This is a genomic window from Scandinavium sp. M-37, assembly GCF_043558715.1.
Classification (GTDB): Bacteria; Pseudomonadota; Gammaproteobacteria; order Enterobacterales; family Enterobacteriaceae; genus Scandinavium; species Scandinavium vulneris_A.
The window spans coordinates 111,660-168,233 of the sequence record NZ_JBIGIN010000001.1; the positions used below are offsets into that span (position 1 = coordinate 111,660).

The following is a 56,574-nucleotide window of genomic DNA, read 5'->3' on the forward strand; positions in this document are numbered from 1 at the left end:
GCTGCCAGTTCGAGCGCCGCGGCCATCTTGGCCCCGGACACTTCGCCCATGCTGCCGCCCTGGAAGGTGCCTTCGATGGCAATCACCACCGCTGACTGACCGTTGATGGTGCCGCGAGCGACCACCATGCCGTCGTCGGACTGCGGCACTACGCCCTGCGGCGCAAGCCACGGCGACATAATCCCTTCAAACGGATCGAGCAGTTCACGGTAGCTGCCGTCATCCAGCAGCGCGTGGGCGCGTTCACGGGCCCGTAATTCAATAAAGCTGCGGTCGTTACGCATGGCTCACCTCTTCAAAAACCTGTTCGATACGAATGCGTGCCACGCCGGGCGTCGCGCCGAAATCGTGAATGATCAGCGTGCCCGCAGGCAGGCCGTTGGTCAGGTTCAGGCGGTCGAACAGCGCATTCCAGCGACGGGTGCTGTTGTCGACCGAGGTGGTGATATCAATACTGAGCGTGTCCCCTTCGGTGGCGGTGAACAGGACTTCCATATCACCGGAACCAACGACCCCTGCGAGGGCTTTGCCGCTGAACGTGCGGCTGGCAGGGAATGACAATGTAATGTGTTCCATAACATCCTCTTTAAATTGAGCAAGACGCGGGCTGGCTGACCCTGTCGAGAAACAGCGTGGCGGCAAGCAGGTCGGCGGCCCCGCCGGGTGAGGCGTTGAGGGCCAGCATCTGCGCATCCAGACGGGCGAGAGCCTCGCGACCTGCGACCGTCGCGGCCCCCCCGGCGGCGAGCACCGCCCGGGCACCGGTCTGCATTGCGTGCAGGCCGGTCATGCCTGCGCGAGACAGCACGCAGGTATCGCTGAGCGAAGTCATGACCGCCATCAGCGCATCGAGACGGGCTTCGCTTTCACCGGCACCCTGGGCGCGACTGCGTAACAGCTGCGGCAAGGCCAGGGTCATCACATGTGGAAACGCCTGTTGCGCTTCTTCACGTGCACCCGGAACCTGATAGCGGTGCGTCGCCTTCAGCCCTTTGCTGAACACTTTCGGCGCGGCGCGGTCCGGCAAACGGGCGAGCAGGGCGGCGGCGGCGGCAATCTCCTGCGCACTGGCGTTTTCATCCAGCATCGCGGCGGCGCTGACCAGCAGGCCCAGCGCCCAGATAGCCCCGCGATGGGTGTTAACCCCGTCGGTGGCGGCCATCATCTGCTGTTCGCCTTCACGACCCAGACGACCGACGGTTTCGCGCAGGGCGATGTCGGCGGGACGTTGCCAGCTGTGTCGGGCCAGTTGCAGAAACGTGGGGGTCAGGCTGTGCGCCGAGCGCTCCATCAGTGCCAGAGACAGATCGTGATGGGCACCGTTTCCCCGGCTGTCCACCAGACCCGGCTTCGGGCTTAATCGCGCTTCGTCGATCAGACAATCGCGGGCGATAACCGCCAGGCGATAGGCCTGAACCTCTGCTTGAGTCTGTGACAGCTGTTTCATTACCAGCTCCGGAATTTCGCAGGTGGGTTATAAAGACCGTCTGACCATTCGACCAGATCCGCCACGCTGCCTGCGGCGAGCAGGGAACGGGTAGCATCGCTGCGGCGAATGCCCATGTCTTCCGGATACACCACTTTGCCGCTCTTACGCAGGTCAGCGACGCGTTTGGCGTCAACGCCAAGGCCGATGTCGGTGATCCCGGCTACGGCGGCTACCATGGCGCGGCGTTCTTCCATATCTTTGGCACGGTAGAGATAGGCGATGCCTTCTTCGGTCAGCACGTGGGTCACGTCGTCGCCGTAAATCATTACCGGAGCCAGCGGCATTCCGGAGGATTGAGCCACTTCAACCGCATCGAGTTTTTCCACGAAGGTCGGCTTGGCGCCTGCCTGGAAGGTTTCGACCATCTGCACCACCAGTTTTTTACCGCGCTGCATCGGGTCGGGTTCGGTCATCATGTTCAGCCACGCCGGAGTGGCATGACGGCGACCGTGTGGATCATGGCCCATGTTTGGCGCACCGCCGAAGCCGGACAGGCGACCACGGGTCACGGTAGAGGAGTTAGCCAGACCGTCGACCTGTAAGGTCGAACCGATAAACATATCCACCGCGTACTGGCCTGCCAGCTGGCAGAACGCACGGTTAGAACGCATTGAACCGTCGGCACCGGTAAAGAACACGTCCGGACGGGCGCGGATATACTCTTCCATCCCCAGTTCGCCGCCGAAGCAGTGCACGCTCTCCACCCAGCCGCTTTCAATCGCCGGGATCAGCGTCGGATGCGGGTTGAGGGTCCAGTGTTTACAGATTTTGCCCTTCAGGCCGAGCTGTTCGCCGTAGGTCGGCAGCAGCAGTTCGATAGCGGCGGTGTTAAAGCCGATGCCGTGGTTCAGGGACTGCACCTGGTGTTCCGCGTAGATGCCTTTGATCGCCATCATCGCCATCAGGATATGTTCCTGTTTGATCAGGCGCGGGTCGCGGGTGAACAGCGGTTCGATAAAGAACGGCTTATCTGCCACCACCACGTAATCAATCCACGAGCCGGGAATATCGACGCGCGGCAAATCGCACTCATCGTCGACCAGTTCGTTAACCTGGGCGATAACGATCCCGTCGCGGAAGGCTGCGGCTTCGACCAGCGCAGGCGTATCTTCGGTACTTGGCCCGGTGTAGAGATTGCCTTTGCGGTCAGCTTTATAACCGGCAATCAGCGCCACGTTCGGGCAGAGATCAACATACAGACGGGAGTAGAGTTCGATGTAGGTATGGATAGCGCCGATTTCGAGCTGACCGTCCTGAAGCAGCTGCGAAATACGCAGGCTTTGCGGGCCGGAGAACGAGAAATCAAGCTTGCGGGCGATACCTTTTTCGAAGATATCAAGGTGCTCGCTGCGTCCGACGCTCGGCATGATCATATGCAGGTCATGGATTTTTGCCGGGTTAACTTCAGCCAGCATACGCGAGAGGAAATCCGCCTGTTTCTGGTTGTTACCTTCCAGCACCACGCGGTCGCCGGGAGCAATCAGTTTTTCCAGCACATCCACCAGACCGTCGGTGGGAATTACCTTACCCTGCACCGGAAGGGATGCTACGCGGCGTGCTTTTTCGCTACGGCGCGTGTTCCAGTTCCGGGCCGGAGTTTGGCCAGCATTCATTATCAACCTCCTGATTCAGCAAATTATTTTTGCCTGGATTTATGCTGCAGTAAGTCTGCTCCGTAAGGAGTAGAGCATCAATTAAGCTGCGCAAAGGATTGTTAGCCTGAGAGTAATAATTGCCGATGAAATTATGTGACGGCGATCGAAGCAGGAAGGTTGAGTGTAGACTACGCAGGGGAAGGCGGGTTTGTGGGCGAGCTTTAAAAGTGCGTTGGCCTACCGCCGGGGGGCGATAAGCCGCTGCTTGAGATTATTTCTTCTTACCGATCATCGATTTTAAATCAGCGAATGGGTTATAGGTTGCGGCACCCACGTCGTCCTGCGCATCTTCCCCGGCAATCACCGTGCTGCCGTACTGATCCGCTTCGGTGTACTTCGAGTGTTCGTGGTCGTGGCAATACAGGCACAACAGCTCCCAGTTACTGCCATCCGCCGGGTTATTGGTATGATCGTGGTCGATATGGTGAACCGTTAATTCACGCAGATTGGAATACACGAACTCGCGCGAGCAGCGTCCGCAGACCCACGGATAGATTTTGAGTGCTTTCTCACGGTAGCCGCTTTCGAGGCGCGTGTAGTTTTTGGGGATCACAGCCATGGCCGATGTTACCTGTCATAAAGAGTGTTGCGGCCATTGTATCCTTGATGGAATAGCAGGAGAAATGAAAAAACCAGACTTACTCTGGGTGAAAAACGTTTTCACATGCCAGGGCAATGGCCAGTAAAAAATGCGCGTCCCGTGAGTTTGCCAACAATTCCATACCCACCGGTAAACCGCTTTCGACCCTGCCACACGGCAAGGTAATGGCGGGCAGACCGCTGATTGCGGCCAGTTCAGGCGCACAGCCCGGCGGCATTTTATCCAGGCTAATTGGCTGACTGCCGACGGTGGGATAGACAAAAGCATCAATGCGGTCATGGTCTGCCGCCTGGGTGAGTGCCTGGTATAAACCGCGCTGGAAGCGACGGCCATTCAGCCACTGCGGCGTTTTCAGGCTGTGCGAAGTGAGCATCTGTTCCAGCAGGGAACGAAATTCGGGGAGATACTCCCCGGAATGGATGATTTCCCGCAGGCTGTTAGGCCCGTTTTGCTGTTGCACCAGCCAGCCATTGAGAGCCACCTGAAACTCATACAGGCTCAGACAGGGCTGCGATTTCACCTCCGCCAGAATCGGCAGGTCCACGTCAATGAGGGTCACCCCGGCCAGCCGCAACTGGTTCAGCGCGTGATGCCAGACGCGTAGCTGTGCCGGATCGTCGCCTTGCAGCGCGTGAATTACCCCCAGACGAAGTGATGCTAACGGGGCGGCCATCGGTTGCGTTGGCTGCTCGCCGTGCATAATGGCGTGCAAGAGTGCCGCATCCCGCACGGTGTGTACCATCGGGCCAACGGTATCCTTGCTCAGGGCTAACGGGGCAACGCCCGCAAGCATCTCGCGCCGGAACGCGGGCCGCAGTCCGACGAGGCCGGTATAGCTACAGGGAATGCGAATCGAACCGCCGGTATCTGTCCCTAACGCAGCGTCGGCCATTCCGGCTGCGACCGCAGCTGCGCTGCCTCCGCTGGAGCCACCCGCCGTTACCTCAGGCTGCAAGGGATTACGCGCATCCCCCCCGAGCGAGCTGCGGGAACGGACGTCAAAAGCAAACTCAGACATATTCGCCCTGGCAAGAATAATTGCCCCGGCAGCCCGTAGACGCTGGATAACGAGCGCATCAGATGCCGCCGTTACCGATGCCAGACCTTTACAGCCAAGCGTTATCGGCCATTTGCCGCAGGCGATGTTGTCTTTCACGATCAACGGCACGCCATGCAGTGGCCCAAGCATCGCCCCGCGCTGTCTGCGCTGCTGGTAGTGCCCGGCTAACGCCATCGCATCGGGATTGACACCAAGAATGGCATTCAGATGTCGGTTGTCAGCCATGGCCTGAAGCCGTCGGGCTATCTCTTCGCGACAATCGAGGGGAGGGATAAGACGCATTGCATGCATAGGGTAATGTCCTGAAAAAAATGGCAGGCCATTGAGCCTGCCTCTTTAACCGCTTAGTCCCGGAGGCCTGCCGTGATGGCATCGATATCCTGTGGATGCAGGCGGATCTCAGCTGCACGGCGGTGGCCCTGCATGCCCTCGGTGCGGCTTTGGCGGATAGCCGGTTCGGCGATCGCCGGGATGCCTTGCTCATCAATCCACTGATGGGTACAGACTTTGACATACGCCCCGACCCACAGCCCGCCGGTATAGCGCGCCGCCGCCATGGTCGGCAAAGTATGGTTGGTGCCGCAGCATTTATCCGAGAAGACGACGCTGGCGTTTTGCCCGATAAACAGTGAACCATAGTTGCGGATCTTCGCCGCGGTGGCGTGCGGATCGCGGGTATGAACCTGTAAATGCTCGGTTGCCATAAAGTCGGCAAAGGCGACCAGCTGTTCTTCTGAATCGCAGACCACGATTTCGCCCTGACGACGCCAGGCTTCTCCCGCCGTAGCGGCGGTAGGCAGGTTACCCAGTTGACGTTCGATTTCGGCAAGGGTACGGCTGGCGATATCCTGGCTGGTGGTCGCCAGGCCAACGCGGGTGTGGATGTCATGCTCCGCCTGGGCCAGCAGGTCGGCGGCCAGAATACGCGGGTCGGCGGTTTCATCTGCCACGGTGAAAATCTCGCTCGGCCCGGCCAGGGCATCAATCCCGACTTTGCCAAAGACCTGGCGCTTGGCTTCGTTCACGTAGGCATTGCCAGGGCCGACGATTTTATCCACTGACGGGATACTTTCCGTTCCCCAGGCCATGGCAGCGATGGCCTGGGCGCCGCCAACTTTGAAAATGCGATGCGCCCCGGCCAGATGGCAAACGGCGATCATCGCCGGATGCGCGCCCGGCGGCAGGCAGGCAATAATCTGCTCACAGCCAGCCACGGTGGCGGGCACAATCGACATTACGGGGGCGGAAAGGATAGGGTAGCGCCCACCGGGCACGTAGCAGCCGACGGTCTGGACCGGAATGATCCGGTGCCCGAGATGGACGCCCGGCAGCGTTTCGACTTCCAGGGGTAACATGGTGGCGAACTGCGCCTGCGCAAAGCGGCGCACTTGCGAAATGGCAAACTCGCTGTCGCGACGGGTCTGCGGGTCCATTGCCGCCAGCGCCTGCTCAATTTCCTGGGCAGAGACTTCAAACTGCTGCGGCACGACCTTGTCGAACTGTTGAGAGTAATCGCGCAGCGCCGCATCACCTTCTTGCTTCACGCGGGCAATGATGGCGCTGACGGTATCGGTCAGGGAACGGTCGGCTTTCTCGTCCTGTCCCTGAGGGCGTTTGATCCAGTTCACCTGGTTAACAATTGATTGTGCAGACATTATGCGTTCTCCATCTGACCGAGTTTGATTTGTGCCAGCAGCGCAAGGTGATCGTACACCACCCACTCATCGACAATTTTGCCGTTCACAATGTGATAATGAGACATGCCCATCACGAACAGACGCTCTCCGGTCGGTTTGCCCAGTTCGCCGTAGCCGAGGTGATGACCTTCCATTATCCAGCGGATAGCCACTTTCACGCCGCCTTCATCGCAAGGATTAGAGCAGATGTGCTGTGGCAGCCATGCTCCGTCCGGGATCATGCCAATCAGCGCCAGGGTCTGGTGCGTAACCGATGCCACGCCGTACAGCTCTTTCATTAACGGGCCGTGGTACTGCACGTTCGGGGCATACACCTCTTTGATTTTGCCCAGCATCCGGCGGTTATAGATTTCATGCATCCAGCGCAGGCACTGCTCTTCGGTATCGGTATGGGCAATGGACACATCGCACTCCACCTCCGGGGGATACTGGCCCAGCATCCGGCCATTTTCACCGATATCGGTGACGCGGAAACCTTTATCAAACTGCTCCTTCGCCATGTTAAAGGCTATCTCATCGGTATTGAGGCCCAGCTGTTTCATCATCGACATGTTGTCACTCACCACCCACTCGCGATAAATCTTGTTCTCGTGGATCATGCAGTCGGCGACGGTACGGGTGACAAAGGTACGGTTAGTCGGTTGGCCGAGATGGCTGAATTGGGTATGACGCCCGGTGCCGGTCACCAGGTGGGAGGTATAGAAACCATCGACGTCATTGCCGTTCCAGATGACCTGGGTCGCCATGCCCCGACGTTCCGGGAAGGCCACCAGTCGTTTCAGCGTGTCCTGCACGACTTCTTCACGGGTATACAGTGTCCCCAGGGCGTTATACAGCACGCAGTTATGCGTATAGTGGGTATAAATTAAACCCACATCGCGTTCATCCCATATTTTATGGGTGCAACGCACGATATAATCGACAATATCGGTATAACACTCATCAAAGCCTCTTAATGACTGTACGCGCGGGCGTTTCTCCGGCACCAGATCGATAAAGTCGCGGCGTTCAATCTGTAATACCGGTTCGTCACGCTGAATTTTATGGGTATTTTTCTCGGGTACTGCTGGAGCTTTATTGGTTGCTTCAGTTGAAGACATAGGACCTCCTGCATTGATGTTCAGATGTTTTCAGATAATACGATCCCTGCATTCATAAAAATGAATGAGAGGGGATCGCCGCAATTTATATTGCGGCGGGTAAAAAGGTGTAGGCTATTAAAATATTATTGATTGACGATTTGAGACCAAATAGCTAATTCATCGATGCCTAAATATTCGCGAATAATTAATCCATCGCGGAGTTCAAGCTGGCTAATGCCGGTAATCGACACGGGTTTCCGCGTCGGCGCCCCAAATTTCCCGTAGCCGTCATGCCAGGTTAATAATGACCAGCGCAGCGAAATACGCACCGGTTCATTGGGATCTTTACGCACAATTAAATGGTGAAGCTGGGTTTCGCTGTCGGCAAACGAGGCGCGATAACCCGCCAGCAGGGCGCTGATTTCCGCCTCGCCGGTGCCCATGCAGTGCCCAGGAGCATACAAGGTGGCAGCGGGGTGATACAGCCCGGGAACCGTGCCGCTGTTACCACCCGCCCACATCGTCAGATAGCGTTCGATGACCCCGGCGACAGGGCCGCTAACGTCGTCGCCTTCAGGCCCGCCCGCCCAGCGCGCATCAAGCACTTCCGCCGTAGGATCTTCCAGCCCCAGTTGCTGCCGCGCACGGCTCAGGCTGTGGGCAAATTCGCGCATATCCAGCCCTAACTGGGCCACGATGGCGGCTCTGTCCTGCAATAACCACTCCTGACGCACCGAGCCATCGGCGCAGATACGATCCGCCCAGGTGCGTACCCACACGTTCTTCCCGGTTGGCGGGCCGAAGAAGCCTTCGCCCTGATGGCGAATCGAGGCCATGGTGCGCTGCGAGGCATAATATTCGCCGCCGGGCGCGTCGGTGCAGAGAATATCTTCCGTCAGCACGCTGCGCTGGGGGAAGCTGTACATCGCTTCCAGGGTATGGCGCATAAACTGTGACAGGTCGGTGAGCTGTTTCTCTGGCGTAATAAACACCACCGGCGAGCCATAGAAATCGGCGAGCTGACCGATATCTTTTTGCTCCCAGACGACATGCGTCAGGGTCAGAATAAACTGCTGGATGGAGTCGAACTGGGGGCTAAAACCAGGCAATCTGCTCATTTGCTCTCCTGAGGCTGAAACAGGGATACACCCTCTTTTTCGATAATGCCGCTGCGCGGGCGGCGGGTGGAGTGGCGGACAACCAACATGCCCGGGACCATAATTTGCTCTGGCTCAATGGTGTCGCTCTCAATTTGCTTCATTAACAATTCTACCGCCGCGTCGACCATCTCCTGCACAGGCTGCGAAACGGACGTCAGCGCGTAAGAAGGCCAGCCCGACGGGCCTGTATCGTCATAGCCAACGATGGAGAGATCCTGCGGAATTTGCAGGCCGAATTCGTAGCGGGCGACGTCCATTACCGTCAGCGCCATGTGGTCATTGGCAACAAAAATGGCGTCCGGTACGGGCGTCTGCGAAAACAGGCTGTAGGCGGCACGCACGGTCTGACGGGTATCGTAATCCCCATTAACCACCTTAACATCGTCAATGCCGTGTTCCTGCAAGGCGGCCAGATAGCCACGCTGGCGAGCGATGTTGACCGATGAATCCGCCACGCCGCCGACGTAGGCATAGCGCTGGTGTTCCCCGGCCACAAAAAATTCGGCGATTTGCCGCGCGGCGGCTTCGTTATTGCTGTTCACGCTGGAGGCCATCCCGCTGTCTTCGCTGCGGTTAAACAGCACCACCGGGATGCCCGCCGCCAGACACTCTTCCGAAAGATCCAACGACAGCGTGACCGACGCCAGCACGATGCCGTCCACGCGATATTGCATAATCTGATCGAAAATCCTGTCCACATTGCCGTCTTTATCAGCGACAAACAGCAGCAGGTGGTAGTTCAGGGTGTCCAGTTTTCGCGCCAGCGATTCGAGAACCTGCGGATAAAACGGGTTCTCGAAATAGGACACCACCACGCCGATAATGCGCGACCGGGCGGTATTAAGAGAGCGGGCAATCGCGTTGGGACGATAGCCAAGCTCCCGGGCAGCCTTGAGCACTTTTTCACGCGTCGCCGGGGAAATGCTTGCCCCGGGCGTGAAGCTCCGTGAGACCGCCGACTGCGATACCCCTGCCAGTTGTGCCACCTGCTGCGAAGTGACCGCCGCAAAACTCTTCCGCTTCATTACCCCAGTTCCTTATTTTTGACTCTCTCCACCGCCGTTGACTTCAGCTGACGACCTCATCAGACACGCCGTGAAGAGAGGGTGTTTTTTATACTTACACCATCTTTGCATGCGTATGCAACACACAAAATTAATTTTCTCACAATGCTACTTAGGTCACTTTACAAAATTGAAACCTTTTCGTAACTTCAGTTCTTGAATACGTATTCATCGAAATATTCATGCCGTCAACGATACCGGGCAAACGGAGAGGGAACCAGAGGGACAGAGCCGGTAAATGCCGTACTTGACTGGTTAAAACCATTACCTTTCAGAGGTTCACAACCATGTTTCGAGCACTGTTACGCCGACCTGAAGCCCGGCTCTTTTTCGTCATCAGTATTCTGTTTTTCATCTGTATCCACAGCATTGACGCCTTTCTTGCGCCGATGATGCTGGAGCAGGGCATCGAACCGCAGGTGATGGGCATGATCATGGGTGCCAGCGGTCTGGCGACCTTACTGATTCGCTTCCCGCTGGGGATCGTCTCTGATGTGGTCAAAAGCCGTAAAATATTCATTCAGATTAGCCTGTTACTGCCGATTTTTACCTGGCCTTTAGCCTGGTTTGATCCCAATCCGGTCACCCTGTATCTGGCCAAAGCGGCAGATGGCGTTACCGCCGCGACCTGGGTTTTATATAACATTTTGTTTATGCGCTACTTTGACCGCAGCGAAGCCCCGGCCGCCGTCGCGCTACTGGCCCTGGCCGGGCCGGTTGGGGTGTTTATTGGCAACTGCATCGGTGGATTGTTAATTCACTATTTTGACAACAACATCGCCTTTTTCCTCTCCTGTATGTCCGGTCTGCTGGCGCTGCTGCTGACCACGCGCATCACCGATGTACACGACGCCGTGCGGGCACCCACCTTACAGGCCTGCGTTGTGGCGGCACGTAAACAACTCAGCGATCGTTCAGTGTGGATGATAGGTATTCTGGCGACCATTGTGATTCTGGTGCCGTTCGCCACCCGGGATACGCTCACGCCCATCTATGCAGAACAGCTTGGGGCGCGGGCAGGGATTTTGTCGTTGCTGAGTAATATTCATCTGGTCTTTTATGCGATAGCCGTCGCGCTGTGTAGTTCGGTGTTTTATAAACGCCTTGGGGTGGTGAAAACGGCGGTCCTCGGGATTATTTTGCAGGTGCTTTCGACCATCGGCATTCCGTTCACCAGCAATATGTATGTCATCTACGGCTTGCAGGCGATGGCCGGGTTCTCATTCGGTATGGCGTTTGCTGCCTTTATGTCGTTAAGCGTGGTGAATACCACCTCCGATGAACAGTCCACCCGAATGGGGTTGTTCCAGACGATTTACTCGCTGGGTATGTTTATTGGCCCGGTAATTATGGGCGTTATGCTGCAACATATTAATATGTCCTCTGGTTATATCGTTATCGCCGCACTGTCGGTGGTGGCGGTGATGATGACCCCGCTCTCTGCGCGCTGGGTTTATTCCCGACAAATAAAAAAAGCAGATGAGCCAGCCGCGAAAGGGCAATTAGCTGCCGCCCGCGATAGATAATTTTTTATAGGTAAATAACCCATCCTGGTTTATCGGGAGGGGATCTCTCATTCCAATTTTTCAAGGAGTACATCATGGCCTATGCCTTAAAAACCAGTAAGCCTGTTCAGGAACGTCAGGAAGCCCAGCGTCAAATAAGAGAAACGGTGGAGCTTATCCTGGCGGATATCGAAAATCGCGGGAATAAAGCGATTCGCGAATTATCCATTAAATTCGACAACTATGACCGACAGGATTATCGCCTCAGTGAAGCCGAAATTAATCAGTGTATCCGGCAATTGAGTCGCCAGGATATTGCGGATATCGAATTTGCTCAGGAGCAAGTGGTTAACTTCGCTCGCCAGCAGAAAGCCTGTTTGCTGGATTTAGAAGTTGAAACACGCCCGGGGGTGATCCTCGGCCATAAAAACATTCCGATTAATGCGGTCGGCTGCTATGTGCCGGGAGGGAAATATCCGCTGCTGGCCTCGGCACATATGTCAATCATCACCGCCAACGTCGCAGGCTGTTCGCGGATTATCAGCTGCGCGCCGCCGTTCAATGGCGCCCCGGCCCCGGCGATTGTGGCGGCCCAAAAGATGGCGGGTGCAACGGAGATTTATGCGTTGGGCGGGATTCAGGCTATCGGCGCAATGGCGTTGGGCACCGACACGCTGGCCCCGGTGGATATGCTGGTGGGGCCGGGCAACGCCTTCGTGGCCGAAGCCAAGCGCCAGTTGTTTGGTCGCGTCGGGATCGACCTGTTTGCGGGCCCGACAGAAACGTTGGTGATTGCCGATGAAAGCGTGGATGCGGAAATCTGCGCCACCGATCTGCTGGGTCAGGCGGAACACGGTGTCACCACGCCCGCTATCCTGCTGACCAACTCGGAAAAACTCGCCAGAGAGACGATGGCCGAAATTGATCGACTGCTGATGAAATTGCCTACCGCCGATATCGCCCGTCGCGCCTGGGAAGACTACGGGGAAGTTATCGTCTGCGAGAGTTACGACGAGATGCTGAAAGAGGCCGATCGTATCGCCTCCGAACATGTGCAGGTGATGACCGAGCGTGACGACTGGTTCCTCGCCAACATGACCAACTACGGGGCGCTGTTCCTTGGCCCGCGCACTAACGTGGCCTATGGCGATAAGGTGATTGGCACCAACCATACGCTGCCGACGCAGAAAGCCGCTCGCTACACCGGCGGTCTGTGGGTCGGCAAATTCATGAAGACCTGCACCTGGCAAAAGGTGTTAACCGATGAAGCGACCACGGAAATCGGCAGCTACTGCTCGCGTCTCTCCTTGTTGGAAGGCTTTGCCGGACACGCCGAGCAGGCCAATATCCGCGTGCGCCGCTACGGTCAGACGGACGTGCCTTACGCGACGCCAGCCCCGGTGAGAGAGAAGGTGTGAGCATGCCGCTCCCGCAAACGCCTTTATTCACCCTGCATGGCAGGCGGGCGCTGGTCACCGGAGGCTCGAAAGGACTCGGTTTTGCCTGCGCGGTAGCGCTGGCGAATGCCGGGGCAGAGGTGTGGATTGCCGCCCGAAATCCTGCTGACCTGGCGCATGCGGTCGAGTGGGCCGCAGGCGGCGGGTTGACGCTGCACCCGCTGGCGCTGGATATCACCGCATCGAAACAGGTGGCTGAAACCCTTAGCACCTTGCCGACGATGAATATCCTGGTCAACAGCGCCGGATTAGCGCGTCATCAGCCGTTCCTCGAGGTCAGCGAAGAGAATTTTGACGCGGTGATGGACCTCAACCTGCGGGCAACTTTTTTTATCAGCCAGCAGATGGCCCGGCGCATGCGTGAGGAAAAGATTGCAGGCTCAATCATTCATATCTCATCGCAAATGGGCCACGTTGGCGGCCCGCAGCGCAGCGTCTACTGCGCGTCGAAATTCGCACTCGAAGGGCTGACGCGCACCATGGCGCTCGAACTGGGCGACGCGGGGATCCGGGTTAACACCCTATGCCCGACGTTCGTCGAAACCGAACTGTCGCGTCGGTCGCTGGAAGATCCGGATTTTCGCCGCTACGTGATGAGCAACATTAAGCTGCCGCGCCTGGGCAAAGTGGAAGATGTGATGGGCCCGGTGGTGTTTCTCGCTTCTGATGCCGCGGCGATGATCACCGGCAGTGCGCTGATGGTGGACGGAGGCTGGACGGCGACATGACCCGACTCCCGTTGATAGATAACACTCACACGCCGTTAGTGCTGATCGGCGGCACGTTATGCAACGCCCGGCTGTGGGGGCCGTTGATTGAGCGCCTGAACGTCCCCGCAGTTATCTGCCTGACGTTAGCCAGCGCCGATTCGGCACCGGAATCGTCCCGACGGCTGTTACCTGTGCTGCCGCCACGTTTTCTGCTGGCGGGCTTTTCGCTGGGCGCGATCGTCGCGCTGCAAATGGCGGCCGATGCGCCCGAGCGGCTGGCCGGTCTGGCGCTGACCTCGGTTAATCCGTTGGCAGACCGGCCTGAGAATGCCGACACCCGGCGGGCGGCGGTACAGAAGGCGCGTGAGCAGGGGCATGGGGAATGGCTCTCTGGCACGCTTTGGGAGAGCTATGTGGCCCCGGCCAACCGGAACAACCGCACGTTGCACGACACCCTGTGCCTGATGGCCGAGGAGACGGACAGTGAAACCTTTTCTCGCCAGACGGAAATCGCCATCAGCCGCCGCGATAACCGCGCCGCACTGCGCGGTCTCCGTTGTCCGGTACTGATCCTTAACGGTGAATACGATCCCATTTGTACCCCGGAACATCACCGGCTGGCCGCCGACTGTGCGCCGAATACAACCTGGGTCACCCTCAATTCAGCGGGGCATTTTTGTGTCCTTGAATCGCCGGATAACGCCGCGGCCCCGCTTCGACAGTGGATTATGGAGTCCTTGATATGCGAGTAAATAATGTCAAAAAGGCGCTGGCGGAAAAGCGTCCGGTCGTTAACGGCTGGCTGGCTATTCCGTCCAGCTACAGCGCCGAAATTATGGGGCATCAGGGCTACGATGCCGTTACCGTAGATTTGCAACACGGCATGATTGATTTCGCCAGCGCGTTAACCATGTTGCAGGCGCTGTCCGCTACGCCTGCGGTGCCGCTGGTGCGTGTTGCCGACAATTCCCCGGCGCAGATCATGCGAGTGCTGGACGCCGGGGCCTATGGGGTTATCTGCCCGATGATCTCCACGGCTGAGCAGGCACGCCGCTTTGTCTCCGCCTGTCGCTATTCCCCGGAGGGCATACGCTCGTTCGGCCCGGCGCGCGGCCTGCTGTATGGCGGGGCTGACTATCCGCAGCACGCTAACCGCGAAATCCTCACCCTGGCAATGATAGAAACGCGCGAAGGTCTGACCAACATTGATGCCATTCTGGATACCGATGGGCTGGACGGGGTTTTTATTGGGCCAAACGATCTCTCTCTGACGCTGACAGGGGCCGCCAGCGCCGAATCCACCCATCCGGACATGTTGGCGGCGATTGAATGGGTGGTCAGCCGCTGTCGGGAGAAGAGCAAGATAGCGGGTATTTTCTGCACCTCGGGTGCCGCCGCCGCACAGCGTATCGCCGAAGGATTTAACTTTGTGACGCCGGCTAACGACGTAATGCAATTGGGCCGTGCATCGCGCGAAGCCATCGCGCTGACCCGTGGCAATGCTATCCCCACTACCGGCGCGTCCGGTTATTAACAGGAGCTGATATGAAATCCATAACCTTAACCTCTGCTCAGGCCCGGAGTCGCCTGGTCGCCCCGCAAGACATGGTTTCCTGCAACCTGGCCTTTATCGACTGCAAGCTGCCTGGCTCTCATCTAAAGCAGAACTATTCGTTTATTGGTCCAGGCGTGACGCAGTCTTCCTCTCAGGTGGTGAATATTCCTGAACCCCACGGGTTTAACATCGGTGCGGCGGCAATGCCGAAGGGAGTGACCAATAATTTACACCTGCATTTTACCGCCGAGGTCTTCTTGATTCATGAAGGGAGCTGGCGTTTTCGCTGGGGGGCGAACGGCGAGCATGAAGCGGAATTCAGCGCCCCGGCTATTCTCAGCATCCCGACCTGGATTTTCCGCGGCTTTACCAACGTCAGCAAGGAAGATACCTGTGGCATGGTTTACACCGTGCTGGGCGGCAATAATACCGGGGGCATCATATGGCACCCGTCCATTCTCGAAGCCGCCAGCGAGCATGGGCTTTATCTGAGCAAAGATAACATGCTGATCGACGTCAACGCAGGGGATGTTCTGCCTGAGCCCTCCGCACTGTTGCCCCCGTTGGCCGCCGAGGAGATTGCCGCGTTACGTGACTACTCCGTTGAGGAGATGCGCCAGCGGGCGGTGACGGGCGAAGCGCGCCAATGGTCGTCAGAAGGGCTGCTGGATGCGGTTCTGCCGGGGCATGGGGGGGAAATAGCCCCGGTGATTGGCTATGGCATCTCGCAGGATAAACACAGTGCGCCGCCGCTCACCCAGCCGCACGGTTTTTCCGTCGAGTGGCTGCGTTTGCAGGCTGAGCATCAGGTTGGGCGTCATCTTTGCCCTGACGTACAGGTGATTATGGTGTTCAAAGGCACGCTGGAAGTCACCTGGAATCAGGCAGGGGAAGAGGTCAGCGTTATTGCCCCGGAACGGTCGATAGTCTCTATCCCGGCCAATAGCTGGCGACGTTATCGCGCGGTCGACGGCGGCACGGAATGGATACTCACCACCCAGGGCGATCAGCGCAAACGTCTGTACTGGGATGAGGAAATTCTCCAGCAGGCCAGGGCGCGCAATCGCGGCCTTGATCCCGACGGCTATGTCAGCAAACTGGATATCCTGCCCGCAACCGCCCGCCGCGCGGGGGCAAAAATAGAAAGTCTGGTTGAAGAGGGATAATCCGCAGCCCGAAACAGGCCGGAGCAATGGCTCCGGCAACCTGTCCTGCAAACTGGCGCCGCGCCGCACAATACAGGTATAATCCCGGGAAATATTCAACCGGTTTAGACACGACAATGACAAAACTCACCTTACAAGAGCAGATGCTCAAAGCGGGATTAGTCTCCAGCAAAAAAATGGCCAAAGTTCAACGAACGGCCAAAAAATCACGCGTACAGGCGCGTGAGGCAAGAGAGGCTGTCGAAGAGAATAAGAAGGCCCAGCTTGAGCGCGACAAACTGCTCAGCGAGCAACAAAAACAAGCCGCGTTATCAAAAGAATATAAAGCCCAGGTGAAGCAACTGATTGAAATGAATAAAATCACCATTGCCCGAGGCAATATTGATTTTAACTTCACCGATAATAATCTGATTAAAAAAGTGGTGGTCGATAAGCTGACCCAGGCACAGCTGATCAGCGGTCGTCTCGCGATTGCGCGTCTGGTAGCCGAAGGCAGTGCCGATCCTGTCTACGCCATTATTCCGGCCAGCGTAGCCGATAAGATTGCCCAGCGCGATGCCAGCAGTATTGTGTTAAACAGCGCGCTAAGTCAGGAAGAGCAGGACGAAGACGATCCGTACGCTGACTTTAAAGTGCCTGATGATTTGATGTGGTAAATACGCGTTCAAAACGGACTGTCATGGCGGGCGTCAATCGGCTCGCCGCTGACAGGGTGAACAAAATGCAGTTCGCTGGCGTGCAGCATCAGACGTGAGATCTGTTCGCTGCCGGGCAGCCGTTTTCCGCCATACAAATCACAACCCAAAATAGGGTGGCCCAACTGCTGGCAGTGAATGCGTAGCTGATGCGTCCGCCCGGTCTCCGGGGTCAGTTCCACCCGCGTTAACGCCAATTCCGTTCCGTTTTCCTGCGTCTGATAAAGACGCTCCACGACCCGATAGCGGGAGCGGGCGGGCTTGCCGTGGATAGCGCAAATCGACATCAGGGGAAACAGGGCCGGATCTTTGGCAATCGCCGCATCTATCACCCCTTCGTCGTCGGCCAGATGGCCGCACAGCAGCGCCCGGTAAATTTTGGTCACGCTGCGCTGGCTGAACTGCTGGCAGAGGGCGGCGTTAATCGCCTTATTGCGTGCAATCACCATCAGCCCGGATGTACCAAAATCAAGGCGGTGAACCAGGGTGCAGCCGGGAAAAAGCTGTACCAGCCGGTGATGCACCGAATCGAGATTTTGCGGATTCTTCCCCGAAAGACTGAGCAACCCGCTGGGTTTATTGATAATCAGCAGGTGTTCGTCCTGCCAGAGGATCTCAATCTCGTCGTGGCACGGCGGGGCAATAAAGGTATCGATAATCGTAGACATCAGGCTGCCAGACGGGGAAGTGGGAGCGGATGATAACCAATTTTCAACCGAGTGGCGACGATAAAGCGCCCGGTGTTAAGACTATGCGGTAATGTTCCCTCTGACCAAATCTGAAATGTCACCCATCGTATTTGCTTAGCAATGTCAGTTACTGCGCTCTTGAGTTGTTCAATAGCGGGGACGATCTCGTCATAAAGTTGCTTTCCTGCCTCGGTCAGATTAATACATCCTCGTTTTTCGATGCAGAAGTGAAATATTCAGTTGTTCTTACAGCCGAAGCAATATCTGACTAACAGACGAACGCGTCACTACCAACCAATACAAATACTGTAAACCACTTCTGTACAATAAGATTAGAATTTCTTTGGTATCGCTTTATTGATCGTCAGCATCCTTCCATTTTTTAACGTAATGTAGCCGCCATTTTTAAGCCCTGATAAGATTTTAAAGACATAACTTCGGGATAGTCCTGATCTTTGCAGGATAAACTTTGCCAGGCTTTCTGCATTACTGACATTCCCTTCATATTTGTATTGGTAGCGGTACAGTAACCCCCTTATAGTATGATAGCTTGTTCCGGACCCTCGCTCGTAATTAATATAAATCAAGGAGGATGTGAGATAAGCCATGAGTTTACTGAGATATCTCACGCCAAATGGAGATGTCTTAATCACTTCATCAAATTCCTGATAGCTCAGAGACATCACCTCAGTATCTTTTTCAACGCGATAAAGCAGAGAGAGCGCGCCATTATAACGTTCAATAAATCCAATAGGCATATAATCGAAAGTGCTTCCCAAAGCGCATGCTTCCTCCGTATCGGGTAATATAATCACCTCTCCCGATGTGATTATCAGTATCTCATTGCTCCACAAGGTGATATATGTTCCCTTTTTATAGTACCTTGGCACCCCTTTTCCGAAAAACTCCTGCATATGATTAACCACGCTAACATCTTTAAATTTTGCATCAATTTCTTGTAAGGTTAATAAACTGATTAGAGTCATAGCTTCTCCATTTCCCTCGCTGTCGTCACAAATTTAAAGTTAAGATAAAGATGAGCCTATCTTCTTTCTATCATTTTAAGAAACTTGCGGCGAAACTTGTACGCCCGTATGAGTTTTTTGTTCTCTTGCATCGCTCCACAATATCCCAGCCTATATCGAAGTAACCGTTCGTAAATTTTATCGCTAATGACGTCATGATGGATGACGGCAGTTTGATCAATACCATTCGCGATGAGTAAAGAACGCATCTCATGGATTTCGCATTCGAATGAAATTTTTTCAATCGCCATCTGCTCTATAATAAGCTGAATATACTCATCAAACGACACATCTAAATACCATGCCTCATCTAATGTCTCAGATGCTGTCGGTCTATTCATTTACTATACAACCCTCGGTAATTTTTCGTTCAATGTTGGAGAGTATATATAAAAACAAAAAACCTGGACAGTCTATTAATGGATGAGGAGTGTCGTGAGGAAATACAAAAAAACAATTGTTACGTATTTGATGTTTATGTTAAAAAATTAAATTTAAACAAACTTGGCTGAGATTGACAGGGATAGTCTAATAGTAGACTGGACGTCAATTATCCACTCGCGTATTATTTTCCCCGAATTCTAACCACCCTCATTAAATATAAAGATAGCTAATCACAATAGTGATCTATTCACTAATGTGTTTTGTCGTCTTTAACGTGGGCGAAATTTTTGATAGTTATTTAATATAATATCCAGCAAGGAAATAAAATGAAGATTACTAAAATTGGTGCTGCAATCATTCTAACTTTCTGCAGCGTAAGTGCCGCCAAGGCATCAAACACCATCACGTTTAATGGTACGGTTCTGGATTCAGGATGTAACGTTGCGGTAGACGGTGGCACAGCAACAGCCACTGTCGATTTGGGTTCAACGGTCGCCGCGGATCTGGCACAGAAAGGAGATCTGGGCGCACCAAAGCAGTTCATTTTTGATCTCACCGAATGTCCAACGTCCACCTCTGCAGACATCGTGTTTTCAGGCCCGGTTGATACTGACGCCAATGATCAGTCGTACTTCAAAAATACGGCCGGTGTTAGTGCTGCAACCAATGTCGCCGTACAGCTGAGGCAGGGCGGCTCTAACGGCACGATTGTCGAAAACAATGCGGATAATGATGAAATCGATCTAAGCTCCGGAAATGCCAGTGAGACCTATACCGCGCAGATGATTGCTACAGGTCTGGCCGTTGCCGGCGATGTGAAATCTGTCCTTACGTACAACGTCCGTTATAACTAATTTTGCAGGAGGGGCGACCCTCCTTTTTGTTTGCGAGTAATTTATGAAACCAATAGCAGCCCTTCTTTTATGTGCAACCAGCGCCATGAGCTTTCATGCTGCCGCCAGTATTGTTGTAGGTGGAACGCGTGTAGTGTTTGATGGTACCCATCAGGCAGCCTCAATCTCTGTAGAAAACTCGGATAAGGTCACTAACCTGGTCCAAACCTGGGTGAGTCAGGCAGATAACGGAAGCCTGAAAAAAGAGAGCATGATTATTACACCGCCATTATTTCGCTTAGAGGCCGGTAAAAAAGCCTCGATCCGTATTGTCCGTTCCGGTTTGCCAGTACAGGAAGACAGGGAGTCTATGTTATGGCTGAATGTTAAAGGGATCCCGGCGTCGGAGGACGTTGCTAATAAGAACACCATGCAAATTGCGATTAACTCAAAAATAAAACTGATTTATCGACCTGCGGCGATGAAAGGGAAACGCCCCGAAAATAGTGCCAACAAACTGTTCTGGAAATCTACAGGGACCAGTCTGCAGGTCAATAACCCAACCCCATTTTATATGAACTTCTCCAGTATTGATGTCAATAACAAACATTTGAACGCACAATATTTTGTCGCTCCATTTTCTGTGCTGAGTATTTCAGAAGGGAAAATAGCACCACATGGAAAAATAACTTGGTCGATTATTAACGACTATGGCGTCAAAGGTCAGGATTACGTCACAACTTATTAATAAGTCATAAAAGTATCCGCAAAGGATACAGGGTTAAAATGGAAAAAGTTAAGCATACCCATGTCCTTTTTTTAGGGCTGGGGCTCAGCATTGCCTTTAATATCTCTAGCGTATCAGCGAAAGAATATTTCGATCCTCATCTTTTGGAAACGGAAAGCACAAGTGCGCCAACAATGGACCTGAGCCTGTTTGCCAAAGATGAGGTACCGCCAGGTGATTACAATGTTGATATTTATATCAATGGTAGCCTTGTTGATACCAAAACGATTTCGTTTCGGACATTGACTCACGGCAAGAAAGACTCCGCATCTCGCGATATAGGGGCATGTCTGAGCATAGCTCAACTTAAAGCATGGAACGTTCGGGTCAGCAGCTACTTCACCGATAAAGATAAAGAGAATGAATGCATTGACCTTTATGCCATCCCTGAATTGCAGGAAAGAATGGATTTAGGCCAACAGCGCTATGATTTGACGATCCCGCAAGTCGCCATGCTTAATACTGCTCGTGGGTATGTCTCACCGGAACGCTGGGATGAAGGAATTACTGCGGGCCTACTTAACTACAACATGTCGGGACAGCAGGATTTGCATCAACGCAGCGGGACTGACAGCAGTAACCAGTTTGTCAGCCTGCAACCTGGGTTGAATATCGGTGCCTGGCGTTTCCGCAACTATTCGACCTATACCCATTCTCAGAATGAAAACGACTGGGATTCTATCTATACCTACGTATCACGCGATATTAAGTCGCTGAAAAGTCAGATGATGCTGGGACAGGGTACCACCCGGGGCGGTATCTTTGACAGCGTGAGTTTTAGCGGCGTGCAACTCTATTCCGATAACGATATGAAACCCGACAGCATGCAAGGTTTTGCACCTGTTATCCGGGGTATCGCCAGAAGTAATGCCGAAGTGACGGTCTATCAGAATGGGCACAGTATCTATAAAGCCACTGTGCCGCCTGGTCCGTTTGAATTTGATGATATGTACCCTACCGGCAGTTCTGGTGATCTGCGAGTGGTGGTTAAAGAGTCTGATGGAACGAAAAACAGCTTTATCGTGCCATACGCCACACTGCCAGTTTTGCAGCGTGAAGGGCAGGTCCAGTATGGGTTGGTGGCGGGCCAGACCCGCCAGGATGGCTCCGATGCTAAAGAGTTTAACTTTGTGCAGGGTTCTGCTGCCTGGGGCGTAGGAAAAGGGGTGACGCTGTACGGGGGATATATTCAGGCGGAAGACCAATATTCCAACCTGATTATTGGCACTGGTTTCAATATGGGCAGTGCCGGAGCACTCTCAATTGATGCCTCGCAATCTTGGGCGGATATTCCGCAGCCGAACAATATGCACCAGCAAGAACATCGCAACGGCCAGTCTTATCGCGTCCGCTACAGTAAAACTTTGCAGCAGACCAATACTGATGTTTCTGTTGCCGGTTACAAATTTTCGACCCGTGGTTATCTCTCATTTCAGGACTTCCTGAATAACTGGGATGCAGACAACAGTTCGATAAATGATGGTCGCGAACGTAACCGTTATGACGTGACTATTTCACAAAATATGTCTTTCGGTACCTTATCTCTGAGTATGTTTGATGAGTCGTACTGGAACAGCGAACATGCCAACTCGTTGAATGTCGGTTTTAGTAGTGCATGGGGACCCGTTTCGTATTCGTTGAACTATGCGCACACGAAAAACGCTTCCGGATACAGCAATGAGACGGAGGATGATGGTGAAAACGATGACGTTTTTTCGCTCAACCTGAGCGTACCGTTTAGCGCCTTTAGCCACAGCGACTTGGCACAGTCCATGTCGGTAAACTATGCCATGAACAGCAGCAAGAATGGCGACACCACGCATAATATGGGTATTTCTGGCTCTGCACTGAAGGACAATCAATTGAGCTGGCAGGTTTCAGAGGGCTATAACGCGGATTCGCAAGCCACTAATGGTAACGTGAGCGTCGGTTACCAGAGCAACTATGCCGATGTTTCTGCCGGATACAGCTATGACAATTACAGCCGTCGTCTGAACTACAGTCTGCGCGGTGGGATGATTGCACATAGCGATGGCATTACCCTTGGCCGTCAGCTCAATGACAGCGTGGCGTTAGTTGAAACGCCAGGGGTTTCTGGGATGTCGGTGAGCGGTCAGACCAACGTGCATACCGATATGTTTGGTAACGCGGTTGTGCCATTCGTGCGTCCGTATCACACCAATCAGATTTCACTGAATACGGTTGACAACGATGCCACGAATGCGGCGATTGATAACGTTAGCAAGACCGTCGTGCCGACAAAAGGGGCCGTGGTGCGAGTGAAATACAGCACCTGGATTGGCCGTAAGGCAATGATGACCCTGAGCTTTAACAACAAACCAGTACCGTTTGGTGCGGTCGTCACCCAATTGAATGACGATACAGTGGAAACTCGCAGCAGTATCGTGGGTGAAGGGGGAGAGGTATATCTGGTCGGACTTGCCGATAAAGGACACCTACAGGTGAAGTGGGGAGAGGATGTAAACCGCGAGTGCTCGGTGGATTACTCATTGGCAAATGCTACCGCCCATGCCGATATTCTGTTTATAAATAGTATCTGTACGCCTGTTGCGGGGGCAAACTAATGTCTTATTTACATCAGCCAGACTATGCACTGAAATTCATACCCCTTGTGTTACGACACTATTTATTGGGTTTGTTACTGATGAGTGTCCCTATTTCTCAAGGACTGGCGGTCAGTGACAAGGACATTCTTCATTTCAATGTCACTGGGAATATTATTGACGGAACCTGTAATGTGACTAAACCTGAAATCGTCGACTTAGGTAAATATTACTGGAAAGATTTCGCCGTTGCTGGGGGAAATACAGGCAATGTCCCGGTTACAATTGCTTTTGATGGCTGCACTGCGGGACTCAGTAAGGCAACCATTACATTCTCCGGAACACCTTATTATGAAGATCAGGCATACGGTTCGGTTATTTATGCCAACCAGGTTACTGTCCAGTCTGGCGGTGCGACAGATGTCGGGTTACAACTTTTCATCAGGGATCATGACCACCCACTCAACGGCGTTGCACTGGCAAACGGAGTGAATTATCCGGTCGAAATTGATGCTAACCATAGCGGCTCCATGACCTTTGAATCAAGGATGTACACCCCGCATGGAAGTCCGACACCCGGTGCCTTCAGCAGTGCCATTACCCTGAACGTTATGTATAATTAACCACCATAATTAAAGGCAGAGAACGTGTCAAAATATCTTTATGCCATAGTGCTATTGCTGGGAATTATTCCCCAACTAGCGCAGGCAAAATGTAATCGTGACAATAGCGATGATCACCCGACTATAAGTACAATTTCCTTACCATCACAAATTTTGGTCAGTAGTAAAAATTACAGTGGAGGAGAAATACTTTATGACTCCGGTTATATTTCAGGAAACGATGGTGAATTAACGATTAAAAACTGTAGTAATAATTACTACGTAGGATTTCACTACAATATGACGCATTTGGCTGGTGTATCGCCGGTCTTAGACGGCGTTTTTCCGACCTCGTTACCGGGGATTGGTATCCGAACCTATACCTTAAACCAGGCAGGTCCATACGACATGGAACGTATTATCGATAATTCGTGGCAGCAGGGAGATGGTGAAAGCGATCACACCCTCAATAATTCATCCTACCGCGTGCAGTTGGTGGCCACTGGAGGACCAATAACCAGTGGCTCGATAACTGATATCGGCAAGCTTGCAACAGTAGAGTTTCGCGAGGGACAAAGTAGCAGTAACGACGGCGATAATGCCTCGGAGCTTTTTCTCACGGCGACAGATGTTCAGGTTATCGCCATGGGATGTTCGGCCTCAGTGTCGGAAGTGAATTTCGCCATGGGCGATATCGATGTATCAGCATTTAACAGCTCACCAGTGGTTGAAGGGCCGCCACAAAATGTCAGCCTCAGCTGCGTGGCCGGAACAAATGTGACCCTCGGGCTCACAGGGGTGAATGCTGTGACTGAAGGAGATTCTCAGGACGGGACGGTTATTGCATTGACCAATGATGGTTCCGGCACAACGGCTACTGGCGTAGGCGTTCAATTAAGTGTCTCCACATCCGCCCTGCCGCGGACGTATTTAAAACCCAACAACACTATTACGCTTTTCCAGTCTAGCAGAGTCTCGGCCGCAGACTGGTCTGATGGCGCAGATGCCGCCGGACAAAGTATTAGTGATCAAGGTTCAGCCAGCAGTTTTACTGACAGCGCAAATCCTGGTGGGGCGTCAGAGTCTGAGGCTATCACCTTCTATGCCAATTATTATAAAACCGCGGCCACGATTACCCCGGGGTCCGCGAATGCGGTTGGCATGCTGACACTGCAATATAATTGACGAGGAGCGACGGGCTTACATGCGAGCATAAGCCCGTTTGCATCTTAGCAACCGACCGAACCGGTAGTGCAGCAGGGTAGCGACACCGACACCTAAAGCAGAACAGGGCATTCAGCCACGATCTGACGGTGTGCCTTATCCTGCGGTATTTCGGCTTTTCTGCTATGGGTGTTTCTGACACTTTTTTCACGTGTCATCTCCATATTTCTGCTGGGCATTTCCTAATGCGCTCAATGGCGCATCGGCCAATACAAATTCATTCATGTTTTAGCTGCCTCTAGACTTTACGCAAACCGTAACAGAACAATGTGAAAAACACGGGAAAACTCTGAGCGCTAACTTGCTGAATATAACAGCGAGCGTATTCATGAGTCACCTAGGGTTCCGGCTGATGGCTTAAACCCCAAAAATCTCAAACACTATGTAGAACAAAAAACAGGCTCGCATATTATTAAAAAGCGTAAAACTCAAGCTAATTCAAATCCAAAATAAACCAAAAAAGCGCTATCTATCATAACTTGCATTCAGTTTTAATGACTCACATCAATTTTTTGGCGCTTTCTAGGAAGTGTTGTCGCATTTATACAATATGGGACTTGATTTATAATGAAAACACTTTTTGAGAAAATCAGAGCAAAACAGAAGAAATTCTTGGCGCAGATGGATCTCGAAAAATTCAAGCATGTTGGCAAAACAGTCCGCCTCAAAAAAGGGGATGTTATTGCCAACCCGAAAGGCGAGATTATTGTTGCGATAGAAGGTGGACTTAGCCTTTGCATGGATCCCGATATTGAACGCACCACCCATAAATATATGACCAGTGAGTCGTTGCTATTCTTTACGGTGATGCCCTTTACCATCCTGGGTTATGCCAATTCCTATGCGACGCATGTGCCGCTTTATTATTACGTGGAACAAGACATTTCCATCCTCAAAATGACCTGTCAAGAATTCGAAGATAACTTCCTGCATAAAGATGAAAAAACCCGGATCGATACATTATCTATGCTTTCATTTTCAACGGCTTATATGCTAGATATTATCAATGAGAGAATTGGAATGCAGGGTTATGAGATTATCCGCTCTTTAATTTACCGCTACATGGCCATCTCAACTGAAACTAATATCAATGCGACAAGTCTTTCGTCCTTCATTGTTAAGCGTTCAAAACTTTCCCGCAGCTATGTGTTCAAAATTTTGTCAGAACTGAAACTGGGAGGTTACATCAATATGGTGAATGGGAAATTACTCTCGATTAATTCACATCTTCCAGAAAGGTTCTGACGTCAATGGCCTGACCCTGTTTCGGTAGATGATCGTGCCCGATAGTTTGCGCATAGGAGGATACTGAGGCTACGGGCGCAAATGAAACTCACCGAAGAAGAGCGGGATTTCAAGGATAAGGCGCGCGATACTTTGCAAGGGAGCCCGACTGAAATACCACTTTTTCAATGATCACCACACTGTATGGGGAGTCATAACTCACTATCGGGTACTGAACGTCGCCCGGGCCGAGTTTTATGCGTGGCTGCATAATCCCGTCTCTGCACGCGATCATGACAACCAGCCTCTGCTGATATTCAACCGTGATTCATTTGCACTGAGCGGTGGCGTCTTATCGCTGACAATGAATGTTTGCCGTTCAAGCAGATATCCTGAGTGATGAAGATGCCGAGCTCGTGGATATAGTTAAAGAGCACCTTCGTAATCCTAAGCCTGTTCGTGTGACTTTGGACGATCTCTGATAGCGTATCCTCTGAACTTCGGCAGGACATTTCTGTCTCGCAGTGAAGGTGCTACTTCTGCTTTGCGTTGACACGATAAAGCGCCTGGCGGCACTGACACTTGCCAGGCCTACGAACCGCAGGCCCGATAAGCGCCATCGGGCTTACAAGCGTTTATTGTCCTGTTATTTACTCAAATCACTCAACAACACCGCAATGCTTTGTCCACCCTCGGTGTGCTCAAGGCCGATTTTGACGATGATGGTCAGCGGCACCGACAGCAACATGCCGACCGGGCCGAGTAGCCAACCCCAGAATATTAACGATAAAAATACCACCAGGGTGGAGAGCCCCAGGCCGCGGCCCATGATCCGAGGTTCGAGAATATTGCCGAACACCATGTTGATTGCCAGATAACCGGCCAGCACCACCAGCGCATCGTAGACCGTGCCGAACACCAGCACTTGTAGGATAGGCGGGACGGCGGCGAGCACCGAACCAATATTGGGAATGTAGTTGAGCGCAAACGCCAGCAGACCCCAGATAAAGGCAAAGCGTACGTCGAGCGCGGCGAGCATCGCCCAGGCCACCAACCCGGTCACCAGGCTGATGGCGGTTTTCAGCACCAGATAATGACTTACGCTGTCGAGGGCTTTCTGGATAGCCGCCATGCCTTCCGTCGGGCGGACCATCATTTGCTGGAGCTTGGCCGGAAGCTGCGGCACTTCAAACAGCATAAACACCACCGTCAACAGCAGCAGGAATATTGACGACATGGCGTTGGTGAGCTGCGTCAGCAGGCCAGTGACCAGAGTCATGGCGGCATTAGGGTCGATGTATTTAACCAGCTCATTGACCGACACCTCAATGCCAAAACGCTGAAGCAACGGTTCGAGGCGTTCCAGCGGCACAATCAGCGACGAACGGTATTGCGGCAGGGTACGGGCCAGTTCGTTCAGCGAAGTGCCTATCGAGGCCAGCAGTAACACCGCCGCCATAATGATAAAGCCGATCAGCAGCGTGACCGCCAGCCCGCGTGGCATCCGCCAGCGCACCAGCAGCTGCACCACCGGGTTCAGCACCACCGCGATAAACAGCGCCAGAATAAAGGGCACCACAATATCGGCAGCAAAACGAATGCCCGCAAGGATAATCACCAGCATCCCCAGCATGATGACTATCTTTAATCCATTAAGAGTAATGCCCGACTTTGCCATAACGTTCCCTGATAAAATGTTTAACAACATTATAATGTCGTAAGCGTTAAGAACATACTTATTCCCGTTTATCCGCCTCGGTAAAGAATTGAAAAGGTTTTGAGTTTATTGTGCCGCTATGCCAGAATTAGGGCGTGTATAACTACTGAGGACAATTTTCATCCGCAAAGACGAGAAGCAACACCGCGGATAATTGTAATTTTATGGACATGTTGTTCAGAACCCGCACTACCACGCAATCTTTTGTTTTCCCTTCCTTTTTCTTGCTATCCGGTGAGCAGCACTGGCGCTCTGCGCTATAGTCATCTCCTTCGTTTGAGCCAAATTTTAATCACTTTTTTACGGTTTGCGTCTGACGCGAACTGCAACGGATTATATTCTCAGGCAGGAGAAGAACCATGTTTTACTGGATATTATTAGCCTTAGCGATCGTCGCTGAAATTACAGGTACGCTGTCTATGAAATGGGCAAGCGTTAGCGATGGTAATACCGGTTATATTTTAATGCTGGGCATGATTGCCCTTTCTTATATTTTCCTTTCCTTTGCGGTGAAAAAAATCGCCCTCGGGGTGGCCTACGCACTGTGGGAAGGCGTGGGTATATTGTTGATTACGCTGTTTAGCGTACTGATATTTGATGAAAGTTTGACCGTGATGAAAGCGGCGGGCCTGGCCACACTGGTCATGGGGATTGTGTTGATCAAATCAGGCACCCGCAAAGCAAAAAGCCCGCGTGCCGAGGTGAACCATGCCGCAGTTTGAGTGGGTTCACGGGGCATGGCTGGCCGCTGCGATTGTGCTGGAAATTGCCGCCAATATATTCCTTAAATTCTCCGACGGTTTTCGTCGCAAGATATATGGCATATTGTCGCTGGTGGCCGTGCTGGCCGCGTTCAGCGCGTTATCGCAGGCGGTAAAAGGGATTGATCTCTCCGTCGCCTACGCAATTTGGGGTGGTTTTGGCGTGGTGGCGACGCTTGCGGCAGGCTGGATCCTGTTCGGTCAACGCCTTAATTACAAAGGCTGGATTGGGCTAGTCTTTCTGGTCGCCGGTATGGTGATGATTAAACTCGCATGATGTGACGCTGCCCGCGTTTGCGGGCAGCGAAAAACGCGGGCTGTATTACGCTAATTAAACAAGGTGCATTTTCCCAAGTGCTGAGCACTTGCAGGAGGGTTGCGAATGTTTAATCCGTCTCGCTGGCGTAATATCGCCACCGCCAGAACGCTTTTTGTGATGCTATTTTTGGCGGGCATCGGTCTTATTATTTCTGTAGTCTCTCTGTTATATCTCTCCCAGCACCTGATCAGCAGCAAAACCAATGCCATTGACGCCCACCGTTCAGCGCTTTCCGTCGATGGTGCCATTCAGACCTCGGTGAACCGGGTGCTATCACTGGTGGTGGATAACGCCATCTGGGACGACGCGGTACATAAAGTCTATCCGCCCACGCTTGATACCCGCTGGCTGTACGATACCTGGGGGGCGGGCTTCAAAATCAATAATCTCTACGACGGCACCTTCGTCCTGGATGAACATTACCAGGTACTGTGGGGATCGTTTCACAGCCAGCCGTTTAATGAACGTAATCTGGATTTTTTTGGTGAGGGCTTTGCGGCGCTGGTAGCCCAACACGCGGCAGATCTTGCCAGTGGGAAAAATATCTACGCCGGGATAACCGAGACCCGCGAGGGCATTGCCTTTGTCGGGATTGGTCTTATCCGTCCCATGACTGGCCGCCTGCAAATTTATGACGCCACCCGACGCTATCTGGTCATTACTCGCCATCTCAACCCCGGAATTCTGAAAGATTTGGGCAACACCTTCCAGATCGACAATCTGAATCTGACCCCGGCAAAAACGAGCGACTACAGCGTGCCGCTGCGCAGTTCGAGCGGCAAAGTGATGGCCTTTCTCAACTGGCACCCGCGTTTGCCGGGGGCGGAAGCAGCAATGGCGGCCTCGCCCGAGATCCGCAAAATCGTTGCGCTGGCGGCGGGGCTGATTTTGCTGTTCATCATTCTGAGCAGCCTCGGGCTGTACAAATTGGCGCGGGGCGAAAAACAGGCGCGCGAGATTGCGCTCACCGACTGGCTAAGCCATTTGCCTAACCGGCGCGCGCTGATTGAACATCTTGAAAAAGTCAGTCCTCGCGCGGATGACGCGCTTAAAACCGTGGTTTTCATCGACCTGGACGGCTTCAAAGATGTGAATGACATCTACGGGCATGACGTTGGCGACACGCTGATTGTGCATATTGCGCATACCCTGCAACAGCAGGTGCCCGCGGGCGGAATGCTGGCCAGACTCGGCGGGGATGAGTTTGCGATGACCGTCAGCGGGGAGGCGTCCGGGCAGAAAGCGGCGGCGTTTGCCGGAAGCGTGCTCGACTATCTCACTCATCCGATTCGTCTCGGCGAGCGCACCATTCATATCAGCGCCAGCATCGGCATCGCCAGTGGCACGCTGGCCAGCAGCCCGAGCACTGAGCTGTTCCGCCGGGCGGATATCGCCATGTATCACTCTAAAATTACCGGAAAAGGGCGCATAACCCATTACGATGCGGAGCTGAACAGCGCCAGGGAATACCAGCTCAGCGTAGAGAACGACATCCGCGACGGACTGGAAAACGATGAGTTTGAGGTCTGGTATCAGCCCATTGTCGATGCGCGCACCCAGGTGATGACCGGCGTGGAGGCACTGGTGCGCTGGCCGCGACGGCCAAAAGGCGAACTGAAACCGGATGCGTTCATCGCCATCGCCGAAACCAGTGGGCTGATATATTCTCTCGGTCAATTTGTTTTGCGCCGGGCCTGCACGGATTTGCAGGCGCTCGATGAATTAAAACTGTCGGTGAATATTTCCCCGGCGCAGTTTCGCGATCCGGAATTTGAAAACAAAGTGGCGCGGGTGCTGGAGTCCTGCCACTTTCCGCCGTATCGCCTACAGCTTGAAGTCACGGAAACCTATGTGCTGGAAAATCCGGAGCGTGCGCGGGCGGCGATTTCGAATCTGAAAATGCTCGGCACCGCCGTGGCGCTGGATGATTTTGGCACCGGTTATTCCAGCATCGGCTATCTGCGGCGCTTCAATTTCGACACTATCAAAATCGACAAGTCATTGGCCGGTTTGGTGGATAACGACGATCAGGCGGCGGCCCTGGTGGGCGGCACCATTCGGATTGCCAGCGCCCTGGGGATGACGGTGATTGCGGAAGGGGTGGAAAACGAAAAACAGATGAAGCTGTTGCGGCTGGCGGGTTGCGATCAGTTGCAGGGCTTTTGGTTCAGCGAACCGATGCCCATTTCGTCGCTGCTGCAGTTACGGCAGCAGCGACAGTGTTGATTACTGATTGGCCAGCGCTTCGAGTTTGTCCCGAAAACCGGTGACGGAGATCGCCCGGTTATCCGCCCGCCAGCGGTCTTTCGCCGCCGGGGCCGAACTTTGCACGCCAATCAGCTGCCAGCCGTCGTCGGTTTTGATCATCAACGGCGAACCGCTGTCGCCTGGTAACGTATCGCACTGATGCGACAACACGGTGGTTTGCGCCCAGCCGGTCACCAGGCAGTTGTTATGGGTATACAGCGTATCCAGATGATCGAGCGGATAGCCGGATTGCGTCACCTGACGATCGGCGGTTTTCAGCGCGGCGGTCAGCGCATCTTTATCCCCGGCAAACAGCGGCAGCGGGGTAATGCCTGACGGCGGATAACGCAAAACGATCAGGCCAAAATCCCACGGTGCGGCAGACGAAGGCACAATCCAGCCTTCACCGTCTGGCTTCAGACGTTTACCCAGCGAAGGCTCAACCCGGCCTTCGATGCCATGAATTTCATAACGCCAGGCACCTTTCTGCGAGACAAAGCGCAGCGCGACCGGCTTGTCCAGCTTACCGCGCGGCGGTGTGAGCAGACAATGTCCGGCGGTTAACGCCAGATGTGGCGAAATTAAGGTCGCGGTACACAGATTCCCGCTGGCGGTTTCCAGTTGGCCGATAGCATCCCATGGGGATTGCGTCGGATTGGTGACCTTGACGCGGTCATCATGATTAAAAAATAGCGTCTTGAGATCTTTGGCACTGATGCCCGTATCGTCGCTGTCTTCGTCAGCGTGGGTCAGGGGAGAAAAAAGGCAAACGGCTCCCAGTAAAACCACTGTGGATCTGCGCATAACACTCTCTGAAGGGGTAATTATGATTATTAAAAGGTAAACCCAATGAGATTACTATAGACGGGATGAATGAAAAGTGGGAGTAAAATCAGCGTGCTACACTCAGGATAAAAAGAACCGGGTGGCTACCAGCGCACAGATTATCAGCAATAAAAGGATGAGCTCAAAACGATAGCGACGCAACATCATTGCTCTCCGTAAAAAAACGGCGCTGAAGCAGCGCCGATTTAGTATACAAAACCTTACTACCGACTGCGAACTTATGCAGCTGGCTGAGCGGCTGGTTTAGCAGCAGGTTGGGTGGTTGCTTTTTTGTGATGCTTTTTAGCGGCCTGAGCTTTCTGCTCTACGGCTGGTTTGGTTGCTGCTTTTTTGTGGTGCTTTTTAGCGGCCTGAGCTTTCTGCTCTACGGCTGGTTTGGTTGCTGCTTTTTTGTGGTGCTTTTTGGCAGCCTGCGCTTTCTGCTCGGTAGCGGCTTTTTTGTGTTTCTTGTGATGCGTGGTTTTAGCCGGTGCAGCGTGAGTGGTTGCAGCAGGCGCAGCGGCCGGTGCGGTAGCCGCAGTGTCAGCGGCGAAAGCAGCAGAAGACAGACCCATAGCAGCGGCAACAACCAGAGCTAATACTTTTTTCATTCTGAAATCCTCGAATTTGGTTTCTATGTTCAACCCCACTGCGGGGCCGTTGAAATGACTATATGCTTGTCTTATCGAGGTTTCCGTGGGTGATTGGTATCGGCGTGTAACCATATGTACAACCCGTACCGTTGTCAGTAAAGCGAGCCCTGGGTCAGGGTCAGCAGATAGCTCATGTGCGCATCATCGTTATGCAGCTTGGCCGCGGTTTGTAAAAGGTAAAGGGTGTTAATCAGGCTATCAGCCTGTGCTGCTGTGAATCTCGTCTTATAAAAATCATATCCCTTGTCGACATACATTTTCTCCATCCCTGAAAGGCGAATACTTTCACTGGCACAATAGCGGCAGGCGCTGTGCATGTTACTTGCTAATAAAGAGTAAACCGACATCGGGTTATGTTCATCAAACAGTAACCGGTAAATAGTGTAGTACTGCCCAATACTGATTGGTTGGTTAGTCATAATATTTCCCCCATAGACGCGTTAGATAAATACGGTCACTGACTCAACAAGGTCCTTGACGATTTTTCCTGTGGCTTTAAATCCATCGATTAAGTTTTGTCGCTGTTTCTGCTCGCAGGATCGATCGCAGTTGCCATTATAAATATTAATAATGTCGGCCTGAGATTTACGTAAATTTTCCAGAGCGCTGTTTTGCGGGAGTTGAGCATAGGCGGCGTAATCAATATCCTCGCCACATTTCACCTCCGTATATTTTTCTACCGGGAGTGACCGACTCACCGTGGAAATACCGCTGAGCAGATTCTGATAATCCCGTTCGGAATTGAGCGTGTCGCTATAACTCCGGCTGCGTCCTGCGGAAGAACTGATAACCATCGAATGTACCGCAGTCATATTTTTGCGCCAGTTGATGTATCTCCCGACCCGCAGATAGTTACTTTTCTCCATCGCCACAATAGTGCACTGAATGTTGTCCGCATTTTTTAAAATGACCGCTCGGGTCTGGGAGGCTTTACGCTCCTCATCCTGAATGTTTTTGATGGCGGTATACAGCGACCGTGCACTCTGTTCCAGACCGTCACTCGCGGTCAGTTGTCCGGCCTCGCCCTGGGCAACCACCCGTTTTAAGTTCTGAACGGCTTTGTCAAAATAGCGTTGTTGCTGCACTGGTGTGAGCGTTTTAGCCTCCACCAGCGCCGAAATATAATGCAATAATGCCTCGAGAATTAAGGCTTCATCTTTTACCCATTGCGTATGGTCGTAGACGGGGAGATCCAATGGTGAGTCTGTTATTCGACCCTCGGTACAGAGCTTTCCCTCTGTATTGCTTCCATCAAGATAGATGACCGTGGTTTTTTCCAGCGATTGACTGAAACACTCCGGAGCAGAAGCGTAAATAAACAGACGATAATTATTGGCGATGATCTGCTCGGACTGTTGAAGTTGTCGCGTGGAGTCAATGGCTTTTTCTCCGGCATCAATAAGGCTGTCAGAATATTGATTTTCTGTTTGCGCGGTACACCCCGTCAGTAACCACGCTGACAGTAATCCGGCAGTAAAATCCTTGTACATAATGCCCCCAGGCGAAATATTCTCAGGGATTGAGCAATGAGTGAATTGGGTTACTACAGAAATAGAGGAAAATGCGGGGCCTGTAATGTCTTATTTCATCAGCAAACATAATAGAACGGGTGTGAGATAAAATGATGAGTTCAAAAAGGTATGATGCAACCTCATTATTGTTCAGAGCAAAAAAAACGGCGCTATTACAGCGCCGATTGGGTCGAGCAGAGGGAACGCTTATTCTGATAAATAGCGCGCGGTTAAATGCTCGCGGAAATAACGGCTGTTAAGATCTTCACCGGTGGCGTTGATGATAAGCTCCGAGGTGCTGTAGCGGCTGCCGTGCTGCCACACGTTTTGCGACAGCCAGCCGAACAGCGGGTTAAAATTACCCTCGTTCAGATCACGGTCGAGACTCGGCAGCGCCTTGCGGGCGGCCTGGAATAGCTGCGCGGCGTACATCGCCCCGAGGGTGTAGGACGGGAAGTAGCCAAAGCCGCCGTCGGTCCAGTGAATGTCCTGCATACAGCCGTTGCGGTAGTTGCCTTCGGTCGACAGCCCCAGATACTGCTGCATTTTCTCATTCCACAATCCCGGGATGTCGTCGACTTCGATATCGCCATCAATCAACGCCCGTTCAATTTCATAGCGCAAAATCACGTGCGCCGGATAGCTGACTTCGTCGGCATCGACGCGAATGAAACCACGCTCAACGGTCTGGCTCCAGGCGACAAAGTTATCGAGGGTGAAGGCCGGTTGAGCGCCAAAACGCTGCTCGATATGCGGCAGGATCTGTTTCAGGAACGCGGCGCTGCGGCCGAGCTGCATCTCAAAGAACAGGCTTTGCGACTCATGCACCCCCATCGAACGGGCGTGGGCGATCGGCTGGCCCGCCCACTGGCGCGGCAGGTTTTGCTCATAGCGGGCGTGACCGGTTTCGTGGATAACCCCGAACAGGGCGCTGAGCAGATCGTTTTCGTCATAACGGGTGGTGATGCGCACATCTTCCGGCACACCGCCGCAGAACGGATGGGTGCTGACATCGAGGCGGCCGCCGTCGAAATCAAAACCTAGCATCGTCATCGCCTGTAACCCTAGTTCGCGCTGTGAATCAGTCGGGAACGGCCCCTGCGGGTTGATCAGTGTGCGGTTGGCCTGTTTGTCGACCACGGTTTGCAGCAGATCCGGTAGCCAGCTTTTCAGGTCGGCGAACAGGACGTCAAGACGTTGGCTGGTCATGCCTGGCTCGTAGATATCCAGCAGGGCATCGTAGCGCGAACCGCCGCTGGCTTCGGCGCGAATTTTCGCTTCCTCCCGGCTCAGGCGCACTACTTCTTTCAGATTCGGGGCGAATCCTTGCCAGTCATTGTTTTTGCGCTGGGTACGCCAGGCGTGCTCGCAGCGGTTGCCTGCCAGCGATTTGGCTTCCACCAGGCTCTCCGGCAGCAGCGCCGCCTGATGATAAGCGCGGGTCATTTCACGCAGGTTGGCGCGTTCATCATCGCTGAGATTTTCCTGCTGGGCAGCTTCCAGCCATGACGCGACGTTTTTATCGGTCAGAATTTGATGTTGAAGTACGCCGAGCTCAGCCAGAGCTTCGCCGCGGGCCTGGCTTCCACCCGGCGGCATCATCGCCGCCATGTCCCAGCCAGCGATGGCGGAGAGGTGTGAAAAACGGGATAAGCGCTGGAATGTGCGGGTGAGTTGTTGATAGTTGTTATTGGTCATTTTCCTGAATCCAGTTGGGTGACGACGAAATGTGAAAGAGAGCAAAAAACCGGGTGGATTACCGATTATCCCCCCAGGCTATTCACTATCACAGCTCCCAGTGTGCGGCAAATGATGAATCCGTTCATCTGGATTAGTGTATTAATGCAGACGTTTATGCAGGCAGCTGCCGGTGATAAGCGCCAGCACCAGCATTGATGCAATAAAGCCGCCGACACCGTTCCAACCCCAGTTATGCCAGAACACACCGCCCAACGTGCCCGCAAAGCTTGACCCCAGATAGTAGCTGAATAAATACAGCGACGAAGCCTGACCGCGGGCGCGACGGGCGCGGGGGCCAATCCAACTGCTGGCCACGGAGTGGGCGGCGAAGAACCCGGCGGAAAACAGCAGCATACCGAAGAAAATCAACCACAGGGAAGAGAACAGCGTCAGCAGCAAACCGCCCAGCATCACCCCGGTAAAGCCGACCATTACCGGGCCACGACCGTAGCGTTGGGTCATCGCCCCGGCCTTCGGGGAGCTCCAGGTGCCGGTGAGATAGGCGACGGAAAGCAGGCCGACCACCGCCTGGCTCAGCGACCAGGGCGACATCATCAGGCGATAGCCGATGTAGTTAAACAACGTCACGAACGCGCCCATCAGCAGGAAACCCTCGGCGAACAGCAGCGGCAGGCCTTTATCGCGCCAGTGCAGACGGAAGTTGATGAACAGCGATTTTGGGCGCAGCGAGGCGGGTTTGAAGTGGCGGGAGTCCGGCAGAATGCGCCAGAACATCAGCGCCGCGGCGAGGGCAAAGCAACCGATCATGGCGATCGCCACGCGCCAGCCGAAGAAGTCGGTCATCACCCCGGTGATCAGGCGCCCGCTCATGCCGCCAATCGAGTTCCCGCTGATATATAACCCCATCGAAAAGGCGACAAAACTCGGGTGAATTTCCTCGCTGAGATAGGTCATCCCGACCGCCGCCACGCCGCTAAGCGACAGGCCAATCAGCGCACGCATAATCAGAATGCCGTGCCAGCTGGTCATCATCGTCGACAGCAACGTACAGCAGGAGGCCAGCAGCAGGGCGGTGACCATTACCTTTTTACGGCCAATAGCGTCGGACAGCGGCCCGGTAAACAGTAAACCGACCGCTAACAGCGCCGTCGAGACCGACAGGGAAATACTGGCGCTGGCAGGCGACACGCCAAACTCATGCGACAGCACGGGGAGAATAGGTTGAACGCAATAGAGCAGGGCGAAGGTCGCCAGCCCGGCGGAGAACAGCGCCAGCGTGACGCGAATAAACTGCGGCGTACCGCGTTGGATAAACTGGCCCGGCGCGGGAAGACGGATCTCACTGACGTCACTGGCGGGGGGACTGTCAGCGGTGGTAGTACGGCTCACGGAAGGTTCCTTGTTAAAAAATCAGTTAACAACGCCAGAGTAGGAAATTGTAAATATTCTGTCTAATATATTAATAATCTCAAATGAGTCGTTAAACATATGAATATCGAGCTGCGACACCTGCGCTACTTTGTGGCGGTGGCCGAAGAACTGCACTTCGGGCGCGCGGCGGCCCGGCTGAACATCTCCCAGCCGCCGCTCAGCCAGCAAATTCAGATCCTCGAACAGCAGATTGGCGCCCGTCTGTTCGCCCGCACCAACCGCAGTGTCAGCCTGACCGCCGCCGGGAAGCAGTTTCTGGTCGACAGCCGCCAAATCCTGATTCAGGTTGATGACGCCGCCGCCCGCGCGGCTCGCCTGCATCAGGGCGAAACCGGTGAGCTGCGGATTGGCTTTACCTCATCGGCCCCCTTTATTAAGGCGGTGTCCGATACGCTGTCGCGTTTTCGGCGGCAGTATCCTGATGTGCATATTCAGACCCGGGAGAGCAATACTCGCGAGCAGATCGCGCCGTTGAGCGAAGGCGCGCTGGATTTAGGTCTGATGCGCAAAACGCAACTGCCGGACACCCTCGAATGGCAGGTGATCCTCCGCGAGCCGCTGCTGGCGATGGTGCATCGCGATCATCCCCTGGCACAGCGGGAGTCGGTCACGCTGGCTGAGCTGGTGCTTGAGCCGCTGGTGTTCTTCGATCCGCACGTTGGGACCGGACTGTATGACGATATCCTTGGGCTGCTTAGACGCTTTGGTACCCCGGCGATTACCCAGGAAGTCGGCGAGGCGATGACCATTATCGGGTTGGTCTCCGCCGGGCTGGGCGTGTCGATCCTTCCGGCCTCATTTAAGCGGGTGCAGCTCAATGAGATGCGCTGGTTGCCGATAAGTGATCAAGACGCGGTGTCGGAGATGTGGCTGGTTTGGCCCCGGCATCATGAGCAAACTCAGGCGGCGCTGCGTTTTCGTGAGCAGCTACTGGCGGCGGCAAGGGTCGACTTTTTTGCTGAAAATACGCGAAAAAATGTGCAGTAAATCACAAGCCTAAGTAAAAATTTGACGCATTACCTAGAAGTGATTCACCATAGCAAAAGTTTATTTCGAAGCGCGAAAATAAGGGAGTCTTCGGTGGTAGCAGACAGTCAGCCAGGGCATATCGATCAGATTAAGCAGACCAACGCCGGGGCGGTGTATCGCCTGATTGATCAGCTCGGCCCGGTGTCACGCATCGACCTTTCTCGCCTTGCGCAACTCGCCCCCGCCAGTATCACTAAAATCGTGCGTGAAATGCTGGAAGCCCATCTGGTGCAGGAAACTGAAATTCAGGATCCGGGCAGCCGTGGTCGTCCGGCGGTGGGACTGATGGTCGAAACCGAAGCCTGGCACTATCTGTCGCTGCGCATCAGCCGGGGCGAAATCAACCTCGCGCTGCGTGATTTGAGCAGTAAGCTGGTGGTTGAAGAAGAGCAGACCTTAGCCCTGGTGGATGACAAACCGTTCCTCGACCGCGTGATCGACCATATCGACAGCTTCTTCATTCGTCACCAGCAGAAGCTGGAGCGTTTAACCTCTATTGCCATCACCCTCCCGGGCATTATTGATACCGAAAACGGCATTATTCACCGGATGCCGTTTTACGACGATGTCAAAGACGTGGCGCTCGGCGAAGCGCTGGAATCGCGTACCGGGGTGCCGGTTTATCTGCAACACGATATCAGCGCCTGGACCATGGCTGAGGCCTTATTTGGCGCGTCACGCGGCGCGCGGGATGTGATTCAGGTGGTTATCGATCATAACGTTGGCGCAGGGGTGATAACCGACGGGCGTTTACTGCACGCGGGCAGCAGCAGCCTGGTGGAAATCGGTCACACGCAGGTCGACCCTTACGGCAAGCGCTGCTATTGCGGTAATCACGGTTGTCTGGAAACGATCGCCAGCGTTGAGAGCGTGCTGGAACTGGCGCAGGTGCGCATGAAGCAGTCCATGAGTTCGATGCTGCACCAACAACCGCTCACGGTAGAATGGCTGTGCCAGGCGGCATTGCAGGGCGATTTATTAGCCAAAGATATCATTAGCGGGGTAGGGGCTCACGTGGGTCGCATTTTGGCTATCATGGTGAATTTATTTAATCCGCAAAAAATTCTTATCGGTTCGCCCTTTAATCAGGCGGCGGATATCCTTTTCCCGGCCATCAGCGCCTGTATTCGTCAGCAGTCACTCCCCGCTTACAGCAAGCATATCAGCGTCGAGGGCACGCAGTTCCTTAACCGTGGCACCATGACCGGTGCGGCGTTGGTGAAGGATGCGCTGTATAACGGGCAACTGTTAATCAGGCTGCTGCAAGGGTAACAATCTCTAATTGTTAAGCCAAAAATTGCGCTAACTCAAGCCGCCTTTTCAGGCGTTCACGTAAACTCTCCACACTTTTGAATTATCACCCTGATTTATATATTCACCGTCAAAGCTGTGGAGTGAAACATGCTTAAGCGTTTCTTTATTACAGGTACGGATACCTCTGTTGGCAAGACGGTGGTATCACGCGCCCTGTTGCAGGCGCTCGCCGCCAGCGGCAAAAGTGTGGCAGGCTACAAGCCCGTCGCCAAAGGCAGCAAGGAAACGCCTGATGGACTGCGCAACAAAGACGCGCTGGTTCTGCAAAGTGTTACCACCCCTGAACTCCCTTATAGTGCCATCAATCCTATCGCCCTGAGCGAAGAGGAAAGTAGCGTGGCGCACAGTGGACTGATTAATTATTCGTTACTGTCCAAAGGCCTGGCTGAACTCAGTGCCTGTGTCGATCATGTGGTTATCGAAGGCACTGGCGGCTGGCGCAGCCTGATGAACGATCTGCGTCCGCTCTCGGAGTGGGTGGTACAGGAACAACTGCCGGTGGTGATGGTGGTCGGGATTCAGGAAGGCTGTATTAATCATGCCTTGCTGACCGCCCAGGCGATTGCTAACGACGGCCTGCCGCTGGTGGGATGGGTGGCCAACCGAATCAACCCGGGCCTGGCCCATTACGCTGAAATCATCGACGTGTTGAGCAAAAAATTGCCCGCGCCGTTGGTCGGCGAGCTGCCGTATCTGCCGCGTGCCGAGCAGCGCGAGCTCAGTCAGTATGTCGATTTAACCATGTTCGGTGACGTGCTGGCGGTAGACCGAGTCCTGGCGTAAGGTCCGCGACAATACCGATGCGACCACGCAGGAAATCAATAACCCGGGCAGGAGCGTATACTGTCCGGTCATTTCGCAAATCATCAGGGTCGACATAATGGGCGCATGGGTCGTCGCCGCCAGCAAGGTCGCCATGCCCGTCAGTCCCATCAGCACCGCCATCTCGTTTCCGTCCGGCAGCCATAAACCCCAGAATCGGGCGAACAGCATTCCCACCGCCATGCCGACAAACAGCGTCGGTGTAAATACCCCGCCCGGCGCACCCGACCCGCTGCTCGCCAGCACCGCCAGTAATTTACACATGAACACCCCGCCAATCACCGCAAACAGCGGTGGCGTCAGCAGATAGTTTTGCACCACGCTGTAGCCGTTGCCCCACACCGCGGGGGTCAGCAGTGACAGCAGGCCGACTATCAACCCACCCAGCGCCAGTTGCCAGGGCGGGGACAGTTTGAGGCGCAGAAAAAGCGAATGGGTAGCGCCCATCAGCCAGACAAATAGCGGCCCGCACAGCCCGGCCAGCAGACCCGTTACCAGCATCAGACCATAGCCGCTGGCGCTGTGTGGGGCCTCGACATGGACGATATACAGTAATGCCGGGCCACCGCTCATTAAATTGGTCACCAGCAGGGCGACGACTGCCGCCACCACCACCGGGCCGAGCGAGGCCAGCATCAAAGTGCCAAACAGGATTTCGGCGATAAACAGGCTGCCCGCCAGCGGGGCGTGATAGGCGCTGGCCATCCCGGCGGCGGCCCCGCAGGCAATCCACAGTTTCCATTCTGTTTTGGGGGTGAACCGTTTGGCGAAGAACGACGCGGCGAGGGCAGCGAGCAGGATCATCGCCCCTTCGCGGCCGATGGCACTTCCGCTGACCACCACCAGCAACGACGCCAGCGATTTGACCAGGCTCGAACCGTAATCAAACTGACCGTCGCCGGTTTCCAGCGCCTCCATATAATCAGTCGGGGCCTGTGGCCGCTGGCGGGTATAACGCTGCCAGCCCCATAGCAGAAGACCCGCCGCCAGCCCACCCAGCGCAGGCGTTAGCAGGCGTCGCCATCCGGGCAGTTGGCTTGCCGCATTGACCAGGCTGCCGCTGTCATTGCTCAGCAAAATACTTTCGAGCAGGAACATGGCGTGACGAAACACCGCCACGGCCAGAGCGGCAAGAATACCGACAATCGTCGCAATCAGCAGGCGGCGAAACATCGCCTGAATGTCCGGATAAGAGTGGAGACGGTGCATGGTTTTTCACGGTTTTCAGAGTGATACCGTATTGTGCGAGGAAATCGGGGAGTTGGCAAAAAACAATCGTAAAAATCCCCCTCGGGCGAGGGGGCGTGGTGATTAATCCGCCGGATGAATATTCAATGCGCGGCGGGTACGACCCGAGCTCAGGTAGTCGGCGATATAGTCCTGGGAGATTTCGCCGTTGTAGCGGCCATCCTCATCGACGATTGGCATCCAGCTGGTGTTGCTCTCATACAGTTTCGACAGCACCACGCGTAGATTGTCTTCAGCTTTGCCGGTCACGCGGAACGGGTGCAGCAGGTCAGCACAGCTGCCGGAAGCATGGCGCGCTTCGCGACGCTTCACAAAACCGAGCGGTTTGCCGTCGTTATCCACCACGGTAATGGCGCGGATATCGTTATCGTCCATCGTCGCGAAGGCCTCAGACAGGGCGGTATCACGCTTGACGGTGATCGTCGGCTGCTGGTCGGTCACATCACCGGCAGAGACCAGCAGCAGGCGTTTCAGCGTGCGGTCCTGACCGACAAACGAGCCGACAAATTCATTGGCGGGTTTCGCCAGCAGTTCGTCCGGGCTGGCGCACTGCACAATGCGTCCCTGACGGAACACGGCAATACGGTCGCCGAGCTTCAGCGCTTCGTCGATATCGTGGCTTACCAGCATCACGGTTTTTTTCAGCTGACGCTGCATCTCCAGGAACTGATTCTGGATGACCTCACGGTTAATGGGGTCGACCGCACCGAAGGGTTCATCCATCAGCAGCACCGGAGGATCGGCCGCCAGAGCGCGGATCACCCCGATACGCTGCTGCTGACCGCCGGACATCTCTTTCGGATAACGATTGAGAAATTTCTTCGGATCCATCGCCACCATGTCCATCAGCTCTTCGGCGCGTGTTTTATAACGGGCTTTATCCCAGCCGAGCATCCGTGGCACCACGGTAATGTTTTCCTCAATGGTCATATTGGGGAACAGGCCAATCTGCTGGATAACGTAGCCGATATTGCGACGCAGGCTGACGGTGTCCATCTCGCTGGTGTCCTGGCCGTTAATCAGGATTTTCCCACTGCTGGACGGGATCAGGCGGTTAATCATCTTCAGGGTGGTGGTTTTCCCACAGCCTGACGGCCCCAGCAGGACGCACATTTCGCCTTCCGGCACGTTGAGATTGACGTTATCGACAGCCTTAAAGCTTTGGCCATTCTTTTGCGTAAATTCTTTGGTCAGATTTTCTAACTTTATCATTATCGAATCCCCTTAGGTGTCAGGACAATCTGCAGTCGGTGCAGCAACCAGTCGAGCACAATAGCCAGCAGGCAAATCATTAGCGCCCCGGCAATTAACATACGAATTTCACTCCCGCCGATACCGTTGAGCAGCAGCAGGCCCAGGCCGCCCGCGCCGATCACCGCGGCAATCGCCATCACACCGATGTTCATCACCACGGCGGTGCGGATCCCGCCAAAAATAACCGGCAGCGCCATCGGGATTTCTACCCAGCGCAGACGTTGCCAGAAGGTCATACCAATTCCGCGTCCGGCTTCACGCAGCCCCGGCGGCAAGCTGTCGAGCGCGGTGTGGGTGTTGCGCACAATCGGCAGCAGAGAGTAGAGGAACACCGCGGTAATAGCGGGCAGGGCACCAATACCCTGACCGATCAGCGAAAACAGCGGGATCATCAGACCGAACAGCGCGATGGACGGAATGGTCAACAGAATGGTGGTCAGGCCGAGGATCGGCGTTGCCAGCCATTTGTGCCGCACAATCAAAATGCCCAACGGTACGCCGATAATAATCGCCAGCCCGACGGCGAGCAGAACCAACCAAAGATGCTGCCAGGTCAGGGTTGCCAGATAACTCCAGTTATCCATCATGTAGTGAATCGTTTCCATGGCTCCCCCTTAAATCAGGCCTTTGCTGCGCAGGAAGTCCTGTGCAACCTGCTGCGGCGACTGGTGATCGATATCCACGCGCTTATTCAGCTCGGTAATCACCTCGTTATTGAGCAACCCGGAAAGCGTATTCAGCGCCTCGTCCAGACCCGGATTGGCCTCCAGAGTGTCCTTACGCACCACCGGCGTGACGGCGTAGCTCGGGAAGAAGCCTTTATCATCTTTCAATACTTTCAGGTCGAAGCCTTTTACCCGACCATCGGTGGTGTAAATCAACCCGGCATCGACGAAACCGTCACGCACGGCGTTGTACACCAGGCCCGGGTCCATCTGACGGATTTGTGGTCGGTCGAGCGGCATCTGATAAGTCTGCTGCAACGGCTTCATGCCGTCGCTGCGCCCGGAAAACTCCAGATCCAGCCCTAACAGCCAGTTGTTTTTCGGGTCGGTCTGACGGATGTGTTCAATTTTTGCCACCAGTTCGGACAGGGTATTGATGTTCTCTGCCTCGGCGCGTTTACGCTGCATCGCGAAGGCATAGGTGTTATTCATCTCCGCGGGTTTGAGCCACACCAGGCCGTGCTTCGCGTCGAGACGTTTTACCGTTTCGTAAGACTCCTCGGGCGACATGCGTTTCGTGATGTGGTTGAAGATGATGAGCGAGGTGCCGGTGTACTCCCAGGTCATATCAATTTGCTTGTTGATCATCGCGTTTCGCGAAATCACCGTCGCAATATTGGTTTGAGGCTGAACCTGGAATCCTTTCTTGCGCAGATACTGCACGGTCATGGCGGACAAAATATGCTGCTCGGTAAAACTCTTGGTCGCCAGAATCAGCGGGGCCGCGTGTGCCTGACCGGCAACCAGCGCCAGCGCCGCGGCGGCGACAAACAGACGGGTAAATCGTCTCATGTAATGCTCCTTGTTATTGTTATTCGGCGGTATGCGGGCTGAGTAAACGCCCGAGCCCGGCGAGCAGCGTGTCGAGGATCAGGGCAAACAGGGCGGTGGCCACGGCCCCGAGGATCAGCGTCGGGAAGTCGTTAAGGTAAATGCCCGGGAAAATCAGCTCGCCGTAGCTGCTGGCACCGATTAAAAAGGCCAGCGGTGCAGTACCGACGTTGATGGCAGTGGCGATGCGGATCCCTGACATCATCACCGGCCAGGCGTTAGGGAGCTCCACCTGAATCAAACGCTGCCATTTGGTCATGCCGATCCCTTTCGCCGCTTCCAGCAGCGAACCTGGCACCGAGCACAGTCCGGCGTAGGTGTTACGCACAATCGGCAACAGGGAGGCGAGGAACAGCGCCACAATCGCCGGTTTATCACCGATGCCCACCACCACCATGGCCAGCGCTAACACGGCCAGCGGCGGCAGGGTGTTGCCGATGTTGAAAATTTGCATCACGTATTCAGCGACACCGCGAGCAGCCGGTCGACTGAGCAGAATGCCGCTGGGAATGCCGACCAGCAGGGCGAAGAACATTGAGGAAAACACCAGAATCAGGTGCTGTTGTCCGAGATAGACTAAATCGACCTGTCGAGCACGAAGGGTGTCAAGACCGATTCCCCACGTAAGTAATGCCAGGACCGCGATAATCGCGCCAATAAATAACAGCGCGCGGGTCAGTAAAGAAGTGTGCATTGCAATGTTTCTCCCTGTTTGCATGCTTATTGCTGTCGTGATTAGCTGTTGTTATGCCATGTTCCGGCAGGGTCTCAGACCTATAGCAAGGGGTTGGGAATGATTCCAGAAACAGGGGCAAAAAAATCGGGGCGTCAGGAAATGTAAATAAGGTGTTACGCCTTATAACGTAACGGCTGGACGGGTAAGGGCAGGAATTGTCTTAAACTGGTAACGTAAAAGTGACGTTGTCACAAATGAGAAGTGTGCAGGTGTCTGAAATTCGGGTTATTTCACCCGCCCGGCGGCGGGTGAACAGGGGTCAACGGTAGAGCTTTTTCTCCGCAACCGGGAACACTAATTCTGTTTTCCAGAAGGCCAGCGTCTGCTGCGCCAGTTCTCCTAGCGAGCGGTAGAACGGGTGTTCGGCGTGAGCAATGAACTCCTCGAGGAAACGGCCCGACCACGGCAACAGATGCCATCCGAGCAGCTCCTGCCAGGCATTGTCGTGGTTGTTCTCCTTGAGCCACGCCGCGAGCATCAGCAGGGTGCCAAAGTGGTCTTCCGGTTCATTTTGCTCGGCTTCAAAAGCGAAGCCGTTTTTACGCATCCACTCGCGCAGGGTCAGCGTGGAGTCACCGAACAGCACGTTTTCACGGTCGAGCCACACTGAACCCCACGGCGGGGCGGGCAGCGCGTAGGGGCCAACGAACAGGCGCTGGTAGGCCTCACCGAGTGACTCTTGAGACTCGGCCTGGAAGCTTTCGACTAATTCTTCTTTGAACGGAATAGATTCAGGCCATTGCTGCGCCCAGCTGCCGTTCCGGAAAGCGGCAACCAGCGGGGCGATGTTGTCGCTCTGCGGGTCATAGTAGAACAGTCCGCCGAGAATGCGGCCGGTGATGGCGATGGCTTCAACAAATCGCGGTTGATTCATAACAATTTCCTTACTGCGGCGCGGATTAACGCGCCGGTTATTTTCTATTTTCTGCCCGGTGGCGCTACGCTGACCGGGCCTACGGTGAATTCGTCGCTACACCTTCTCAATCTGAACCAGATTGGTGTGCTGCGGATTGCCCTTCGCCAGCGGCGACGGGCGATGGGTGGTGAGGGTGTTAATGCACGACCCGTGATCAATGCGATCACCGCTCATACTGGCATCGTGCCACGCTCCCTGGCCCATCGCGCTGACGCCCGGCATGATGCGCGGCGTGACTTTTGCCTCAATGCGCAGCTCGCCGCGATCGTTGTAGACCCTGACCATATCGCCATTTTTGATACCCCGCTTCGCGGCGTCCATCGGGTTGAGCCACACTTCCTGACGACAGGCGGCTTGCAGCACATCGACGTTGCCATAGCTGGAGTGGGTGCGCGCCTTATAGTGGAAGCCGAAAAGCTGAAGCGGGAACTCACTGCGCTGCGGCGCATCCCAGCCGTCAAAGGTCGAGGCATAAATCGGCAGCGGGCTGATGGTGTCATCTTGTTGCAGCTCCCAATTGGCGGCAATGTCTGCCAGCTTAGCCGAGTAAATTTCAATTTTCCCCGACGGTGTTTTCAGCGGATGAGCGTCCGGATCATTACGGAAATCCTTATAGGCGACGAAATGGCCGTTCGGATCTTTGCGCTTGTAAATTCCCATCGCCTTCAGCGCCTCATAGGACGGAAGCAGCGGGTCCTTGGCAACCATTTTAGCGTACAGGTACTGCAGCCATTCCGCCTGGGTGCGGCCTTCGGTAAATTTCTGATGCACGTCGGCGCCGAGGCGTTTCGCCACTTCACTCATGATCCAGTAAATCGGCCTACGCTCGAATTTTGCACTCGTGGCGGGCTGAATGAAAATCAGATACCCCATATTCCCGGCATAATCGTTAGGAATAATGTCTTCCTGTTCGACGGTCATCAGGTCAGGCAGCAGCAAATCAGCGTATTTTGCTGAGGAGGTCATAAAGTTTTCAATGACCACAATCATCTCGCACTTCTTATCATCCTGCAGGATGTCGTGGGTGCGGTTGATCTGCGAATGCTGGTTGATAATCGTGTTGCCCGCGTAGTTCCAGATGAATTTGATCGGCACGTCGAGCTTATCTTTGCCGCGCACGCCGTCGCGGGTGGCGGTCATTTCCGCGCCGCGCTCGATAGCATCGGTCCAGGTGAAACAGGAGATGGCGGTTTTAACCGGGTTTTCCAGCACCGGCATACGTTCAATGGTGATGGTGTAGGTCGATTCACGCGCGCCGCTGTTGCCGCCGTTCACGCCGACGTTACCGGTCAGGATCGGCAGCATCGCAATCGCGCGGGCGGTGAGTTCGCCGTTCGCCTGACGCTGTGGGCCCCAGCCCTGGCAGATATACGCCGGTTTCGCCGTGCCTATCTCACGCGCCAGCTTGATGATTTTATCTGCCGGGATGCCGGTGATGCGCGATGCCCACTCCGGGGTTTTTGCGGTGGCGTCGTCGCCCTGGCCGAGAATATAAGCCTTGTAATGCCCGTTCGCCGGGGCACCTTCCGGCAGCGTTTTCTCGTCATAACCGACGCAGTATTTGTCGAGGAACGGCTGGTCGACAAGGTTTTCGTCAATCAGCACCCAGGCGATACCTGCGACCAGCGCGGCGTCCGTGCCGGGACGAATCGGCACCCATTCATCTTCGCGTCCGGCGGCGGTGTCGGTGTAACGCGGGTCAATGACGACCATCCGCGCGTTGGAGCGTTCGCGTGCCTGTTCCAGATAATACGTAATCCCGCCGCCGCTCATGCGCGTCTCAGCCGGATTGTTGCCAAACATCACCACCAGTTTGCTGTTCTCGATGTCCGAGGTGCTGTTGCCATCGTTGGAGCCGTAGGTGTAAGGCATGGCGCAGGCGATTTGCGCGGTGCTGTAGGTGCCGTAATGGCTGAGAAAACCGCCGTAGCAGTTCATCAGGCGTGCGACAAGTGAGGCGTAAGGTGAGGAGCGGGTGATATTGCCGCCGACGATGCCGGAGGTGTAGTTAATGTACACCGCTTCGTTACCGTACTCTTTTACCACGTGTTTCAGGCTGTCGGTCAGCATGTCCAGTGCTTCTGACCAACTGATGCGCTCGAACTTGCCTTCTCCGCGTTTACCCACGCGTTTCATCGGGTAGTTCAGGCGTTCCGGGTGGTTAATACGCCGACGAATTGAGCGGCCGCGTAGACAGGCGCGTACCTGGTGATCGCCATAGATATCGTCGCCAGTATTGTCGGTTTCAACCCAATACACTTCATTATCGCGGACGTGAAGACGCAGCGCGCAGCGGCTTCCGCAGTTAACGGAACACGCGCCCCAAACCACTTTATCGTCCGGTTTCGTCGCCTGCTGTACGGCAGCGGCCGCGCTTTTGAGGGTGAAGGGCAAAGACATACCGCTCGCGGCGAGGGCAAGGGAACCAATGGCAGAGGATTTGATTAGAGCCCGGCGGCTGATCCCACTCGGGTGGTCGTGCTGTTCATGTTCAGACATCGCTCACTCCATCTTTTTAGTTATGTAGCCGGACGCGGTGACCCAGGCTTTTGATGGAGGGATGTTACTTATTTTGGGGTAGGGAGATATTATCTCCGGTCAAGCCAGAGATAATATCTTTCGTGTGAATGCGTTTTACTGCTGATCGTTACCGTTGCGGGTGTAGAGAATTTTAAAGGTGTCGTTGGCGCAATGCCCGACTACCTGAGCATCGGGTCTGTCGGCCTGATCGTTCGGCACTATATCCAGCGTAAAGCCCGACTCTGGCACGCCGTTGTTAACGATCTTCTGCTGGATGTCATCCTTCACGCGCTCGCAGGACTCCGGAGCCGCCGCGAACGCAGGCATCGCGCCCGCCAGCAACAGTGCAAACAGCCATTGAGTCTTTTTCATACGCATCTCCTTGTCGCTTTGGATTGCTATCGTGAGATAAAAGCATAGCACTCATAGTGTAAATCGCTGTATTTGCTAATATGATTGAGAAAATTCTACCGTGAAGGACAGTCTGTGAAGAAACTGCTGTTTGTGATGCCGCTGGTAAGCGTGCTCACCGCCTGTGATAACGCCTCGACCCCGGCTGCCTTTACGCCGGAAATGGCGAGCTTTTCCAACGAGTTCGATTTTGATCCGCTGCGTGGCCCGGTGAAAGATTTCAGCCAGACGCTGATGAACGAGAAGGGCGAAGTGACCAAACGCGTCAGCGCCAGGCTCTCGCAGGAAGGCTGCTTTGATTTACTTGAGCTGCACGATGTGGAAAACAACTCCGGGGCGACGCTGGTTCTTGATGCCAACTACTACGTCGATGGCACCACTCAGCAAAAACGCATCTTGCTACAGGGCAAATGCCAACTGGCCGGGATACCTGCCGCCGGGGTGACGTGGGATACCGATGACAACGGGTTTGTGGTCGCGTCCCACGGCAAAGATTTCAGCGTCGATTATCGCTATGACAGCGAAGGCTATCCCTTAGGGAAAACCTCAACCAGCGGCAAAGAAACATTAAAAATCATCGCTTCGCCGCCGAAAGATCCGCGTAAAAAACTCGATTACACGGCGGTCAGTCTACTGAATGACAAAAGCATCGGCAACGTGGCGCAAAACTGTGACTACGACCGACACGACAACCCGCTGAGCTGTACTTTACAGATCGTCGATGACAGTGCAAAACCGCCTGTCACCCGGCATTACACCATCAAAAACACCATCGAATATTACTGAGCCGTGGGCTTCAGCAAACTGTGGCCTTTGCGTTCCGGCAGATATTGATGCTGGAACAGGCACATCCGAATGGTATTGCGGTATTCACCGTTGATGAAGAACTCATGGATGAGTTCGCCTTCCACCTGAAAACCGAGTTTGCGATAGATATGAATCGCTTTCTCGTTTTCCTTATCGACAATCAGATACAGCTTGTACAGGTTCAATACGTTAAACCCGTAGTCCATTGCCAGCATTGCGGCTTTGGTGGCCAGGCCTTTGCCCTGATAGTCCGGGGAGATGATGATTTGGAACTCGGCGCGGCGGTGAACGTGGTTAATTTCCACTAATTCAACCAGGCCTGCTTTTTCACCGTCGCACTCGATAACAAAGCGGCGCTCGCTCTGATCGTGGATGTGCTTATCGTAAAGGTCAGAGAGTTCAACGAATGCTTCGTACGGCTCTTCGAACCAGTAACGCATCACGCTGGCGTTATTGTCCAGCTGATGAACAAAGCGCAGATCCTCGCGTTCCAGCGGGCGCAGCTTAACGGTATAAGCATTGGGCATGTGATTTCCTTATTGGTGTAAACCGGTATTGCGGGGGAAGCAGGGCGCCAGTGGGCGCCCGGGGTATTACGGAATGAGAGGGCGGCCGGTTTTTCTGTCAAGACAGCGCAGGGTGTTGGGTTCCCAGTACGCGTTCAGATTGGCGCTTTGCTCGCATTTGTCGCGGCTGTCAAAGGCGACGTCGGTTTTATCCCACTCTTTTTCAGCGCGGGTATTCACTTTCTGACGAAGGGAACGGGTATCGTTCCACTGCTCCTTGTCCATCGCCGCATTTTGTTTGCTCTGCGCGCCGTCACCAGACTCAATAATGAGCTTGCTGGTGTCTGCTGATGCCGTCGCGGTGTACACGATGGCACCCAGCGCCAGCATTGCCGTCAGGCACAGGCGTTTGCTCAGGGTTACTTTCATGGCTGTTTCCTTTAGGGTGAAAAAACGGTAAACCCACGCGCGCAGTTTACCACCAACTCCCCCGCAGGGAATACCCACCCCTCAACGATGGCTCAACAGGCATCGCTAAGGGTGGTTTTATAAATGCGAACCGCCTCGTTCACATCATTGGTTTTGACGGAGTTGCTTTTCAGTCCATTGATATAGACGTCGTAGCCGTCGTCGCTCAGACGAAACACAATGGTGTTGCCGCGAAAGCGAATGACCTTATCTTTCACGCCAATACCTTGTCGGCGTAACACCATCTTCGCCATTCTGTCGATACTCATGATACTGCACCTCAATGGCCACGGGACTCACACACAGAAACGCGATTCTCACTGGATTAAGATTAATTTATCCTTAAGAACTTTGCTGACAACCACCAGAAATAATCGTTCAGGTTGTGACGTCGTTTACGGGCGCGATCCGCATTAGATGCTTACTGGGGATTAGGCTGAATGTTTCTAATTTGTGATCCTGAAGCTTTTTCCTGTTAACACTTCTTGTATGGTAGTAGCCGAATTGACTCACCTGGAGTGTTTATGGCTATTGATGTGGTGGAAAAAGCAGCGCTGGCAAAGCCTGCAAGAATAAAAACGATTCAGACGGTCACCCTGGCACTGCTGTTTATCGCCGGGATCGTCAACTTCTTAGACCGTTCGTCGCTGAGCGTTGCGGGCGAGGCGATTCGCGGCGAGCTGGGATTATCGGCCACCGAGTTTGGCGTGCTGTTGTCGGCGTTCTCGCTTTCCTATGGTTTTTCGCAACTGCCTGCAGGGATCCTGCTTGACCGTTTCGGGCCACGTCTGGTGCTGGGCGCAGGGCTGATTTTTTGGTCAGCAATGCAAGCCCTGACCGGGATGGTGAATTCGTTCAGCCATTTCATTTGGCTGCGTATCGGGCTGGGCATCGGTGAAGCGCCGTTTATGCCCGCGGGCGTGAAGTCGATTAGCGACTGGTATGTGCAGAAGGAACGCGGCACGGCGCTGGGGATTTTTAACTCATCCACGGTGATCGGCCAGGCCATTGCCCCGCCTGCGCTGGTGGTAATGCAGCTGGCCTGGGGCTGGCGCACCATGTTTGTGGTCATTGGTCTGGCGGGGATTATCGTCGGTATATGCTGGTACGCGTGGTATCGCAACCGCGCCCAGTTCAGCCTGAATGATACCGAGCGTGAATATCTCTCGGCACCGGTCACCGCGAAACCCAAACTGGCATTCAGCGAATGGTTAGCGCTGTTTAAACGCCGCACCACCTGGGGGATGATCCTCGGATTCTCCGGCGTGAACTACACCGGCTGGCTGTACATCGCCTGGCTGCCAGGCTATTTGCAGGCCGAGCAGGGGTTCAGCCTGGCAAAAACCGGCTGGGTGGCGGCGATCCCGTTCCTCGCCGCTGCGGTGGGTATGTGGACTAACGGAGTGGTGGTTGATGCCCTGGCTCGGCGCGGCTTTGACCTGGCAAAAACGCGCAAAACGGCGATTGTGCTGGGCTTGATCCTCTCGGCTCTCGGCACGCTGCTGGTGGTGCAATCGTCCACCCCGATTCAGGCAGTGGCGTTTATTTCGATGGCGCTGTTCTGCGTCCATTTTGCCGGAACCTCCGCATGGGGACTGGTGCAGGTGATGGTGGCTGAAACCAAAGTGGCCTCGGTAGCCGCTATCCAGAACTTCGGCAGCTTTGTGTTTGCCTCTTTCGCGCCGATTGTTACCGGCTGGGTGGTGGACACCACACACTCGTTTAATCTGGCGCTGGTGATCGCCGCCTGCGTCACCTTTACCGGGGCACTGTGCTACTTCTTCATCGTCAAAGACCGCATCGAATAACGCCTCAATCCCTCTCTTTTCTGCCCGGTCAGCCTCGCGCTGCCCGGCAAACTCCCATGTTACCACTTTGATAAATTCTGTGATCGGCTGGGCTTTTTTCGATCAATATACTTGTATGGTAGTTGGCTGCGGGCGTAGATTTGCCCCATCAACGATGAGACGTAAGGACTTAAAATGAAGATTGTTGCCGCAGACGTATTTGTCACCTGCCCGGGGCGTAACTTTGTCACCCTGAAAATCACCACCGAAGATGGCCTGACTGGCCTTGGCGATGCCACGCTGAACGGACGCGAGTTGTCGGTGGCGTCGTATCTGAAAGATCATCTCTGTCCACAGCTGATCGGGCGCGATGCGCACCGTATCGAAGACATCTGGCAGTTCTTCTACAAAGGCGCGTACTGGCGTCGCGGCCCGGTCACCATGTCGGCGATTTCTGCTGTCGATATGGCGCTGTGGGATATCAAAGCCAAAGCCGCCAATATGCCGCTGTATCAGCTGCTCGGCGGCGCGTCCCGTGAAGGGGTGATGGTTTATTGCCACACCACCGGGCATACCATCGACGAAGTGCTGGACGACTACGCCCGCCATAAAGAGATGGGCTTTAAAGCGATTCGCGTCCAGTGCGGCGTGCCGGGAATGAAAACCACCTACGGCATGGCGAAGGGCAAAGGCCAGGCCTATGAGCCTGCCACCAAAGGCCAGTGGCCGGAAGAACAGCTGTGGTCGACGGAAAAATACCTCGATTTCACCCCAACCCTGTTTGAGAAAGTGCGTGACAAATTTGGCTTCAACGAACACCTCCTGCATGACATGCACCATCGTTTGACCCCGATAGAAGCCGCGCGTTTTGGCAAAAGCATTGAGGATTACCGCCTGTTCTGGATGGAAGATCCGACCCCGGCGGAAAACCAGGAGTGCTTCCGTCTGATTCGCCAACACACCGTTACCCCGATTGCGGTGGGCGAAGTGTTCAACAGCATCTGGGACTGCAAGCAGCTGATTGAAGAACAGCTCATCGATTACATCCGCACCACCATTACCCACGCCGGTGGCATCACCGGAATGCGGCGCATTGCGGATTTCGCCTCGTTGTATCAGGTGCGTACCGGTTCGCATGGTCCGTCAGATTTGTCCCCGGTGTGCATGGCGGCGGCGCTGCATTTCGACCTGTGGGTGCCGAATTTTGGCGTTCAGGAATACATGGGTTATTCGGACCAGATGCTGGAAGTGTTCCCGCACAACTGGACCTTTGATAACGGCTATATGCATCCGGGCGACAAGCCAGGCCTCGGCATTGAGTTCGATGAAAAGCTGGCCGCAAAATATCCGTACGATCCGGCGTATCTCCCGGTGGCGCGCCTGGAAGATGGCACGCTGTGGAACTGGTAAGGAGTCATTCGATGAAAAGCATAGTGATTCGCCAGCCTAATGAGCTGGTAATAGAAGACCTTGACATCCCACAGCCCGCGGCGGGCGATGTGCGGGTGAAGATCAAACTGGCCGGTATCTGCGGCTCGGACAGCCATATTTATCGCGGGCACAACCCGTTCGCCAAATACCCGCGCGTTATCGGCCATGAGTTTTTCGGTGTGATTGACGCGGTCGGGGAAGGGGTGAGCGATGCCCGCCTCGGCGAGCGCGTCAGCGTCGACCCGGTGATCAGCTGCGGGCAGTGCTATCCGTGCTCTATCGGCAAACCGAACGTCTGCACGTCGCTTGTGGTACTGGGCGTACATCGCGATGGCGGATTCAGCGAATACGCGGTAGTGCCTGCGGGCAACGCCTGGACCATCCCGGACAGCATCGAAGACAAGCACGCGGTGATGGTCGAACCGTTCACCATCGCGGCGAACGTCACCGGGCAGGCGCAACCGACCGAGCAGGACGTGGCGCTGATTTACGGTGCCGGGCCGATGGGGCTGGTGACCGTTCAGGCGCTGAAGGGCGTTTATAAGGTTAAACAGGTGATTGTCGTCGACCGTATTGCCGAACGACTGGCGATGGCCGAGCGCTGCGGCGCTGACTGGACCTTTGATAACAGCAGCCAGTCGCTGCAGGCGGCACTGGAAGAAAAGGGCATCAGGCCGACGCTGATTGTCGATGCCGCCTGTCATCCGTCGATATTGCAGGAGGCCGTGAATCTGGCGTCGCCCGCTGGGCGCATCGTGCTGATGGGCTTCTCCAGCGATCCGTCGCAGGTGGCGCAGCAGGGTATCACCGGTAAAGAGCTGACAATCTATTCCTCACGCCTGAACGCCAATAAATTCCCGGTGGTGATCGACTGGCTGAAGAAGGGGCTGATTGACCCGGACAAGCTCATCACCCACGTGATGGATTACCGGCACGTCAGCGACGCCATCGAACGTTTTGAAAAAGATCAAAAGCACTGCTGCAAGGTCCTGTTGACCTTCGCAGAATAACAATAACAGCGAGTGGCGAGTGAGTGGTCCGCACCTTACATTCAGAGATAACGACTATGACGCAACATCAACCTGTACGAAGCACCAAAGATCTGGTCCGCGCCGCCGTATCCGGCTGGTTAGGTACGGCGCTGGAGTTTATGGATTTCCAGCTCTATTCCCTCGGCGCGGCGCTGGTTTTCCATGAGATTTTCTTTCCCGAACAGTCGGCGGCGATGGCGCTGATCCTGGCGATGGGGACCTACGGCGCAGGCTATATCGCGCGTATCGTTGGGGCGTTTATCTTCGGCAAAATGGGCGACCGCATCGGGCGTAAAAAGGTGCTGTTTATCACCATCACCATGATGGGGATTTGCACCACTCTGATTGGTGTCCTGCCCACCTACGCCCAGATTGGGATCTTTGCGCCGGTGCTGCTGGTCACCCTGCGTATCGTGCAAGGGCTGGGCGCGGGGGCAGAAATCTCCGGGGCCGGAACGATGCTGGCAGAATATGCGCCCAAAGGAAAACGCGGCATCATCTCTTCGCTTGTCGCGATGGGTACCAACTGCGGCACGCTTAGCGCCACGGCTATTTGGGCGGTGATGTTCTTCCTGCTCGACCGGGAATCGCTGGTCGCCTGGGGCTGGCGCGTGCCGTTCCTGGCAAGCGTAGTGGTGATGATTTTCGCCATCTGGCTGCGTCTGAATCTTAAAGAGAGCCCGGTGTTTGAAAAGGTCAGCGAGAACGGGGCGGTAGCCAGTGCGGCAGTTGCCGACGAGACGTCGCTGGGGGCAATGTTCCGCAGTAAAACGTTCTGGCTGGCGACCGGGCTGCGCTTTGGTCAGGCCGGTAACTCAGGGTTGATCCAGACGTTCCTCGCCGGTTATCTGGTGCAGACGCTACTGTTCGATAAGGCTATCCCGACGGATGCGTTGATGATCAGTTCCGTGATCGGTTTTATCACCATCCCGCTGCTGGGCTGGCTGTCGGACAAATTTGGTCGCCGTTTGCCGTACATTATCCTTAATATCTCGGCCATTATCCTCGCGTATCCGATGCTGGCGATCATTGTCGATAAAAGCTACAGCGCCAGCACCATCATGCTGAGCCTGATAGTCATCCATAACGTGGCGGTACTCGGGCTGTTTGCCCTGGAAAACATCACCATGGCGGAAATGTTCGGCTCGCGAAATCGCTTTACCCGCATGGCGATTGCCAAAGAAGCGGGCGGGCTGGTGGCGGTGGGCTTTGGTCCCTTACTGGCCGGTATTTTCTGTAATGTCACCGGGAGCTGGTGGCCGATGGTGGCGATGGTTATCTGCTATTCGGTGATTGGCCTGGTGTCGGCAGTATTGATGCCAGAAGTGTGTGACCGCGACCTGAG

At 54.5% G+C, this 56,574-nt stretch carries 55 protein-coding genes and 2 pseudogenes (2 of these 57 running past the window's edge); 26 read left to right on the forward strand and 31 right to left on the reverse strand.

All coding sequences use genetic code 11. The annotated features are described in order from the left end of the window. The 10 genes from ACG0Z5_RS00590 to ACG0Z5_RS00635 all read right to left on the reverse strand — a co-directional run. Positions 1-284 carry the 5' end (the start) of a biotin-independent malonate decarboxylase subunit beta gene (locus ACG0Z5_RS00590; RefSeq protein ID WP_394444814.1) on the reverse strand. It extends 550 nt beyond the left edge of the window, so 284 of the gene's 834 nt are visible here — the first part of the coding sequence; its start codon is at positions 282-284; the stop codon falls past the left edge of the window. Next, on the reverse strand, positions 277-576 hold the full coding sequence (mdcC, locus tag ACG0Z5_RS00595) for a malonate decarboxylase acyl carrier protein (RefSeq protein WP_394444816.1): 300 nt from the start codon (positions 574-576) through the stop codon (positions 277-279). Before mdcC ends, ACG0Z5_RS00590 begins: the two co-directional genes overlap by 8 nt. 10 nt (positions 577-586) lie before the next feature. Next, positions 587-1,447, reverse strand: coding sequence for a triphosphoribosyl-dephospho-CoA synthase (locus ACG0Z5_RS00600; protein ID WP_394444817.1), 861 nt, complete (start codon positions 1,445-1,447; stop codon positions 587-589). Next, entirely contained in the window at positions 1,447-3,102 is a 1,656-nt protein-coding gene (gene mdcA, locus ACG0Z5_RS00605; RefSeq protein ID WP_394444818.1) for a malonate decarboxylase subunit alpha, read from the reverse strand. The genes ACG0Z5_RS00600 and mdcA overlap by 1 nt, the downstream gene beginning before the upstream one ends. Before the next feature lie 253 nt (positions 3,103-3,355). After that, positions 3,356-3,703, reverse strand: coding sequence for an HNH nuclease YajD (gene yajD / locus ACG0Z5_RS00610; RefSeq protein WP_319630455.1), 348 nt, complete (start codon positions 3,701-3,703; stop codon positions 3,356-3,358). 79 nt (positions 3,704-3,782) lie between these two features. After that, positions 3,783-5,096: an amidase gene (locus ACG0Z5_RS00615; protein WP_394444819.1), complete on the reverse strand. Its 1,314-nt coding sequence runs from the start codon at positions 5,094-5,096 to the stop codon at positions 3,783-3,785. A gap of 53 nt (positions 5,097-5,149) precedes the next feature. Then, the gene (gene hisD, locus ACG0Z5_RS00620) at positions 5,150-6,460 is read right to left on the reverse strand and encodes a histidinol dehydrogenase (protein WP_394444820.1); all 1,311 of its coding nucleotides are present in this window, start codon (positions 6,458-6,460) and stop codon (positions 5,150-5,152) included. After that, positions 6,460-7,602 carry an ester cyclase gene (locus ACG0Z5_RS00625; RefSeq protein ID WP_319630452.1) on the reverse strand — a complete coding sequence of 381 codons (1,143 nt, stop codon included), beginning with the start codon at positions 7,600-7,602 and terminating at the stop codon, positions 6,460-6,462. The genes hisD (ACG0Z5_RS00620) and ACG0Z5_RS00625 overlap by 1 nt, the downstream gene beginning before the upstream one ends. 125 nt (positions 7,603-7,727) lie before the next feature. Further along, positions 7,728-8,702 (reverse strand): nuclear transport factor 2 family protein, encoded by a 975-nt coding sequence (locus tag ACG0Z5_RS00630; protein WP_394444821.1) that lies wholly within the window; start codon positions 8,700-8,702, stop codon positions 7,728-7,730. Then, the gene (locus tag ACG0Z5_RS00635) at positions 8,699-9,769 is read right to left on the reverse strand and encodes a LacI family DNA-binding transcriptional regulator (RefSeq protein ID WP_394444822.1); all 1,071 of its coding nucleotides are present in this window, start codon (positions 9,767-9,769) and stop codon (positions 8,699-8,701) included. The genes ACG0Z5_RS00630 and ACG0Z5_RS00635 overlap by 4 nt, the downstream gene beginning before the upstream one ends. 326 nt (positions 9,770-10,095) lie before the next feature. Between ACG0Z5_RS00635 and ACG0Z5_RS00640 the strand changes: the two genes are divergently transcribed. The 7 genes from ACG0Z5_RS00640 (at position 10,096) to ACG0Z5_RS00670 (ending at position 16,857) form a co-directional block, all read left to right on the forward strand. After that, positions 10,096-11,334 carry an MFS transporter gene (locus ACG0Z5_RS00640; RefSeq protein ID WP_394444823.1) on the forward strand — a complete coding sequence of 413 codons (1,239 nt, stop codon included), beginning with the start codon at positions 10,096-10,098 and terminating at the stop codon, positions 11,332-11,334. A gap of 74 nt (positions 11,335-11,408) precedes the next feature. Then, a complete protein-coding gene (gene hisD, locus ACG0Z5_RS00645; RefSeq protein ID WP_319630448.1) occupies positions 11,409-12,731 on the forward strand; it encodes a histidinol dehydrogenase in 1,323 nt (440 codons plus the stop codon). Positions 12,732-12,733: 2 nt separating this feature from the next. Then, positions 12,734-13,498 carry an SDR family NAD(P)-dependent oxidoreductase gene (locus ACG0Z5_RS00650; RefSeq protein ID WP_394444824.1) on the forward strand — a complete coding sequence of 255 codons (765 nt, stop codon included), beginning with the start codon at positions 12,734-12,736 and terminating at the stop codon, positions 13,496-13,498. After that, positions 13,495-14,232, forward strand: coding sequence for an alpha/beta fold hydrolase (locus ACG0Z5_RS00655; RefSeq protein WP_394444826.1), 738 nt, complete (start codon positions 13,495-13,497; stop codon positions 14,230-14,232). The genes ACG0Z5_RS00650 and ACG0Z5_RS00655 overlap by 4 nt, the downstream gene beginning before the upstream one ends. Then, on the forward strand, positions 14,223-15,014 hold the full coding sequence (locus tag ACG0Z5_RS00660) for an HpcH/HpaI aldolase family protein (protein ID WP_394444828.1): 792 nt from the start codon (positions 14,223-14,225) through the stop codon (positions 15,012-15,014). Before ACG0Z5_RS00655 ends, ACG0Z5_RS00660 begins: the two co-directional genes overlap by 10 nt. 11 nt (positions 15,015-15,025) lie before the next feature. After that, complete coding sequence (locus ACG0Z5_RS00665) at positions 15,026-16,201, forward strand: cupin (RefSeq protein ID WP_394444829.1); 1,176 nt, start codon at positions 15,026-15,028, stop codon at positions 16,199-16,201. Between the two features lie 116 nt (positions 16,202-16,317). Continuing rightward, positions 16,318-16,857 (forward strand): DUF2058 domain-containing protein, encoded by a 540-nt coding sequence (locus ACG0Z5_RS00670; protein WP_319630443.1) that lies wholly within the window; start codon positions 16,318-16,320, stop codon positions 16,855-16,857. 8 nt (positions 16,858-16,865) lie between these two features. On the opposite strand, the gene ACG0Z5_RS00675 is transcribed toward ACG0Z5_RS00670, so the two are convergent. The 3 genes from ACG0Z5_RS00675 to ACG0Z5_RS00685 all read right to left on the reverse strand — a co-directional run bounded on the left by ACG0Z5_RS00675 (position 16,866) and on the right by ACG0Z5_RS00685 (position 18,951). Then, the gene (locus ACG0Z5_RS00675; RefSeq protein WP_394444830.1) at positions 16,866-17,564 is read right to left on the reverse strand and encodes an RluA family pseudouridine synthase; all 699 of its coding nucleotides are present in this window, start codon (positions 17,562-17,564) and stop codon (positions 16,866-16,868) included. Between the two features lie 353 nt (positions 17,565-17,917). Then, entirely contained in the window at positions 17,918-18,571 is a 654-nt protein-coding gene (locus ACG0Z5_RS00680) for a helix-turn-helix domain-containing protein (RefSeq protein ID WP_394444832.1), read from the reverse strand. A 56-nt stretch (positions 18,572-18,627) separates the two neighbouring features. Next, positions 18,628-18,951: a hypothetical protein gene (locus ACG0Z5_RS00685; RefSeq protein WP_394444833.1), complete on the reverse strand. Its 324-nt coding sequence runs from the start codon at positions 18,949-18,951 to the stop codon at positions 18,628-18,630. A gap of 369 nt (positions 18,952-19,320) precedes the next feature. Here ACG0Z5_RS00685 and ACG0Z5_RS00690 point away from each other — a divergent pair, with 369 nt between their 5' ends. From ACG0Z5_RS00690 to ACG0Z5_RS00725, 8 genes and pseudogenes are all read left to right on the forward strand, one after another. Next, positions 19,321-19,848, forward strand: coding sequence for a fimbrial protein (locus ACG0Z5_RS00690; protein ID WP_394444834.1), 528 nt, complete (start codon positions 19,321-19,323; stop codon positions 19,846-19,848). Between the two features lie 43 nt (positions 19,849-19,891). Then, the gene (locus ACG0Z5_RS00695; RefSeq protein WP_394444835.1) at positions 19,892-20,575 is read left to right on the forward strand and encodes a fimbrial assembly chaperone; all 684 of its coding nucleotides are present in this window, start codon (positions 19,892-19,894) and stop codon (positions 20,573-20,575) included. Positions 20,576-20,613: 38 nt separating this feature from the next. Next, on the forward strand, positions 20,614-23,199 hold the full coding sequence (locus ACG0Z5_RS00700; protein ID WP_394444836.1) for a fimbria/pilus outer membrane usher protein: 2,586 nt from the start codon (positions 20,614-20,616) through the stop codon (positions 23,197-23,199). Continuing rightward, entirely contained in the window at positions 23,199-23,801 is a 603-nt protein-coding gene (locus ACG0Z5_RS00705; protein WP_394444837.1) for a fimbrial protein, read from the forward strand. Before ACG0Z5_RS00700 ends, ACG0Z5_RS00705 begins: the two co-directional genes overlap by 1 nt. A gap of 24 nt (positions 23,802-23,825) precedes the next feature. Continuing rightward, the gene (locus tag ACG0Z5_RS00710; RefSeq protein ID WP_394444838.1) at positions 23,826-24,965 is read left to right on the forward strand and encodes a type 1 fimbrial protein; all 1,140 of its coding nucleotides are present in this window, start codon (positions 23,826-23,828) and stop codon (positions 24,963-24,965) included. Between the two features lie 606 nt (positions 24,966-25,571). After that, on the forward strand, positions 25,572-26,249 hold the full coding sequence (locus ACG0Z5_RS00715) for a helix-turn-helix domain-containing protein (RefSeq protein WP_394444839.1): 678 nt from the start codon (positions 25,572-25,574) through the stop codon (positions 26,247-26,249). A gap of 48 nt (positions 26,250-26,297) precedes the next feature. Then, positions 26,298-26,580: pseudogene (locus ACG0Z5_RS00720) on the forward strand (IS3 family transposase); the annotation flags it as partial. Between the two features lie 2 nt (positions 26,581-26,582). Continuing rightward, positions 26,583-26,710 (forward strand): annotated as a pseudogene (locus ACG0Z5_RS00725) (type II toxin-antitoxin system RelB/DinJ family antitoxin); the annotation flags it as partial. 164 nt (positions 26,711-26,874) lie between these two features. Here ACG0Z5_RS00725 and ACG0Z5_RS00730 read toward each other — a convergent pair. Beyond that, on the reverse strand, positions 26,875-27,906 hold the full coding sequence (locus ACG0Z5_RS00730) for an AI-2E family transporter (RefSeq protein ID WP_394444840.1): 1,032 nt from the start codon (positions 27,904-27,906) through the stop codon (positions 26,875-26,877). Between the two features lie 398 nt (positions 27,907-28,304). Between ACG0Z5_RS00730 and mdtJ the strand changes: the two genes are divergently transcribed. From mdtJ to ACG0Z5_RS00745, 3 genes are all read left to right on the forward strand, one after another. Continuing rightward, positions 28,305-28,667 (forward strand): multidrug/spermidine efflux SMR transporter subunit MdtJ, encoded by a 363-nt coding sequence (mdtJ, locus tag ACG0Z5_RS00735; protein WP_319786727.1) that lies wholly within the window; start codon positions 28,305-28,307, stop codon positions 28,665-28,667. Further along, positions 28,654-28,983 carry a multidrug/spermidine efflux SMR transporter subunit MdtI gene (gene mdtI / locus ACG0Z5_RS00740; protein WP_319786728.1) on the forward strand — a complete coding sequence of 110 codons (330 nt, stop codon included), beginning with the start codon at positions 28,654-28,656 and terminating at the stop codon, positions 28,981-28,983. The genes mdtJ and mdtI overlap by 14 nt, the downstream gene beginning before the upstream one ends. A 105-nt stretch (positions 28,984-29,088) precedes the next feature. Continuing rightward, positions 29,089-31,251, forward strand: a complete 2,163-nt coding sequence (locus ACG0Z5_RS00745) for an EAL domain-containing protein (protein ID WP_394444841.1) — start codon at positions 29,089-29,091, stop codon at positions 31,249-31,251. Here ACG0Z5_RS00745 and ACG0Z5_RS00750 read toward each other — a convergent pair whose 3' ends face one another. The 6 genes from ACG0Z5_RS00750 to ACG0Z5_RS00775 all read right to left on the reverse strand — a co-directional run bounded on the left by ACG0Z5_RS00750 (position 31,252) and on the right by ACG0Z5_RS00775 (position 37,351). Next, complete coding sequence (locus ACG0Z5_RS00750) at positions 31,252-32,076, reverse strand: trypsin-like serine peptidase (protein WP_394444843.1); 825 nt, start codon at positions 32,074-32,076, stop codon at positions 31,252-31,254. Between the two features lie 260 nt (positions 32,077-32,336). Next, positions 32,337-32,708: an acid resistance repetitive basic protein Asr gene (gene asr / locus ACG0Z5_RS00755; protein ID WP_394444844.1), complete on the reverse strand. Its 372-nt coding sequence runs from the start codon at positions 32,706-32,708 to the stop codon at positions 32,337-32,339. A gap of 134 nt (positions 32,709-32,842) precedes the next feature. Further along, complete coding sequence (locus ACG0Z5_RS00760; RefSeq protein WP_394444845.1) at positions 32,843-33,169, reverse strand: hypothetical protein; 327 nt, start codon at positions 33,167-33,169, stop codon at positions 32,843-32,845. Between the two features lie 21 nt (positions 33,170-33,190). Next, positions 33,191-34,240 (reverse strand): hypothetical protein, encoded by a 1,050-nt coding sequence (locus ACG0Z5_RS00765; protein ID WP_394444846.1) that lies wholly within the window; start codon positions 34,238-34,240, stop codon positions 33,191-33,193. A 228-nt stretch (positions 34,241-34,468) separates the two neighbouring features. Continuing rightward, positions 34,469-35,959 (reverse strand): carboxypeptidase M32, encoded by a 1,491-nt coding sequence (locus ACG0Z5_RS00770; RefSeq protein WP_394444847.1) that lies wholly within the window; start codon positions 35,957-35,959, stop codon positions 34,469-34,471. A 141-nt stretch (positions 35,960-36,100) separates the two neighbouring features. Continuing rightward, complete coding sequence (locus ACG0Z5_RS00775) at positions 36,101-37,351, reverse strand: MFS transporter (RefSeq protein WP_394444848.1); 1,251 nt, start codon at positions 37,349-37,351, stop codon at positions 36,101-36,103. Between the two features lie 99 nt (positions 37,352-37,450). Here ACG0Z5_RS00775 and ACG0Z5_RS00780 point away from each other — a divergent pair, with 99 nt between their 5' ends. The 3 genes from ACG0Z5_RS00780 (at position 37,451) to bioD (ending at position 40,519) form a co-directional block, all read left to right on the forward strand. Next, positions 37,451-38,380 carry a LysR family transcriptional regulator gene (locus ACG0Z5_RS00780; protein WP_394444849.1) on the forward strand — a complete coding sequence of 310 codons (930 nt, stop codon included), beginning with the start codon at positions 37,451-37,453 and terminating at the stop codon, positions 38,378-38,380. 93 nt (positions 38,381-38,473) lie between these two features. Then, entirely contained in the window at positions 38,474-39,694 is a 1,221-nt protein-coding gene (gene mlc, locus ACG0Z5_RS00785; RefSeq protein ID WP_394444851.1) for a sugar metabolism global transcriptional regulator Mlc, read from the forward strand. Positions 39,695-39,823: 129 nt separating this feature from the next. Next, positions 39,824-40,519 (forward strand): dethiobiotin synthase, encoded by a 696-nt coding sequence (gene bioD, locus ACG0Z5_RS00790; RefSeq protein WP_394444853.1) that lies wholly within the window; start codon positions 39,824-39,826, stop codon positions 40,517-40,519. Here the strand turns inward: bioD and clcB are convergent. The 8 genes from clcB to ACG0Z5_RS00830 form a co-directional block, all read right to left on the reverse strand. Then, a complete protein-coding gene (clcB, locus tag ACG0Z5_RS00795; RefSeq protein ID WP_394444854.1) occupies positions 40,472-41,767 on the reverse strand; it encodes a voltage-gated ClC-type chloride channel ClcB in 1,296 nt (431 codons plus the stop codon). The two genes, bioD and clcB, sit on opposite strands and share 48 nt — an antisense overlap. Positions 41,768-41,869: 102 nt before the next feature. Further along, positions 41,870-43,018: an osmoprotectant ABC transporter ATP-binding protein OsmV gene (gene osmV, locus ACG0Z5_RS00800; protein ID WP_394444855.1), complete on the reverse strand. Its 1,149-nt coding sequence runs from the start codon at positions 43,016-43,018 to the stop codon at positions 41,870-41,872. Continuing rightward, a complete protein-coding gene (gene osmW, locus ACG0Z5_RS00805; RefSeq protein WP_394444856.1) occupies positions 43,018-43,665 on the reverse strand; it encodes an osmoprotectant ABC transporter permease OsmW in 648 nt (215 codons plus the stop codon). Before osmW ends, osmV begins: the two co-directional genes overlap by 1 nt. Before the next feature lie 9 nt (positions 43,666-43,674). Beyond that, positions 43,675-44,577 carry an osmoprotectant ABC transporter substrate-binding protein OsmX gene (gene osmX, locus ACG0Z5_RS00810; RefSeq protein ID WP_394444857.1) on the reverse strand — a complete coding sequence of 301 codons (903 nt, stop codon included), beginning with the start codon at positions 44,575-44,577 and terminating at the stop codon, positions 43,675-43,677. 19 nt (positions 44,578-44,596) lie between these two features. Then, a complete protein-coding gene (osmY, locus tag ACG0Z5_RS00815) occupies positions 44,597-45,310 on the reverse strand; it encodes an osmoprotectant ABC transporter permease OsmY (RefSeq protein ID WP_319630420.1) in 714 nt (237 codons plus the stop codon). A gap of 301 nt (positions 45,311-45,611) precedes the next feature. Continuing rightward, entirely contained in the window at positions 45,612-46,226 is a 615-nt protein-coding gene (gene dmsD / locus ACG0Z5_RS00820; RefSeq protein WP_394444858.1) for a Tat proofreading chaperone DmsD, read from the reverse strand. Positions 46,227-46,322: 96 nt separating this feature from the next. Then, on the reverse strand, positions 46,323-48,767 hold the full coding sequence (ynfE, locus tag ACG0Z5_RS00825; RefSeq protein ID WP_394444859.1) for a selenate/tellurate reductase subunit YnfE: 2,445 nt from the start codon (positions 48,765-48,767) through the stop codon (positions 46,323-46,325). Positions 48,768-48,902: 135 nt separating this feature from the next. Then, positions 48,903-49,160, reverse strand: coding sequence for a DUF1161 domain-containing protein (locus tag ACG0Z5_RS00830; protein ID WP_394444860.1), 258 nt, complete (start codon positions 49,158-49,160; stop codon positions 48,903-48,905). 114 nt (positions 49,161-49,274) lie between these two features. Here ACG0Z5_RS00830 and ACG0Z5_RS00835 point away from each other — a divergent pair, with 114 nt between their 5' ends. Continuing rightward, positions 49,275-49,985: a YnfC family lipoprotein gene (locus ACG0Z5_RS00835; protein WP_394444862.1), complete on the forward strand. Its 711-nt coding sequence runs from the start codon at positions 49,275-49,277 to the stop codon at positions 49,983-49,985. Here ACG0Z5_RS00835 and speG read toward each other — a convergent pair. From speG to ACG0Z5_RS00850, 3 genes are all read right to left on the reverse strand, one after another. Next, positions 49,979-50,533: a spermidine N1-acetyltransferase gene (gene speG, locus ACG0Z5_RS00840; protein ID WP_319630415.1), complete on the reverse strand. Its 555-nt coding sequence runs from the start codon at positions 50,531-50,533 to the stop codon at positions 49,979-49,981. The genes ACG0Z5_RS00835 and speG overlap by 7 nt on opposite strands. A 66-nt stretch (positions 50,534-50,599) precedes the next feature. Next, a complete protein-coding gene (locus ACG0Z5_RS00845; protein ID WP_394444863.1) occupies positions 50,600-50,941 on the reverse strand; it encodes a DUF1283 family protein in 342 nt (113 codons plus the stop codon). 92 nt (positions 50,942-51,033) lie between these two features. Then, positions 51,034-51,249: a hypothetical protein gene (locus ACG0Z5_RS00850; protein ID WP_394444864.1), complete on the reverse strand. Its 216-nt coding sequence runs from the start codon at positions 51,247-51,249 to the stop codon at positions 51,034-51,036. Positions 51,250-51,504: 255 nt separating this feature from the next. Here ACG0Z5_RS00850 and ACG0Z5_RS00855 point away from each other — a divergent pair, with 255 nt between their 5' ends. The 4 genes from ACG0Z5_RS00855 to ACG0Z5_RS00870 form a co-directional block, all read left to right on the forward strand. Further along, a complete protein-coding gene (locus ACG0Z5_RS00855; protein WP_394444866.1) occupies positions 51,505-52,788 on the forward strand; it encodes an MFS transporter in 1,284 nt (427 codons plus the stop codon). A 174-nt stretch (positions 52,789-52,962) separates the two neighbouring features. Beyond that, on the forward strand, positions 52,963-54,177 hold the full coding sequence (gene rspA / locus ACG0Z5_RS00860; RefSeq protein WP_394444867.1) for a starvation-sensing protein RspA: 1,215 nt from the start codon (positions 52,963-52,965) through the stop codon (positions 54,175-54,177). A gap of 11 nt (positions 54,178-54,188) precedes the next feature. Then, complete coding sequence (locus tag ACG0Z5_RS00865; protein ID WP_394444868.1) at positions 54,189-55,208, forward strand: Zn-dependent oxidoreductase; 1,020 nt, start codon at positions 54,189-54,191, stop codon at positions 55,206-55,208. A gap of 56 nt (positions 55,209-55,264) precedes the next feature. Next, positions 55,265-56,574 carry the 5' portion of an MFS transporter gene (locus ACG0Z5_RS00870; protein ID WP_394444869.1) on the forward strand. 67 nt of this gene lie beyond the right edge of the window, so the window shows 1,310 of its 1,377 coding nt (coding positions 1-1,310); it begins with the start codon at positions 55,265-55,267; its stop codon lies off the right edge, out of view.

Bases quoted from the DNA above. Each gene is read 5' to 3' on its own strand.
- mdcC (WP_394444816.1), bottom strand. From the start codon at position 576: ATGGAACACATTACATTGTCATTCCCTGCCAGCCGCACGTTCAGCGGC.
- ACG0Z5_RS00600 (WP_394444817.1), bottom strand. From the start codon at position 1,447: ATGAAACAGCTGTCACAGACTCAAGCAGAGGTTCAGGCCTATCGCCTG.
- mdcA (WP_394444818.1), bottom strand. From the start codon at position 3,102: ATGAATGCTGGCCAAACTCCGGCCCGGAACTGGAACACGCGCCGTAGC.
- yajD (WP_319630455.1), bottom strand. From the start codon at position 3,703: ATGGCTGTGATCCCCAAAAACTACACGCGCCTCGAAAGCGGCTACCGT.
- ACG0Z5_RS00615 (WP_394444819.1), bottom strand. From the start codon at position 5,096: ATGCATGCAATGCGTCTTATCCCTCCCCTCGATTGTCGCGAAGAGATA.
- hisD (WP_394444820.1), bottom strand. From the start codon at position 6,460: ATGTCTGCACAATCAATTGTTAACCAGGTGAACTGGATCAAACGCCCT.
- ACG0Z5_RS00625 (WP_319630452.1), bottom strand. From the start codon at position 7,602: ATGTCTTCAACTGAAGCAACCAATAAAGCTCCAGCAGTACCCGAGAAA.
- ACG0Z5_RS00630 (WP_394444821.1), bottom strand. From the start codon at position 8,702: ATGAGCAGATTGCCTGGTTTTAGCCCCCAGTTCGACTCCATCCAGCAG.
- ACG0Z5_RS00635 (WP_394444822.1), bottom strand. From the start codon at position 9,769: ATGAAGCGGAAGAGTTTTGCGGCGGTCACTTCGCAGCAGGTGGCACAA.
- ACG0Z5_RS00640 (WP_394444823.1), top strand. From the start codon at position 10,096: ATGTTTCGAGCACTGTTACGCCGACCTGAAGCCCGGCTCTTTTTCGTC.
- hisD (WP_319630448.1), top strand. From the start codon at position 11,409: ATGGCCTATGCCTTAAAAACCAGTAAGCCTGTTCAGGAACGTCAGGAA.
- ACG0Z5_RS00650 (WP_394444824.1), top strand. From the start codon at position 12,734: ATGCCGCTCCCGCAAACGCCTTTATTCACCCTGCATGGCAGGCGGGCG.
- ACG0Z5_RS00655 (WP_394444826.1), top strand. From the start codon at position 13,495: ATGACCCGACTCCCGTTGATAGATAACACTCACACGCCGTTAGTGCTG.
- ACG0Z5_RS00660 (WP_394444828.1), top strand. From the start codon at position 14,223: ATGCGAGTAAATAATGTCAAAAAGGCGCTGGCGGAAAAGCGTCCGGTC.
- ACG0Z5_RS00665 (WP_394444829.1), top strand. From the start codon at position 15,026: ATGAAATCCATAACCTTAACCTCTGCTCAGGCCCGGAGTCGCCTGGTC.
- ACG0Z5_RS00670 (WP_319630443.1), top strand. From the start codon at position 16,318: ATGACAAAACTCACCTTACAAGAGCAGATGCTCAAAGCGGGATTAGTC.
- ACG0Z5_RS00675 (WP_394444830.1), bottom strand. From the start codon at position 17,564: ATGTCTACGATTATCGATACCTTTATTGCCCCGCCGTGCCACGACGAG.
- ACG0Z5_RS00680 (WP_394444832.1), bottom strand. From the start codon at position 18,571: ATGACTCTAATCAGTTTATTAACCTTACAAGAAATTGATGCAAAATTT.
- ACG0Z5_RS00685 (WP_394444833.1), bottom strand. From the start codon at position 18,951: ATGAATAGACCGACAGCATCTGAGACATTAGATGAGGCATGGTATTTA.
- ACG0Z5_RS00690 (WP_394444834.1), top strand. From the start codon at position 19,321: ATGAAGATTACTAAAATTGGTGCTGCAATCATTCTAACTTTCTGCAGC.
- ACG0Z5_RS00695 (WP_394444835.1), top strand. From the start codon at position 19,892: ATGAAACCAATAGCAGCCCTTCTTTTATGTGCAACCAGCGCCATGAGC.
- ACG0Z5_RS00700 (WP_394444836.1), top strand. From the start codon at position 20,614: ATGGAAAAAGTTAAGCATACCCATGTCCTTTTTTTAGGGCTGGGGCTC.
- ACG0Z5_RS00705 (WP_394444837.1), top strand. From the start codon at position 23,199: ATGTCTTATTTACATCAGCCAGACTATGCACTGAAATTCATACCCCTT.
- ACG0Z5_RS00715 (WP_394444839.1), top strand. From the start codon at position 25,572: ATGAAAACACTTTTTGAGAAAATCAGAGCAAAACAGAAGAAATTCTTG.
- ACG0Z5_RS00730 (WP_394444840.1), bottom strand. From the start codon at position 27,906: ATGGCAAAGTCGGGCATTACTCTTAATGGATTAAAGATAGTCATCATG.
- mdtJ (WP_319786727.1), top strand. From the start codon at position 28,305: ATGTTTTACTGGATATTATTAGCCTTAGCGATCGTCGCTGAAATTACA.
- mdtI (WP_319786728.1), top strand. From the start codon at position 28,654: ATGCCGCAGTTTGAGTGGGTTCACGGGGCATGGCTGGCCGCTGCGATT.
- ACG0Z5_RS00745 (WP_394444841.1), top strand. From the start codon at position 29,089: ATGTTTAATCCGTCTCGCTGGCGTAATATCGCCACCGCCAGAACGCTT.
- ACG0Z5_RS00750 (WP_394444843.1), bottom strand. From the start codon at position 32,076: ATGCGCAGATCCACAGTGGTTTTACTGGGAGCCGTTTGCCTTTTTTCT.
- asr (WP_394444844.1), bottom strand. From the start codon at position 32,708: ATGAAAAAAGTATTAGCTCTGGTTGTTGCCGCTGCTATGGGTCTGTCT.
- ACG0Z5_RS00760 (WP_394444845.1), bottom strand. From the start codon at position 33,169: ATGACTAACCAACCAATCAGTATTGGGCAGTACTACACTATTTACCGG.
- ACG0Z5_RS00765 (WP_394444846.1), bottom strand. From the start codon at position 34,240: ATGTACAAGGATTTTACTGCCGGATTACTGTCAGCGTGGTTACTGACG.
- ACG0Z5_RS00770 (WP_394444847.1), bottom strand. From the start codon at position 35,959: ATGACCAATAACAACTATCAACAACTCACCCGCACATTCCAGCGCTTA.
- ACG0Z5_RS00780 (WP_394444849.1), top strand. From the start codon at position 37,451: ATGAATATCGAGCTGCGACACCTGCGCTACTTTGTGGCGGTGGCCGAA.
- bioD (WP_394444853.1), top strand. From the start codon at position 39,824: ATGCTTAAGCGTTTCTTTATTACAGGTACGGATACCTCTGTTGGCAAG.
- clcB (WP_394444854.1), bottom strand. From the start codon at position 41,767: ATGCACCGTCTCCACTCTTATCCGGACATTCAGGCGATGTTTCGCCGC.
- osmV (WP_394444855.1), bottom strand. From the start codon at position 43,018: ATGATAAAGTTAGAAAATCTGACCAAAGAATTTACGCAAAAGAATGGC.
- osmW (WP_394444856.1), bottom strand. From the start codon at position 43,665: ATGGAAACGATTCACTACATGATGGATAACTGGAGTTATCTGGCAACC.
- osmX (WP_394444857.1), bottom strand. From the start codon at position 44,577: ATGAGACGATTTACCCGTCTGTTTGTCGCCGCCGCGGCGCTGGCGCTG.
- osmY (WP_319630420.1), bottom strand. From the start codon at position 45,310: ATGCACACTTCTTTACTGACCCGCGCGCTGTTATTTATTGGCGCGATT.
- dmsD (WP_394444858.1), bottom strand. From the start codon at position 46,226: ATGAATCAACCGCGATTTGTTGAAGCCATCGCCATCACCGGCCGCATT.
- ynfE (WP_394444859.1), bottom strand. From the start codon at position 48,767: ATGTCTGAACATGAACAGCACGACCACCCGAGTGGGATCAGCCGCCGG.
- ACG0Z5_RS00830 (WP_394444860.1), bottom strand. From the start codon at position 49,160: ATGAAAAAGACTCAATGGCTGTTTGCACTGTTGCTGGCGGGCGCGATG.
- speG (WP_319630415.1), bottom strand. From the start codon at position 50,533: ATGCCCAATGCTTATACCGTTAAGCTGCGCCCGCTGGAACGCGAGGAT.
- ACG0Z5_RS00845 (WP_394444863.1), bottom strand. From the start codon at position 50,941: ATGAAAGTAACCCTGAGCAAACGCCTGTGCCTGACGGCAATGCTGGCG.
- ACG0Z5_RS00850 (WP_394444864.1), bottom strand. From the start codon at position 51,249: ATGAGTATCGACAGAATGGCGAAGATGGTGTTACGCCGACAAGGTATT.
- ACG0Z5_RS00855 (WP_394444866.1), top strand. From the start codon at position 51,505: ATGGCTATTGATGTGGTGGAAAAAGCAGCGCTGGCAAAGCCTGCAAGA.
- rspA (WP_394444867.1), top strand. From the start codon at position 52,963: ATGAAGATTGTTGCCGCAGACGTATTTGTCACCTGCCCGGGGCGTAAC.
- ACG0Z5_RS00865 (WP_394444868.1), top strand. From the start codon at position 54,189: ATGAAAAGCATAGTGATTCGCCAGCCTAATGAGCTGGTAATAGAAGAC.